Genomic DNA, 47,903 nt, shown 5'->3' with positions numbered 1-47,903 from the left:
TGGTGACGAACTGCTGCAACTGCTGGTGATCGACCCCGAGCCGCTCGGCCATCGGCTGCATCGACTTGCGCTTGCCCTCCAGCATCAGCCCGCGCAGATACAGCTGCCCCTTCGCCCGCTGGTCACGCCGCGCGAACCCACCGAACATCCGCGCAGCAAACTCCTCGATCACCGGACGAACCTCGTCCATTTCCTCCGGAAGCACCCGCAAAGGAGATCACAGCAACGCCCCGACCAGCCACAACGACACACCTAACAAAGCACTACTAGGCGTGCGCGTGTTGTCCTACTCGGACGGTGAGGTGACCGGAGAAACTCCCCCGTCCGGCCCGAGTTGTTCGCTCCCAACGGGTTCGTCCACGCTGCCGCACTCACCGGTCTCGCGGACACGCTGTGCGGATCCGGCTGCGCGGCCAGCCTTCCCACCGGGGCCAGCGGGTTCACCACCGTCGAGCTGAAGACGACCTTCCTCGCCGCGGCCCGGGAAGGCTTCCTGCACTGCCGCGCGAATTCCGTCCACAGTGGCCGCTCCACGCAGCTGTGGGACGCTACGGTCACCGATGACCAGGCCCGGACGGTCGCGGTGTTCCGCTGCACCCAGCTCGTCCTCTGGCCTCGGTGACCGATGCCGTCGCCGATCCGGTCCGGCATGATCCGTCCGAGCCGTTAGAAGTCCGGGACCTGAGTGAAGGCCCATCGAACTGGGCACTGGTCGTCGCACTCGTGCTGTCCTGCTCAGCGGCGTCGCTGCGCTCGCGCTTCGCACTCCCCCGCACCCCAAGTCGGGAAGAGATCCTCCGACGCTACCGCGGCTCCCTGCTCGCCGGTCCCCCGGACCGTGGGCGAGTGGGTGATCGACCACGACGACCTAACAGCGCCACGCCGTCGAGTGCGGGATCAACCGCCTCAAACGCAACCGGGCCGTGGCAACTCGATACGACAAGCTGCCGGTTCGCTACGAATCCACTGTCCAGGTCGCCGCGATCAACGAGTGGCTACGCTTTTGAAACACCGCCTAGCTGGCTAGTGCAACAGTAACCCCGCGAGGGCGAGTGCACCGGTCACGCACGTGGCTGTGGTCATCGCGAGCAGCACGCGCCGCGGCGCACCGGTGTTACCCGGCCGCCGGCCCACCAGCCACGCGACGACCGCCACGGCCAGTGCGCATCCGCTGGCCATCAACTCGAGCGGCGCCGCGTGGAGCAGCCCGGACCGGAGCAACAGGACCGCGGCGACACCAGCCGACAGGGCGGTACGCTGCCAGGCCAGCGCCGTGCGTTCAGGCTGCAACCCAGGATCCCGCTTAGTCATCACCGTGACTGCCGCATCTTGACACTCAGCGAGGATGCATCAGCACGACGAACACCACGACCGCCCCCACCAGGGCCGCGATCCCGCCGACGACGGCCGGGAACCGGTCCATCGGCAGCGGGTGCCCGAGCCGCATCGCCTGCTGAATCCGGGCCCACCGGCGGTAGGCGACGGCCGACAGCAACGTCCCCGCCACGGCCAGCAGCGCCGCGAGCCCGGTCCGCAGGCCCGCGACCGGGAACGAGGGCACGAGCTGGGTGAGCGCCACCGCCCCCGCCACCAGGGCCAGTCCCGTGCGCAACCAGGCCAGGAACGTCCGCTCGTTGGCCAGGGTGAACCGGTAGTCCGGTTCCTCCCCTTCCTCGTACCAGCGATGGCCGGCTGAAGGTCGCTTCCGCACTCAAACTCCCGAGGTTCCGACACCAACCATCCTATGAGGACGATCCGCGGCACACGTCCCATGACATTCGTAGCCTAGTGTCCAGGATGGCGGTGAGCAGGCCCGAGGTGGACGCTACGAGCGCGGGCGGAGTTTTTCCGGATCGTAGAACGGAAAGCGGACGACCTGTGCGGGAATCCGCTTGCGGTGCCCGTCCAGCTTGCCGACCTCGACTTCGGTGCCGTACCCCGCGTGCTGGACCGCGATCCGGCACAGCGCGATGTTCTTGCGCAGAATCGGTGACCGGGTCGCGCTGGTGATCACGCCAACCTGGGACCTGCCCACGTGGACGCAGTCACCGTGGCCGGCGGGCTCGTTCCCGGCCAGCTCCAGCCCGACCAGGGTGCGCTGCGGGTGCGCCTTCCGCGAGACGAGCGCTTCGCGCCCGACGAAGTCGTCTTCCTTGGTCTTGAGCGGAACCGTGAACCCGATTCCGGCTTCGTAGGGATCGGTCTGGTCGGAGAAGTCGTATCCGGCGAACACCAGCCCGGACTCGATGCGGAGCACGTCGAGCGCGTCCAGGCCCAGCGGCAGCATGCCGTGCGGCCTTCCGGCTTCCCACACGGCGTCCCACAACACCCCCGCGTCGCGCGGGTGCACCCATAGCTCATAGCCGAGTTCACCCGTATACCCGGTACGGGACACCACCAGCGGAATGCCGTCGTGACCGCCGATTCGCCCGATGCCGAACCGGAACCAGGTCAGGTCCGTGAATCCCGGCTGCGTCGGCGGCATCCAGATGATCTCGCGCAGGATGTCCCGGCTGGCCGGCCCCTGCACGGCGATGTTGTGCAGCTGGTCGGTCGAATCCTTGACCCAGACCCGGTCCAGCCCGAGCCGGGCCGCCTGCTCGCGCAACCACACGCCGTCGTAGGGGTCACCGCCGACGAACCGGAAGTTGGTGTCACCGAGCCGGAACACCGTGCAGTCGTCGATCATGCCGCCGGTTTCGTTGCACATGGCCGAGTACACGACCTGGCCGTGCGAGAGCTTGCGGATGTTGCGGGTCACGCACGCCTGCAGCAGCGCCTCCGCGTCCGGGCCGAGGACCTCGAACTTGCGCAGCGGCGACAGATCCATCACCGCCGCCCGCTCCCGGCACGCCCAGTACTCGTCCTGGATGCCATGGTTGTGGAACGAGGTCGGCAGCCAGTACCCCCGATACTCCGTGAACTGCCTGGTCAGCTCCGACGTCCTGGGGTGAAAGGCGGTCTGCTTGGTGAGCTTCATCTCCGACTCTGGTGTCACGCGGCGGGCGATGGCCATGGAGAACTTCCGTTTCGCGTCGTAGACCCGGACGTGTATGTCGGTGGGCACCCACGCGTTCGACGGGTCGATGTCGTCCGGGCACGCGGACGACGCGCATACCAGATCGGTCATCGCCCTCATCAGCACGTAGTCGCCGGGCCGCGACCACGACTCGTCGAAAACGAGCAGGTTCTCCTCGTCGAACGCCGTGTTGTAGAAGAGGTTCAGCGCCGGCCAGCCCTTGCGCGCGGCAACGCCGTAGCCCTTCAGCTGCTCGTTGAAGTTCTCCGTGCAGTTGACATGGCCGGGGTAGCCGAGGTCCTCGTAGTACTTGGGATTGCAGGCCAGCCCGAAGGTGTCGTGCCTGCCAACGGTGTCCCGGACGATCTCGACGAGCGGCTGCGCGTCCTGGTCGTAGAACTTCCCGAACAACCCTGGCCGGGGATATGCCCGGCCCATGAAATAGCGCGTGGTGGTCGAGTCCAGCCCCCGCTCGACTCCCTCGTCCAGCCGATGTGCGTGGAAGGCAAGGAAATCCGAGCACTGCCGCCCGGCCACGTCGATCACCTGGATGTACTGGCCCGCCTTGACCTGGTAGGCCAGGGCGGTCGCCGCGTCGATGCGCAGGTCGGCCACCGGCTCGGCCAGAGGCTCCGGCAACTCGGGCCGCTCATTCCCGCGCGGGCTCGCCCGGAGCACCTCCACCAGCAGGTCCGAAGGCGGGTTGGCCACCTCGTCCAGCACGCTCATCGGCCGCGCCGGCGCGGCCACCAGCACACCGGTGGCCTCCTGCGCGACGAACGTCTCCCGGGCGCCCTGCGGGGAGCTGTCACCGAACAGCCGGATCGCCTTGGCCTCGCCCGGATCCAGGCCATAGGAGGCCAGCGCGGTCAGGATCGCGGCCCGCCCCTCGCCGGTGCCGCCCGCGGCGAGCGAGCGGATCGCGTTCGCCGGCGCGTCCACGCGCACCCCGAGCGCCGCGCCGCCATGGCCGGCGCTGCCGAACACGCTGAGCTCCGCGCTCTGCCGCCCGGCCCGGTCGATCACGGTGAGCCGGTCACCCGCGGACAGCCGGACCGCGGTGACGCCGCCGGGCCGCACCCAGTAGGTCTCGAGTCCGGTTTCCCGCGGCACCAGCCCCGGTAGCAGGAGCCTCGGCCGTCCGGCGGCTACCGTCATCGTCCTCTCCTTCGAGCCGTCCCGGCGCTTACTTGGTGCTTCACCGCGGCGGAGCCGCTTGCGGTGAGGCACGCGACTTGCACCGCCACGCCAGCCCCGACACGGTTTCTAGAGCTTCTTGACGAACGTGCGGGCGTGGTAGAGGGCGAGCGCGGGCAGGCCGATCAGCAGGATCACCGCGATCACCAGCCCGGTGACGTGCCACGCGAAGAACTCGATCATCGGTTCACCACCGACAGTCCGGTCTGGCGCATCCGTTCCCGGCCGAAGTCGTTGAGCCCGAACCGGAACAGCACCTGTTTCCGGCCCCCGGACTTCGCCGGGTCGACCGTGGTCTCGACTTCATCGAGCAGCCCCGCCGAGAACAGGTCGGTCAGGGTCAGCCGTACGGTGCCGTACCAGTAATCCCCGGACAGCTCGTAAGCGCGCATGACCTCGTCGGCGACCTCGTAGTCCCACATGGTTTCGTTGCGCTCGATCAGCTGCAGGATGTGGCCCTTGATATGCATGTCAGGCATGCGGGGACTCCTTCGCGATGGCCGGTGCGACGGCCGAGGCCGCGGGCACCGCGCGGACGATTTCGAGGATTCCGCGCCGCTCGGTGAACAGGACGAAGCTGCCGACCACCGCCATGAGCGAGCCGATGACGAACTGGATACCCGGCCACTGGAAGGTGAACAGCCACAACCAGATCAGCGCGAGCGGCCCGTAGAGCGCCGCGATCGCCTGCCCGCGCCCGACCCCGATGAGCGGGAACGACTTGTACCAGGAGACGTAGCAGAAGGCGAAGGTCAGGCCCATCAGCACGAGCATCAGCCACACCGCGGGGCTGGCCAGTGCCGTACCCAGCGCCGACCAGAACGCGCCACCGGCCAGGATCGCGGTCACCGGCACGGCGATCACGAGCCAGATGGCGACCTCGAAGGTGAAGCGCAGCGTGAGCCCGACATCGGGGTCGCTCACATCCAGGGCACGGCCGGCGATCGCGCCTTCGGTGCCCCAGCCGACGAAGGTGATCGCGCCGGCGAGGTAACCGATCCAGCCGCCGGTACCGGTGCCGGTCAACTCGCCGATCAGGCCGGGCGCGAAGATCACCACGCCGCCGGCGACGATCACCACGATGCCGATCGCGGCGCGCGAGGTGATGCGCTCGTGGTACCAGACCTTGGCCATGACGGCGCCGATGATGGGATAAAGCAGTCCAGCCACGGCGGCGAACCCGGCCCCCACGTACACGATCGCGACGTAGGTGCCGAACACGGCCAGGCCGCCGGCCAGCCCGGCCGGCAGATACCAGCGGGAGATCCGGGTCTGCCGCAGGGTGCGCACGTAGTCCTTGCCCTTGCCGAGCACGGCGACCCAGACGAAGACCGCCGCGAGCACGGCGAGCGCGTTCAGGAACGCCACGATCGTCGACGCCAGCAGCTTTTCGCCGGTGGTGTTGACCAGGTCGGCGAACGGCCTTTCGTTGTAGATCGCGGAACCGGGTACGTACCAGGCGCCCCACAACACGGCGCACCAGATCGCCCAGATGAACCCCCATCGCACCTGCCGGTTCCGGTAGTCGGTGCGCAACTGTTCGGCTTCGTGAGGATCGAGCATGGCGACTCCTCACCGACGTCCCGGGTGGAAGGCCACCGCGGGCGTCAGAGGGTTGGTTGGGTGGTGTGGTTCAGATCATGACTCGGTGGGCGCGGGTTGTAAACCCTGATAGTAAACAACGTTGCTGTGAATTAAACGCCCGGTCGCATGTCGAGGAACGCGCTCATCGAATCGTCGAGCGCCTCCCACCAGCGCGTGTGGTGGACCGGCGCCGACGTTCCCGTGCACGGTGACGAGAACGAGCGGTCCCGGTAGGTGGTGATGCCTTCCTCCTTGTGGTGCTCCCAGGTCTTGAAGTGCGCACGGGTGAGGTCGAGGTCGTAGGCCGGGTAGTCGACGGCCTCGTACAGGTCGGCGAGGTAGTCCGCCTGGAAGTCGATCTCGTCGAAGGCGCCCGCACACGCGTCGAGCCTGCGTCGCCACCGGGCGATGTCAGCCACCATTTCTTCGCGCGAGGGCAGGGAAATCCGGCCGAGCACGTAATCGCGGGCGTACCAGGCCTGCCCGTCGAACATGGTGAACGTGTAGTACTGGTCCTGCATCCCGAGATACATCAGGTTCGGATTGCCCACCCAGAAGATCCCCTTGTAGAGGTTGTCCGGGTAGAGCACGTTGTCCGTGCGCAGCCGCAGATCATCCGCGATGAAGCCGAGCGAGTGCTGGTAACCGGTGCACAGCACGATCGCGTCCACCGCACGGCTGGTCCCGTCCGCGAAGTACGCGACCTTGCCGTCCATTTTGGAGAGAAGCGGAACCTCCTCGATGCCGTCCGGCCAGCCGAAGCCCATCGGTTTGGTGCGGTAGGAGATGGTCACGCTGGCGGCGCCGTATTTCTTCGCCTGCAGCGCGATGTCCTCGGCCGAATAGCTGCTGCCGATGACGAGCAGGTCGCGGCCGGAGAACTCCTGGGCGTCGCGGAAGTCGTGCGAGTGCATGATCCGGCCGGGAAACCGCGCGAATCCCTCGAAGGCGGGCAGGTTCGGGGTCGAGAAGTGTCCACTGGCCACGATGACGTGGTCGAAGGTCTCCGACCGGGTCCGGTGATCGTCCCGCGTCTGGACGGTGACCGTGAACCGACCCGCCTCCTCGTCGTGGGAAACCCCTCGTACCGCCGTGTTGAACTGGATGAACTGGCGGACGTTGTTCTTCTTGGCACGTCCGACGATGTAGTCGTAGAGCACCTCCCGTGGCGGGAAGGACGGGATGGCCTTGCCGAAGTGCTCATCGAAGGTGTAGTCGGCGAACTCCAGGCATTCCTTCGGCCCGTTCGACCAGAGGTAGCGGTACATGCTGCCATGCACCGGATCGCCGTACTCGTCAAGGCCGGTGCGCCAGGTGTAGTTCCACAGCCCACCCCAGTCGCGCTGCCGCTCGAAGCACACGATCTCACCGACGTCAGCCCCCTGGGCGCGCGCTTCCTCGAAGGCATGCAGTTGCGCAAGGCCGCACGGTCCGGCGCCGATGACGGCAACGCGTGGAGCCATCTCACCCTCCTGAACTGAGTGTCGCCGGTCATGAGACGACGTTTACTATGAGTGGACATGGTAGAACCTTGCCTCACCACTGTCCATCCCCACGCTCGCCGAACAAGGCGAGAAAGGGCCATCTACCGCGCCCGATTTCCTGCCATAACCCGGCTACCTCACCACTCGAGAAGTCCACTTCCTTACGAACTGCTCGTTGTCGCCAAAATAGGATTGACATCGGCACCCACAGGGGTGATGATGAATCCACACATCCGATCAGAGGAGAAACCATGACGACCATGCGAGAGCGACGCTCGCAGCGCCGGTATCTGGCCGCCGCGTTCGCTGCCGTGTGCTCGTCCAACGGCGACCGGAAATCCTTGTCACAGCAGGGACAAGCGCGGCTGAGCAGCGAAGGCTCCCCACCATGACGTAGTACGCGTCAGGTCGAGGGAGCCGCCCATCGGGAAACCGATCCGGGCGGCTTTCTCTATTCCGTGCCCCCAAAAACAATTCAGCATGTCGACCAGCTTGAAGAAGTGGAACGGTCGGGAAATACCGATTCCCGGGATTCGACTTCCGCCGCAGATGCGGCATGCCGCCCATTTTCGGATGGACCGGCACGGTTCATTGACATCCACATACTGAGTCAGACTTTTCCCCGCTCGCCTCCGTCGCCTTCAGGCGCGGCCGACGCGAGCATGGGTCCGGCCGCGCACCGACGCGGCCGGACCCCCTTTACGGTGGAGCTGGGGCTGTTGGAGCCTCACCTGACGGTAATTCAGGCGTCTTCATGGCACAGGGGGTTCGAACCCCTCCTCCACCACTGCGCACCGGCCGACCGGCCGGTCCAGGCCGATGCGACTGCTGGCTAGGTCACCGCACTTTCACTGCGGAGGACCGGGATCGATACCCGGATCGGCTACGCTTCGACGATTTTGCCCCTGTAGCTCAGCTGGACAGAGCGCCGCGCTACGAACGCGGAGGTGCCAGGTTCGAATCCTGGCAGGGGTGCGGGCCGTCACCGGTGGTTGCCGGTGACGGCTGGCGGATGGCGCGTTGGTCCAGCGGAACGGATTCCGGATTCTCAGTCCGGGGACGCGGGTTCGACTCCCGCACGCGCCGCACCGCACCACCCGGTCCCGGTTGGTGTAGTCGGCAGCACGGCGGACTTTGAATCCGCGAGCCCAGGTTCGAGCCCTGGACCGGGAGCCACGTCGTGGCGTCGCTGCTGAGCTGATGCCCGGTGGTCCAGTTGGCACGGACACCGCGCTCTGAACGCGGAGACCGAGGTTCGATCCCTCGCCGGGCAGCACGGGCACGGCACCGGGAAACCGTTGCCGTGCCAGGGAGGATTGGCCGAGCCCGGAAAGGCAGCCGTTTCGAAAACGGTGGTCGGCGTGACGAGCGCCGCGCAGGTTCGAATCCTGCATCCTCCGCCATTGCCCCTGTGGTCCAACGGACACGACTCCGGCGTCCGAAGCCGGAAACGCAGGTTCGACTCCTGCCGGGGGCACTGATCGAGACCAACAGGTGCTCCGAACAAAGGATGCGACCGCGGAGCACGGAGATGTGCCCCGCCTCGCAAGGCACTTCGAACGGTCTCCAGGACCGAACGACTTGACCTGGAGTCAGGTGCCGGCAGCTTGGGGCCTTGCTTGGGCAGTTGCGGGACGGTGGGTGGCCGGCGAGGTGTTGTTGGTGACTCTCGCAAGTGCTGCGGCGTGTGCCCGGAGGATGCGGTGATGCACGGGGCAGTCGTCGAGGTGGTCACGTGGGCTGTCGAGAACGTGCCTCAGCGCCTTCTGCGCCTGCTGGATCCGCCGGACGCGGTCGTCGAGTTCGCGCAGTTTCTCCGATGCCACGGCTCGCCAGTCGGGTGCGGTCCGGCCGTTCGGACCGACGAGCGCCGCGATCTCCGACAGCGTGAAGCCGGCCTGTTTGAGCAGGTCGATGAACGCGATCTGTTCGACGGTGTCCTCGTCGTAGACGCGTTTACCACCCGCGCGCCCAGTGGCGCGGAGCAGGCCTTTGCGTTCATAGAAGCGCAGGGCCGACGACGCCAGCCCGGTGCGCGCTCGCAGTTCGGATATCGACAGCTCACCCATTGACTTGAACCATAGTGCAACCTGAATGCTTACTGACGTGAAGATCAGCGCCAACAGCCCGCAGCAGCGGGCGGAGGACACGTCTCTGGCAACGTCGAGTGCGACGCGTATCGCGGTGGTGACCGGAGCCGGCCGGGGGATCGGGCTGGCGATCGTGCAGGCACTGGTCGAGGACGGGTTCATCGTCGTCGCCGGAAGCCGTACGGTCACCGACGCATTGCAAGCCACCACACCGGATGCGCTCGCCGTCGACCTGGCAACCCCCCACGGGCCCGGCCATCTCGTGCGGCACGCGGTCGAGCGGCACGGCGGGATCGACCTGCTCGTCAACAATGTCGCGGGCACCTCGACCCCCGCCGGCGGATTTCTAGAACTCGACGACGACGCGTGGCGTCACACGTTCGATCTGACGCTCATGTCTGCCGTGCGCGCCACGCGCGCGGCACTGCCGAGTCTCCTGGACCGCCGCGGCGCGGTGGTCAACATCAGTTCGGTCAACGCCCGGCTTCCGCAGCCGCGCCTGGTCGCCCAGTCAGCAGCCAAGGCGGCGCTGTCGAACCTCGGCAAGGCACTGGCCGAAGAGTTCGGTGGCCGCGGTCTTCGGGTGAACACGATCTCTCCCGGCCCGGTCTGGACCGACGTGTGGACCTCCCCTGGCGGCCCCGGCGACTTACTCGCCCAGCGCGCGGACATTGCACGAGAGAACTTGACCGATCAGCTTCCGGCGGTCCTCGGCCTGCCAACCGGCAGGTTCGCCGACCCACAGGAGATCGCGGCGCTCGTGGTGTTCCTGGCGTCAGGCCGGGTGGCCAACATGAGTGGCTCGGATCTCGTGATCGACGGCGGACTGCTCAAGACGGTCTGACGGGCGCCGCGGAGGCACGGCCCACTGCGGTCATTTCCACGAACATTGATCACGGGGCGTTCGAGACCGGGCCTCAGCGGCGCCGGATGCGGGTCAGCCACCCCCGCCGCCGTTTCGGCAGGTGGCCGCCCGCGATCAGCCATGTCACGAACTCGTCCGCGTACTCCCCCGATCGCTCGGTGTCTCGCTTCGGGCGGCCCGCGTTGAACTCCGTGAACAGCGGCCCGAACCTCTCGCCGAGCGCCTCCGCCAGTTCCGGGCGCTGGTAGGCCAGGACCCGGCCGTGCTTGCGGCGCAGGACGTTCGCCTCCACCCGCAGCCTGGTGGCGTCGAAACCCTCCGGGGCCGGGCCGTCGGCCAGCAGCGCCCGCAACAACTCCGCTTGCTGCCGGGCCAGCCGCTCGCGGCTCACACCCGTTCCTCCGCGAGTCGACACAGGACTACTCACGCCGTCACCGCCGCCCGCAGGGCCGCCAGTTCGGCCGCGAGTTCGTCGTCGGTCGGGTAGTCGTCGTCGCGTTCGAGGAGCACGCCCGGTGGGTCGGTCCGGCGGCGCAGCTCTTCCAGGAGAGCCAGCACCTCCGGCAGCACCGGGTGCGCATGCGTGTCGTGGTAGACGCCGTCGCGCTCGATGCCGCCCGCCATGTGCACGTATGCCAGCCGCTCCCACGGGATGCCGTCGAGGAACGCGACCGGGTCGGTGCCGATGTTGCGGGCGTTGGCGTACAGGTTCGCGACGTCGATGATCAGCCGGCAGCCGGTCCGCTCGGTCAGCTCGGTGAGAAACCGCTCCTCGGTGAGTTCGGGGGCCGGCCAGTCCAGCACCGCGGCAATGTTCTCCAGCGCGAGCGGTACCTCCACAATGGACTGTGCAAGCCGGACGTTGGACACCAGCACGTCGAGCGCTTCCCGGGTGCGCGGGAGCGGCATCAGGTGCCCCGAGTCGAGCCCGCCCGCGCGCACGAAGCACACGTGGTCGCTGACCAACGGCGCGTCCAGGGCCCGCGCGACCTCCGCGAGGTGCTCGACGCGGCCGGTGTCGAGCGGCTCGGCGCCGCCGAGGGACAGCGAGACGGCGTGCGGCAGCACCGGCAGGCCGCGCTTTCGCAGCGCCACCAGCGTCTCCGGCAGGTGGTCGGCGTGCAGGTTCTCGGCGACCACCTCCACCCAGTCGACGCCCGGCAGCCGCGCGATGGACAGGTCGAGTTCGTGCCGCCAGCCGATCCCGATGCCGAGCTCACCCACCGCACCCACCCCCGCCGCACGAAGAACCGCCGCCGCACGACGAGCCGCTGCTACACGACGAGCCGCTGCTACACGAAGACGACGAGCTGGAGCAGGAAGACCCGCTGCCGAACGACGATCCGCCAGAGGACCCACCGCCGAACGACGTCGCAGGCGGGACCAGCGCAGCGCTCAGCTCCTCGTCCGGGTACCTCGCCAAGCCGCCCAACGCCACCGCGGCCGCCGCGCCGCCGAGCAGCACCCCGCCGGCCAGCGCCCCGGCCGGGACCGGCCCGCTGCTCGCGGAGCGCGCCTGGCCGAGCACGCGGTGTCCCGCGGCCGACGGCTGCCGGAGCCCAGCCTTCGTCCGCAGCACCAATGCCATGATCGCCAGCAAGGTCGCGACGAGCACGAGGAACACCAGGATCCCGACCGGCCGGCCGAGCGAAATGCCGTTGACGAGCCGCACCACGCCCAGCGCCAGCACGGCCAGCTGCAGCACCAGCCCGAACGTTTTGGCCTGCCGCAGTGCCGACGCCGACGCCAGCAGCCCCCGCTGGTCGAGGCCGTCTTCCAGCGCCCGCATCGCCGCTGACCGGCGGACCGAGGCCCGGATGGCCGCCGTCGTCTTCAGCCGCGCCACCTCGGCCACCGCCCGCTCCAGCGGTTCCGCGGGCAGCGGACCGGCCTGGCTGAGCTGCTTGTAGCTGTTCACGCGCAGCTGCCCGCGCTCGACCAGCGCCGCGATCGCCGTGTCGACCGCCCGGTCCGGGCCACCGGCCAGGTATGCCAACTGGTAGACCGTCGGCGGCTGGCCGGGCTGCTGCGCGTCGGCCCGCAGCGCCCGCCTGCGCGCGACACTGCTCACGACGACGCGCACCAGCAGCACGACAATCAGCAGCGCGATGTAGAGGACCACGAAATCCGGTCCGGAGATGCCCCACGGGTCGCCCATCGCCTGTCTCCCCTCAGTTAGTTCCGCTTACCCTAACTGTGAGACGCAGCTGCTCGGGTTGGCGTTTCAGCGATCTACGGGCGCGACGGCTGTACCGCTCGCGCGGTCGGCTGCCGGTGTCCCGATTGCCAGGCCGGAAGATTCAGAGTCTGCCCCCGGTCGCCGGTAGGCCGGGCCACAGCTTGCCGATCTCGAGTATTTCGTGAATCCAGGTCGACGTGGTGATTCGGTGCCGTGCGATCTCCCGAACGGTGGCGGCGGCGACGGCGGCGGTAGCCAGAGATTGCCCACGACCGGTCGCCCACTGTGCCGATCCGTCGGAGGCTCGGGCGAGCACCACCCACCTGTCGCTGCCGGGCATTCGCCGTGGTGCCAGTGTTCGCAGGGCCGGCGCCCAGGTGAGGCCGGCCAGTCCGACGGTCGCGAGGCGGGAGTCCAGTCTCAGGTAGGTGCGGACCGGAACTGCGAATTCGCGCGTGAGCCGATGTTGATCCGCGAAGTCGGCGCGCAGCGCGGGAAACGGCTTGTACCCGGCTTTTTCGGGAATCGTGAAGCATGCGGGCTTGGTGAAATTGCGGATCGTGGCGCCGTCCGGGTCGGGAAAGCGCTTTCCCGTCAACTGGTAGGTCCAGGCCGTGGCGGCGGGGCCGTGGTGTTCGCCGGAGCCGAGCCCGATCATGATGTCGACCGGGCCGCCGGCGCGCGACAGCGCCTCAACGGCGAGCAGGGTGGTCAGGCCGGGTGCCAAACCGACGCCGAGTACTACCGGCCCGTCGACGTGCTCCAATGCCTGCACATATTCGGAGGTCGCGGAAATCTCGACAAACGCGATCCCGCGGTGAGCACACTCCCCCGCGAGCCGGACATCTTCGATGCCTGCGCAATTCACCACCATCGATACCCCGGACAGCGCGGCCCGGAAACTGTCCATCTTGGACAGATCGACCACCCGGTCCGCGCGCGCCGGGTCGCGTCCGGCCGCAAGCGCCGGGGTTCCGCCCGCGCGTAGCAGCCGTACCAGGTGCGCGCCGACCGCTCCGTATCCGCCCAGAACCAACACACTCATCGGGCGCCCTCCGGGCCGGGCGCTTCCCCGGTATCCCCGCGGGGCGGTCCCGTTGGGAGCAACTGCAGAGTGAGCGCGTCTGTGGCCCAGGATTCCCACTCGGCATTGGTCCAGCCGCGTTCATGGACGAGCAGCCAGTAGGTCTCGGGAGCCAGCACGGCGAGCGCGACCTCGGCGGCCCGGGCCACGGTGATACCTGCTCGCAGATGGGTCTTGGTGGCAAGGGCCTCGGCAAGGCGTAGTTGGACCAGGTGGCGCTGGGTGATGTTGGTCCGCCAGAGCTCGGCGAGCTCGGGGTCGGTCGCCGCGGCCGACCGGATGACCTCCAGCAGTGGGCTGACGCGGGCGTAGATCGTGCCTGCCTCGGCGACTTGAAGCCGAATCTGCTCGGCAGGCGGGGCGGCCACCGCGGCGGCGAACCACGGGCGGTCCATGGTCGCAATCGGCTCGGTGTCGCCGGCGATCTCGACGTCGAGGAGTTCGGAGAGGATGGCGCGCTTGGTGGCGAAGGTGAAGTACAGCGTCTGCACGGCCATGCCCGCCTGATCGGCGATGGCCTTCATGGTCGTCTGCGCGTAGCCGCGGGTGGTGAACAGCTCCCGCGCCGCTGCCAGCATTTTGGTTCGGTTGGCCGCCGTCTTGGCCGCCCGTACACCGGTGCTCTTGCCTGTCATGGTTCTGGCCCTAGTTGACTAGATCACTACTCTAGTAAAATCTGACTGTAGCGACACTCTAGCGAAATAGGTGCAGATGACGAACAGGGGCGCACTCGCGGCGAGAGACCGGTTGATCCTGCTGGTGATCACGGTTGTCGAACTGGTGGTCTTCCTGGACACGACCGTGCTGAACGTGGCGCTGCCCAGCATCGGCGCGGGCCTTGGACTCGATGAGGCCGGACTGGGCTGGGTGACCAACGCCTACCTGCTGGCCTTCGGCGGATTCATGCTGCTCGGCGGGCGCGCCGGCGATCTGCTCGGTCCGCGCCGGGTGTTCGCGAGCGGCCTGGTGGTGTTCACCGCGGCCTCCGCGCTGGCCGGATTCGCCGCGACACCGGCGGTCCTCATCGGCGCCCGGGCGTTGCAGGGTCTCGGGGCGGCCGTGGTCATCTCTGCCCAGCTGGCGCTGCTCGCCACGACGTTCACCGGACCTGCGGTGCGAAACCGCGCCTTCGGGGTATGGAGCGCAATGGCGGCGGCGGGCGCCGCCATCGGCACCGCGGTCGGCGGGCCACTCACCGATCTGTTCGGCTGGCCGTCGATCTTCCTGATCAACCTGCCCGTAGGCGTGCTGGCCCTGACCTTTGTCCGGGTACTCCCGCCGGACCCGGCACGGTCGGACCGGGCCGCCGGACGGCTCGACGTACCCGGTGCGATCACCGGGACCGCGGCCCTGTTGATCATCGGCTATGCCATCGGCGCGCTCGGCGACGAGTCGACCCGCGCCCTGGCGGCAGCCCTGCTCGGGACCGGGCTTGCGCTGCTCGCCTGCTTCGTACTGATCGAAGCACGCAGCTCACATCCACTGATGCCGCTACGACTGTTCACCTTCCGCCAGGTGAGCGGGTCGGCCGTGGTGAACGCGCTGGTCGGGGCGGCACACGTGCCCACCTTCGCATTGCTGGCGCTGTACCTGCAGAACACCCAGCACTACAGCCCGACCGAGTCCGGCCTCGCGGTACTGCCGGTGGCCGTGGTGAACATCGTCGTCTCCCGCACCCTGATCCCGTATGCACTGGATCGGCTGGGCGCGTGGCGAGTACTGGCCGCGGGCCTCGGGCTCCAGGCCCTGGCCATGGCGTGGTTCGCCCGCCTGCCCGAACACGCCACCTACCTGATCGATGTGCTGCCCGGCACGATCCTGCTCGGCATCGGCCTGCCCGCCGCCTTCGTCGGCGTCACAACCCCCGCGGTCACCTCGGTCGGCAAAGCCGACGCCGGGATCGCGGCAGGCATCGTCAACACCGCACAACGCGTGGGGTCAGGGCTTGGAGTCACCACCGTCCTGTTGCTCGCCGAACTGGTGGCCCAGCGATCGACGGCGCCGCATGCCTACCGGGCCGGTCTCAACCTCGCATTCGCGGTCGCGGCCGCACTGGCCGCGATCGGCGCTGTGCTCACCGTCGCCCTGCTGCGCACCAGTCCGGCTCCGGTCGCGGAGCCGGAGCCGGAAAACCCTGCCACGGCACACGACTGATCGCCGGTCTTGATGGCCATCGCATCCGCCGCACTTTGAAGCACGTCTGTCTACTCGTAGTAAACTATGGACAATCCTGGAGGCCCTTCACCCGTGGTCCGGGACGCAAAGGTGGGCATGGTTTCATCAAGGTAAATACATGGCTGCCCCGGAGACACGTGGAGACCCGATGCCGGTTGACGACAGCGTGGAACTCGCCGAAGACGGCGAGAGCATGGGTTTGGACGAGGCACTCGGCACCGTCCTCGCCGAGCGCGTCCGCGAGTTCCGCCTGAAACGCGGCTGGACGGTCGGCAAACTCGCGATCGAGAGCGGCCTGTCCAAAGGCATGCTCTCCAAGATCGAGAACAGGCAGACCCTGCCCAGCCTGACCACGCTGGCCCGGCTCTCCGAGTCGCTCTCGGTTCCGGTCACCGCGTTCTTCCGGGGGCTGTCCGAGGACCAGGACATCGTGTTCGTCAAGGCCGGCAGCGGGCTCGACATCCATCACCGGAACTCCGGCCCCGGCCACCGGTACCAACTCCTCGGCACCATGCGCGCCCCGCACGACAGCCTCGAACCCATTCTCGTCACGCTGACCGAACGGACCGAGACGTTCCCGCTCTACCAGCATGCCGGCACCGAGCTGATCTTCATGATCAGCGGAAAGATGGAGTACTGCTACGGAAGTGCCCGCTATCTCCTCGAACCGGGAGACACGATCCAGTTCGTCGGCGAGGTCATGCACGGCCCCGGTGAGCTGGTCACGCTGCCCATCCAGTTCTTGGCGGTCAAGTCGGTGACCCCGGGCGGATGAGCCGCGCGGGTCATCCCGACACGTGCGCGAGGACCTGGCCGAGCGCCACCATCGCCACACCACCCGCGAGCGTCAGATACGGCCGCATGCCCGCCTTCCGCACCGGCACGGAACCGCCGGTCTGCTCGTACATCGACGGCGGGAAAACCCCCTTGTCCCGGACGAAGTGGCGGTAGGCGAACACCGGAACGACCAGCGCGGCGGCCACGAGTCCGGTCCACAGTGCACCGGGCCCCCATACCGAAGATCCCCAGCCGAGCAACAAGGCGTTCACGAAGGCCAGCACCGTCCCCGCCACGATCAGCACGGTCGGCGCGCGCCACGGCCGTTCCAGGTGACCGTTGTCCACCCGGTGCAACCAGCCGGCATTGAGGTTCAGGAAGTTGAAAACCATGTAGCACACGGTCGACGCCGCGAGCACGAACACGTAGTCGCTGAGCAGGAGGAGAACGAGGTTGAAGCCGAGGTCTGTCCACATTGCCCTGGTCGGTGCGCCGTGTTTGTTCGCCCGCCCGAGATAGCGCGGCAGCCAGCCGTCCCGCGCACCCTGGTACAGCGTGCGCGAGGAGCCCGCCATCGTGGTCATGATGGTGAGCAGCAGCGCCAGGATGAGCATGACGATCAGGAGGTTGCCGACGAACGCGCCGCCGCCGATCATGTCGACCATCGCGCCGGCGACCCCGGTGCCGTCGACGATGCCGGGGCTCACCAGCCGCTCCACGCCCAGCGAACCCTGGAAGGCGAACGGCACGAGCAGGTAGATCACCACACAGACCCCGCCGGCGGAGAAGAGCGCCTTCGCGGTGTCACGGCCGGGATTCTTGAATTCCCGGGTGTAGCAGACCGCGGTCTCGAAGGCATACGCCGACCACGCCGCGAGGAACAACCCACCCGCGAAAAGCGTCCCTCCGCCGAGATTCCATGCTCCGTTGAGCGGCACGAACGGCGCGAAGTTGTGTCGCGCCACATCGCCGCCGAGCAGCGGCACCAACCCGACGAGCAGCAACGGGACCAGTACGGCGATACCCACCACCATCTGCACTCGCGCGGCCCGGAGGACACCGTGGTGCTGCAGCGCGAACACCAGAAGCAGCAACGCGGCTCCAATGAGGAACTGGGCGTTGAACCGGACCGCGAGGCCGTCCTTGAGGAACCCGAGATCCAGCAGGGTGACCGACCACGTGTTGATCGCCGCGTCCGCCGGGAACAGCGCCGTGAGCAGGTAGCCGGCGGCCAGCCCCGCGCCGATCGTGAGCACCGGCGACCACGCCAGCCAGTTGCACCACACCGACACCGGCGCCACGAACTTCGAGTACGGCACCCAGGCCATCGCGCCGTACACCGAGGTTCCCCCGGACTTCTGCGGGAACATGCCGGCGATCTCGGCGTAGGTGAAGCTCTGGATCAACCCGAAGAACACCGACAGCGCCCACACGAGCACCGACGGGGTGCCGATCGTCGCGGCGATCGATCCGATCGAGAACAGGACCAGCGCGGGAACACCGCTGGCGATCCAGAAGGCACCGGTCCAGCTGATCGTGCGGACGAGGCCGCCGTCCTGCGGAATCGCGACGGCCTGCGCAGGCACCGGGCGGCGGGTGGACTCTGCCATGGTCCGCTCCTTCGCGGCTGAAGGTCTCAGTGGCCGGACGGTCGCCAGCCGTCGAGCACGGGCGGTGTCCAGTCCTCCCCCACCGTCTCGGAGTCCGGGCGCCAGGAGCCCAGTTCGGGCTGAGCGAACTTCGCGTGCCTGCGCTTCAGCCAGATCCCGTACGAGTTGCCCTCCTGCAAGTGCTTGATCAGCACCTTGCGCGCGTACTCGTCCTCACGCCCCTCGGGAATGTCGAAATATATCTTCAAAAACGCGTTGGTGTACCGGTCGAAGACCGCGTTGACCCCGTCCTCGGTCATGAGGGTGACGTCCTCGAGCCAGTTGAGGTCCTCGCCCGGCGTGGCGGCGTTCAGATCGACGTCCTCGACGACGGAACGATCGAACTGGTAGGGAAACGTCCGCCCGCTCAGCTCCTCGGTGTCGATGCTCTTGCCACCGGACAGTCGCCGCCGCGAAGTGTCCATTTCAGACATTCGGCCCTCCGCCCAGAGTGTCGTTCACGACGTGCTTCTCCAGCAATCGTTTGATCTCCCCGAGCGCGTGCTCCTCGGTCACGCCCGGCACGTAGTTGGTTCCGGCGAGCGGGACCCTGGCCATCGCCGCGGCTTCCGTGGTCAGCGCGCAGAGGTCCTCGGGTTCGAGGCTGTGCACGTTGGTCTTGCCACACGCCCTCGCCAGCATCTGCACTTCGAGGGTCAGGGTGTGTAGGAAGTTATACACACGCTCGGCCGCGTCATCCACGCGCAGCCGCTTCCGGAGTTCGACGTCCTGGGTGGCGACGCCGACCGGGCAACGTCCGGTGTGGCAGTGATAGCACTTGCCCGCCTTGACGCCGATCGTTCCCTCGTAATCGGTAACGCCGGGGATCTCCTTGTTGCAGTTGAGCGCCATCAACGCCGAGTGTCCGATCGCGACGGCCTTCGCACCGAGCGCGAGACACTTGGCGATGTCGCCACCGTTGCGGATCCCGCCCGCGACGACCAGGTCGATCTCGTCGGCGAGTCCGACGTCCTCCAGCGCGCGGCGCGCCTCGGGAATCGCCGCCATCAGCGGGATGCCGGTTTCCTCCGCCGCGATGTGGGGCCCCGCGCCGGTGCCACCCTCCGCGCCGTCGAGGTAGATGATGTCGGGCCCGCACTTCGCGGCCATGCGCACGTCGTCGTAGACCCTCGCCGCCCCTAGTTTGAGCTGGATCGGCACCTGGTAGTCGGTGGCCTCCCGGACCTCCTGGATCTTCAGGGACAGGTCGTCCGGACCGAGCCAGTCGGGATGCCGCGCCGGGCTGCGCTGGTCGATCCCGGGTGGCAGCGAGCGCATCTCCGCCACCTGCTCGGTGACCTTCTGGCCCATGAGGTGACCGCCGAGGCCGACCTTGCAGCCCTGTCCGATGAAGAACTCGACACCGTCGGCCAGCATCAGGTGGTGCGGGTTGAACCCGTACCGGCTCTGGATCACCTGGTAGTACCACTTGGTGGACAGGTCGCGTTCAGGCGGGATCATGCCGCCCTCACCGGAACAGGTCGCCGTTCCGGCCATCGAGGCGCCCTTGGCCAGCGCCATCTTGGCCTCCAGCGACAGTGCCCCGAAGCTCATTCCGGTGATGTACACCGGAATGTCCAGTTCAAGGGGTTTCTTCGCGAACCGCGCGCCGAGCACGGTCTTCGTTTCACACTTCTCGCGATATCCCTCGATGACGAAGCGCGTGAGCGTGCCCGGCATGAACATCAGCTCGTCCCAGTGCGGAATCGGCTTGAACATCGAGAAACCGCGCATGCGGTAGCGACCGAGTTCTGCCTTGGTGTGGATGTCGCTGATGACCTCGGGCGTGAAGATGCTGCTGTGCCCCAGCGGGCGCGCGGTGTCCCCGTTCGACGTACTCATGCCACAACTCCTTGCCAGGCTTGGTGTTTCGAAGCGGCGGAGCCGCTTGCGGTGGGGCCGTCAGCTTGCACTCTGCAGTCAAGTTCTGAGGTGGTTTCTCGCGAGGACAGCGCCGACATGGTGAATTGGACATTCATGAGGAGGCGATCCCGGAGCGAGAAACCGCCTCAGGTTCCGCTACCCGCACCGCCACGCAAACCACCACAATACAATTCCTTTAAAGGACGAGTTTGCGCTCGTTGGGTTCCAGGCTGTCGTAGTTCCACAGCTTCCGGCCGCAGACGAACTTGCGGAACGAGTCCGGTTTGTCCAGCCGATAGATCCGGAACTTGCGGTCGATCAGCTCCTGGTCGGCGTCGGTGAACTCCGCCTCCACGCAGTCGACGCCCAGCGACGCCACCTTGCCCGCGACGTAAATCGCGCCGTCGTACATGGAATCGCCCACGCCGGGGCCCACATCGCCGCAGATGATCTGGCGGCCACGCTGCATCATGAACCCGGTCATCGAGCCGGCCTTCCCGCCGACGATGATCGTGCCGCCCTTCTGGTCTATACCGGTGCGAGCGCCGACGTGGCCGCGCACCACGAGGTCGCCGCCGCGCAGCGCGGCACCGGTCAGCGAGCCGGCGTTCTTGTCGATCACGACCACGCCGGACATCATGTTCTCCGCGACCGACCACCCGACCCGGCCGGTAATGTGGATCTCCGGCCCGTCGATGAGGCCGCATCCGAAGTAGCCGAGGCTGCCCTCGATGCGGATTCGGCAGCGCAGCAGCAGCCCGACCGCGATCGAATGCTGCGCCCGCGTGTTCCGCAATGTCACGTCGGTGACGCCCTCGTCGTGCAGCAGCCTACGTAGTTCCAGATTGATCTGCCGGGTACTCAGTTCCGCCGCGTCGAGTTCGGCCGTGCCACCGGCAACCGTTGCCGTCCTTGGCGCGACCGCGTCCGGGTCCGCCAGGCCGCGAATGTCGTAGCGGCCCGTGCCGGCCGCGGGCGTGTCCACTACCTGCGCCACACCAGCACCTCCCTCTCGTACGGGTCGTACGTGTCGATCTCTTCGGTGAGCACCTCGCGGATCGCGCCTTCCTCGGATGCGAGCGCCACCAGGTCGTCGGCCTCGTACAGCACGAGAGGCTTGGCGGCCATCTCGTCCTTGGCCACGCCGAGGGCGTCCTCGGTGACGACGAGGTAGGTGAACACGCCGTCCAACTCGTCGAGGCTCTGCTTCATCGCGGTTTCCAGCGGCACCCCGTCCGCCATGCGCTGTGCCAGGTAGACGGCGATGATCTCGGAGTCGCATTCGGACTGGAACCGGTGGCCGAGGCGCTCGAGGCGCCTGCGCCACTGGTGGTAGTTGGTCAGTTGTCCATTGTGTACGACGGCCACGTCGGAGAACGGGTAGGCCCAGTAAGGATGCGCCCCCGCTATGTCCACATCGGACTCGGTGGCCATCCGGACGTGACCGATCGCGTGCGTGCCCGTGAAGTCCGCCAGCCCGTACTGGGCCGCCACGGTGTTCGCGTCGCCGAGATCCTTCACGATCTCCAGGGAGTGCCCGAGGGAGAGCACCTCGATGCCGGGCACGTCCTCGACGTAGTCGGCCAGCGGCTTGAGTTCGCCCTCGTAGCGGAAGGTGGCGCGGTAGGCGTACTCGGACTCTCCGTCGAAACGGTCGACCGTCGCGCCGATCTTGGCCAGGCGCGACTCCACCTCCCGGCGGCTGCGGGCCAGCCGCTCCGGGTAGGAGAAGTCAGCCGCGTCCCGGGGATCGGCAAGTTTGAACCGCATCACCAGCAACTCACTGCGTTCGCCGTAGAGCGCGTAACCCGTCGAGTCCGGCCCGCGATGCTTCATCGCCTGCAGCATCGCCGTCATGTCGCGCCCCACATTGCCCCTGCGATTCTTGTAAATGATGCCGGCTATCCCGCACATCGGCCTTCTCCCTCACAGGTTCCGGTACTGGCTCAGGGAAGGACGTCCAGGTACTCCTTGACGTCCCAGTCGGTGACGGCCGCGCAGAAGCGCTCCCATTCGTCCCGCTTGTAGTGCTCGAAGACGGTGAACATCTCGCCCGGCAGCGCGGTGCGCATGACCTCGTCGTCCCGTAGTGCGGCGAGGGCATCGCCGAGGGTCATCGGAATCCTGCGCACCTCCTTCCCCGCGGAGATGGCCTCGTAGATGTTTCGCTCCTCCGGGGGACCGGGGTCGAGGTTGCGCCGGATGCCGTCGCCCATCGCGACCAACAGGCCCGCCATCGACAGGTAGGGGTTGACCGAGGAGTCGACCGACCGGTACTCGAACCGGCCGGGAGCGCTGACGCGCAGCGCCGTGGTGCGGTTCTGGAATCCCCAGTCGGCGAACAGCGGCGCCCAGAAACCGGTGTCCCACAAGCGCCGGTACGAGTTCACCGTCGGCGCGGTGAGGCAGGTGAGGGCGTCGAGATGCGCCAGCACTCCGCCGATCGCGGTGAGCCCCAGCTTGCTCGGCATCCGCGGGTTGTCCCCGTCCGGCAGGAACGCGTTGGTTTCGCCCTCCCACAACGAAATGTTGTGATGGCATCCGTTCGCCGAAACGCCCGTGAACGGCTTCGGCATGAAGCAGGGGAACGCGTTGAACTCCCGGCCGACCTGCTTGCAGATCTGGCGGTAGGTGGTGAGCCGGTCCGCGGTGTGTTCCGCCCGGTCGAACTGCCAGTTCAGCTCCAACTGGCCGGGGGCGTCCTCGTGGTCGCCCTGGATCATGTCCAGACCCATCGCCGTGCCGTAGGAGATCACCCGGTGGATCAGCGGCTGCAGCTCGGAGAACTGGTCGATGTGGTAGCAGTAGGGTTTCGTCTTCCCCTCGACCGAAGGCGTTCCGTCCGGGTTCAGCTTGAGCCACATCATCTCCGGCTCGGTGCCGACACGCAGGTGAAGCCCGGTCTCGCGCTCGAAGTCCTGGTGGATGCGCTTGAGGTTGCCCCGGCAGTCGGACGTCAGGTACGCGGCAGGGTCGACGTCCTCCTCCCTGCCCCGGAACAAGGTGCAGAACACGCGGGCCGTCCGGGGATCCCAGGGCAGGACGCGAAAGGTCTCGACATCGGGCACTCCCACCAGCTCGCGCGCCTCGGGGCCGTAGCCGATGTAGTCGCCGTGCCGGTCGATGAACAGGTTCGCGGTCGCACCGTAGACGAGCTGGAAGCCGTCGTGGGCGAACCGTTCCCAGTGGGCGGCGGGAACGCCCTTGCCCATGATCCGGCCGGTCACCGACACGAACTGGAGATAGATGTAGCTGACGCCGCGCTCGTCGATCTCCCGGCGCACCTCGGCGATGCGGTCATCGCGGCCGGGTTGGGCGAGGAAGGTGTCAAGGTCGGACTGCATGTGCCGCCTCCTACTCCGGCGTCTTTGCCGGTGGAGTTCTGCTAGACCAGTTGTCCACATGGGGTAGACAACGTATCTCTCTGCGATACAAGTACCGCCCACCATGCCATGCACCGGGCCAAAGCTCAATGCCGATCCTTCGGCTTGTTTCCTAATAGTGGACTTTGTTTATAGATCATCCTAGTGTGGAGGGCACCGAGACAGCCTCTGGAAGGGCAACGTCATGCGCTACTCAGCGTTCAGCCTGATCCGCCGCGGCCTCACCGGCTCGGACTGGCCGCGAGTGTGGCGGGCACATCCCCTGGCCGGCAGCTACGACGTGGTGATCATCGGCGGTGGCGTGCACGGGCTCGCGACCGCCTACTACCTCGCGCGCAACCACGGAATCCGCAACGTCGCGGTACTGGACAAGGGGTACCTCGGCGGCGGTGGCTCCGGGCGCAACACCGCGATCCTGCGTTCGAACTACCTGACCCCGGAGGGTGTCCGCTTCTACGACCGGTCGCTCCAGCTGTACCGGCACCTGGCCGCGGACCTGAACTTCAACGTGATGTTCTCCCGGCGTGGCCACCTGACCCTCGCCCACAACGACAGCTCGTTGCGCACGATGCGCTGGCGCGCCGAGGTGAACAAGCTCCAGGGCGTCGACTCGGACGTCATCGATCCGGACGAGATCAAGAAACTGGTGCCCTACCTCGACACCTCCCCGGGCACGCGGTATCCCATTCTCGGGGCCCTGTACCACCCGCCGGGTGGCATCATCCGGCATGACGCGGTCGTATGGGGATACGCCCGCGCGGCCGACGCGTTGGGTGTGCACCTGCACCAGAACACCGAGGTCGTCGGCATCGAAACCAAGGGGGACCGGGTCCTCGCCGTGCGGACGAACCGCGGTCGCATCGCGACCCCCGTGGTGGTCAACTGCACGGCCGGCTGGTCGACCCTGATCTCCGACATGGTCGGCGTCGGCATGCCGGTCACCACGTCACCGCTGCAGGCCGCCGTCACCGAGCCGGTGCGCCTGTTCCTCGACACCGTGATCGTCTCCGGGACCCTGCACGTCTACGTCAGTCAGACCGATCGCGGCGAGCTCGTGTTCGGCGCGAGCGTGGACCCGTTCACCTCCTACTCCATGCGCGGCTCGCTCGAGTTCGCCGAGGGCCTCGCCGGGCACGTGCTCGAACTCATGCCGGCCCTGTCGAAGATGCGGCTGTTGCGGCAGTGGGCCGGGCTGTGCGACATGACCCCGGATTACTCGCCGATCATGGGTCCCACCCCGGTCGAGGGGTTCTATGTGGACGTCGGCTGGGGCACCTACGGCTTCAAGGCGGGCCCCGTCTCCGGCGAGGCGATGGCCGACTGCGTCGCCCACGAGCGTCCCGGAGAGATCATCGCCTCGTTCGGACTGGACCGGTTCGCCTCGGGCCGGCTCGTCGGCGAGAAGGGCGCCGCGGCGGTCGGGCACTAATGAGACAGACCGCAACATAACGCGAGATTGGCACCTGATGATGGACAGCAACGGTGCACGGGGGCGGGGAGGCAGGCCGCCCCCGTAGCGGACCGGCAGTCGACGACGTATGTCACGGCCTGGCTACCCGCACACGTTCCTGAAAAAGAAGGATTTTCTTGATGATGCAGATTCCGTGCCCGTGGTGCGGTCCCCGCAATGCCACGGAGTTCCGCCACCAGGGAGAGGCCAGGACGCGCCCCGACGTCGCGTCGGCGAGCGCCGAGGAGTGGCGACAGTACCTCTACTTCCGCGTGAACCGGTGCGGCTGGGTCGACGAGAACTGGTACCACACCGCCGGATGCCGGCGGTACTTCCCGTTGCGCCGCAACACGTTGACCAACGAGATCGCGCCGGCGGGAGGCGAGCGATGAAGGGCGCCATGCGGTTGGACGCGCAGCGCGGCGAGGTCATCGACCGCACCCACGCCCTGAGCTTCTCCTGGAACGGACGGAGGTTTCCCGCGTTCGACGGAGACACGATCATCTCGGCGCTGGCCGCCGCCGGTGAGCGGGTGTTCTCCCGCAGCTTCAAATACCACCGCGTCCGCGGTCTGCTCACCGCCGGCTTCCACGATCCCGGCTGCATGGTGCAGGTCGGCGACGAGCCCAACGTGCGCGGCGCACACCGGCTCGTCGAGCAGGACATGCACGTGCGCTCGCAGGACACCTGGCCGTCGCTGCGCTTCGACGTCAAGGCGGTCAACCGGTTCGTGGGCCGGTCCCTGTCTCCCGGGTTCTACTACAAGACCTTCATGAAGCCGGAATTCCTTTGGCCCGCCTACGAAAAGGTACTCGGCCGGTTCGTGCACGCGGGCGAGATCTCCCCGGGTACTCCGCCCGGTTACCACGACAAGCGGTACGCCCACCCGGATGTGCTCGTCGCGGGCGGCGGTCCGGCGGGCATGGCAGCGGCGGTGGCCGCGGCCCGCGCGGGCGCGCGGGTGCTGCTGGTGGAGGAGGAGCACCAGCTCGGCGGGCACCTGCGGTGGACAGGCCCGGACGTGCTCGCCGAGCTGACCGAGAAGGTGCGCGCGACCGAGGGCATCGAGGTACTCACCAATTCCGTCGTACTCGGCCGCTACGACGAGAACTGGCTCGCCGTCGTGCAACGGCCGCGGAGTGGCTGTCTGGAACGGCTGATCAAGGCCAGGGCACGCACACTGATCGTCGCCGGCGGGCTGGTGGAGCGCCCGTACGTCTTCGCCGGAAACGACCTGCCCGGCGTCATGCTGTCCACCGCGGCGCGCAGGCTGATCAACCTCTACGCCGTCAAGCCCGGCAACCGCGCGGTCGTGCTCACCGCCAACGCCTCCGGCGACGCCGCGATCGGCGACCTGGAACGAGCCGGGGTCGAGATCGCCGAGGTCGTCGACGCCCGGCGGGGCGAGGACATCGTCCTCCGGGCCCGCGGCAGGCGCGGCGTGCGCTCGGTCGAACTCGCCGGCGGTCGCACGATCGAAGCCGATCTCCTGGTCACCGCCACCGGCTGGACCGCACCGATGTCATTGCTCACCATGGCGGGCGACATCCCGGTGTACTCGCCCACCGCGGCCCGCTTCCTCCCCGGCGGAAAGGCGAGCGACACCGTGTTCGCGGTCGGCGGCCTGGCCGGCGACGGGACCCTGGAAGAACTCACCGACCATGCCCGGGCCGTGGGCGCGGAGGCCGCCAGGCGGGCGCTGTGGCAGCGCTACACGCACCTCGGCGCCGTCCCGACCCGCAACGGGGCGAAGCTCGCCGAACCACCGACCGGCCGGGAGTCACTGCCGGAGTTGCCGGTGCACGACCACCCCGAACTGTTCCGCGGGCTGACCCACGGCTTCGTCGACTTCTCCGAGGACGTGTCGTCGAAGGATCTGCACCAGGCGGTGCGCGAAGGCTACGACTCCGCCGAGCTGGCCAAGCGGTACACCACCGCGACCATGGGCCCCCTGCAAGGGAAACTGGAAACGATCAACGCGATCGCGGCGGTCGCCGAGGCGAGTGGCCGCACGATCGCCGAGACCGGCACCACCACCTGGCGGCCGATGTACGTCCCGGTCACGCTCGGCGCGCTCGCCGGCCGGATCTTCGAGCCGGTGCGCCACTCCCCCATGCAACCGTGGCACGAGCGCAACAACGCCAAGCCCCTCGTCGCGGGCCAGTGGATCCGCCCCGATCACTACGGCGACCCGGCCGGGGAGGTCCGCGCGGTCCGGGAACGCGTCGGGATCATCGATGTCACCCCGATCGGCAAGCTGGACCTGCGCGGGCCGGACGTACCGAAGCTGTTGAACCTGCTCTATGTCAACAAGTGGGCCAAGCTCGGCGTCGGGAAGGTTCGTTACGGCGTGATGTGCGCCGAGGACGGCGTCGTGTTCGACGACGGTGTGACCGGGCGTCTTGGTGAGGACCATTACCTGATGAGCACCACGTCATCGGGTGCGGCGGCGGTATGGGAATGGGTCGAGAACTGGCTGCAAACCGAGCGTCCGGACTGGCGCGTGCACGTCACGCCGGTCACCACGGCCTACGCCAGCATCAACGTGGCCGGCCCGCGATCACGCGAACTCGTGGGCAGGCTCACCGAGGACATCGACCTCTCCCCCGAGGCGTTCGGCTACATGCAGGTGCGTACCGGCCGTATCGCGGGCGTCGACGACTGCGTGCTGTGGCGGATCGGGTTCACCGGCGAGCTTTCCTACGAGTTGCACGTGCCCGCCGCCTACGGGCTGCACGTGTGGGAAACGCTGCTGCAACACGGCGAAGACCTCGGGGTGCAGCCGTTCGGCGTCGAGGCGCAACGAATCCTGCGCCTGGAGAAGGGCCATCTGATCGTCGGGCAGGACACCGATGGGCTGACCAAGGCCTACAGCGCCGGGCTGGACTGGGCGATCAAGCTCGACAAGGACGACTTCGCCGGCAAGCCGGAACTGGTCTGGCAACACCAAAGCGGCGCGGACACCCGCCTCGTCGGCTTGCAGCCGGTTGATGGCACGATCGTCCCGCCCGAGGCGAGCCAGATCACCGAACGTGATGGCACCATCCGCGGGCGCATCACGTCAAGCCGGATGTCGCCGACGCTGGGCCGGGCCATCTGCCTCGGCCAACTCGACGCTCCCCTGGCCACGGCCGGTACCACGGTCACCGTCCGGCTGCCCGATGGCCGCGACATCGCCGCGCGGGTGACCGAGCATCTGGCGCACGTCGATCCAGAGGGGAAGCGCCAGGACGTCCCCGTCTGCACGCCGGCGCACCGTCCACATGCGACGCCCGTCGCGCGCAGCCCGATCGCGATCGGTGCCGGTGAGCGCACCACGATCGCCGACTGGGAGGTCGAGCCCCGGCACAGCAACGCGGCATTGACCCTTGCCGATCAGACGCCGCTCGCCAAGGTCTGCGTCAGGGCGGCCGAAAGCGGGCCGCTGGCCACCGCGCTCGGCACGAGGTTCGGCCGGGCGGTTGCCGGCAGCGCGGGCACCGTCGTCGTCGGGTCGGGGCCGGGCGAATGGCTCGTGCTCGGCGGGCCGGGCAGCCAGGACAAGCTGGTGTCGAGCCTGCGCGGGCTCGTCCAGGAGACCGGCGAGTTCGCCTCGGTCATCGACCTCACGCACGGCCGTGCGCTGATGCGGCTGGCCGGTGCGCGTTCGGCGGAGGCGCTGGCCAAGGTGTGCGCGATCGATCTCGCGGACGACTTCACCCCCGACGGGGCGGCGCTGCGCACCTCGGTGGCGAAACTCGTGACCGACGTGATCCGTCTCGACCGTGACGGGATACCGAGCTATCTGCTTCACTGCGAACGCTCGTCCGGGCAGTACCTGTTCGACGCCTTGCTCGACGCGGGCGCCGAGTTTGGTATAGACCTTGACGCAGGGTTGTCCAAAACGCGAGATGGGCGAGCTTGGTGACACAGCACAACACTGCACGTGGGCGGGGAGGCAGGCCGCCGGCGTGGCCAACCGGCAGCCGGCGAGGAGAAGTCACGGCCTGTCTACCCGAACACGTTCTGAATGACACCGTAGCGCTACCTCAACAGCGTGGTAGAGGAGATGACGTTTCATGGCGTTCCCCAGTGATCTCGAAATCGCCCGCGGCGCGGCGCTCAAGCCGATCGAGGACATCGCGTCGGAGATGGGCCTGCCCAACCACCTGCTGGAGCCCTACGGCCGCGACGTGATGAAGGTCAACCTGGACGCCATCGAGGAGCTCGCCGAGGCGCCGAAGGCCAAGTACGTGGTGGTCAGCGCGATCACGCCGACCCCGCTCGGGGAGGGCAAGACCACCACGACGGTCGGGCTCGGCCAGGGCTTCAAGCACATCGGGAAGCGCGCCACCGTGGCCATCCGGCAGCCGTCGATGGGGCCGACGTTCGGCATCAAGGGCGGCGCCGCGGGTGGCGGCTACAGCCAGGTGGTACCGATGGAACTGCTGAACCTGCACCTGACCGGCGACATGCATGCGGTCACCGCCGCGCACAACCTGCTGGCGGCCATTATCGACAACCATCTCTTTCAGGGCAACGAGCGCGGGCTGGATCCCCACAACATCACCTGGCGGCGCGTGCTGGACGTCAACGACCGGGCACTGCGCAACATCGTCGTCGGTCTGGGCGGGCGCGGTGACGGTGTCCCACGGCAGACCGGCTTCGACATCACGGCGGCGTCCGAGGTGATGGCCGCGCTGGCGCTCACCACCTCGCTGGAAGATCTGCGGGCCCGGCTGGGCCGGATCGTGGTCGGCTACGGCAAGGACGGCAGTCCGGTGACCGCGAGCGAGCTGAACGCCGCCGGATCGATGGCCGTGCTGCTGCGTGAGGCGATCAAGCCGAACCTGTTGCAGACGCTGGAAAACACCCCGGTGCTCGTGCACGCCGGGCCGTTCGGCAACATCGCGACCGGGAACTCGTCCGTCGTGGCCGACCGCATCGGCGTGCACGCGGGCGACTTCCTCATCACGGAGGCCGGGTTCGGCGCGGACATGGGCGCCGAGCGGTTCTTCAACATCAAGTGCCGGAACTCGGGGCTCAGCCCGGACGCGGCGGTCGTCGTGGCGACCGTGCGCGCGCTCAAGGCACATTCCGGCAAGTACCGCATTGTCGCGGGAAAGCCGCTCCCGCCGGAGCTGCTTCAGGAGAACCCCGACGACGTCGCCGCGGGCGCCGCGAACCTGCGCAAGCAGGTCGAGAACATCCGGCTGCACGGCGTCTCCCCCGTGGTCGCCGTCAACGCGTTCCCCGACGACTTCGCTTCGGAGCACGACGCGATCAAGCAGATCGCGGCGGAGCTGGGAGCCAGGGTCGCGGTGTGCACCAACTTCGCCGAGGGTGGCCGGGGCGCCGCGGAACTCGCCGAGGCCGTCGCGGAAGCGGCGGAGGAACCGACGAACTTCCGGTTCCTGTATCCAGATGAGGCGTCGCTGCGCGAGAAGATCGAGACGGTCGCGACCAAGGTGTACGGCGCCGGGAACGTGCAGTACTCGCCGCAGGCCGCACAACAGTTGGACACCTACGAGCGGGCCGGATTCGGCCGGCTTCCCGTGTGCATCGCCAAGACGCACCTGTCGATCTCCTCCGACCCGAAGCTCAAGGGTGCGCCGACCGGTTGGACCCTGCCGGTGCGGGAGGTCCGCGCGTCGGTCGGCGCCGGGTTCGTCTATCCGATCTGCGGCGACATGCGCACGATGCCCGGCCTGGGCACGAGTCCCGCCGCGTTCCGCATCGACCTCGACGAGCACGGCGAAGTGGTCGGGCTGTCGTGAGCGAGGGAGTGCCGGAGCTGACGGTCCGCGACTTTGCCGGCGCCGTCGCGGCACGGACCGCGGCGCCGGGAGGCGGCGCGGTCGCGGCGGTGACCGCCGGTACGTCGGCGGCACTCGTCGCGATGGCGGCGAGGTTCGCCGATAGCGATCTCGCCGAGCTGGCCGGTCGTGCGGACAGCCTTCGCCACGAGGCGCTCGCGCTCGCTGACGCCGATATCGAGGCGTACCAGGCTGTGCTCGATGCCTACCGGCGGAAAGACGAGCGGGACATCACCACCGCGCTCGGCAGGGCCACCGACGTGCCGTTGCGGATTGCCGGTATCGGCTCCGAAGTCGCCACGCTTGCGGCGCGGCTGGTCGCCGGGGGAAACCCGAATTTGATCGGCGACGCGCGCGTAGCCGCGACACTGGCGAAGGGCGCGGCCATCGCGGCGGCCGCGCTGGTGCGGATCAATGTGGCCGCGGGAGGTCTTGACCCCCAGCTGACCGAACGCGCCGACGCCTATGTCGAGCGCTGCGGAGAACCACCGTGACAAGGTGGTGCCCGGCTTCAGCCCGCCTGAAGCACGGACTCGATGAGCGCCGCCCGCTCGATCAGCAAGTCAGCCGCCCGGCGCATCGGCTTCGCGGTGAACCGGGCCGCCGGCCCCTGGAGCCCGATGATCGCCGCCAGCTGCCCCGAATCCAGGACCGGAGCGGCGATCCCGTTGAGTTCGCGCTCCCGTTCACCGGCCGCGCCGGCCCAGCCCCGGCGGCGCACCTGGTCGAGTTCGCGCGCCAGCTCGGCCGGGTCGGTGACGGTCCGGTCCGTGAACGCGGTGAGCTCGGCCTCGGGGAGGCTGCCGCCCCAGGCCAGAAACACCTTCCCGACCGCCGTGGCGTGCGCGACGCTGTTCCGGCCGATCGCCGCGACACTGCGCACGGACGCCTCGCTCTGCACGAAGTCGATGGTCAGCACTTCGTGCCGCCCCGGTAGCGACAGGGTCGCTGTCTCACCGGTGAGCTCGCTGAGCTCGACCAGGTACGGCCGTGCGACGTCCCGGATATCGAGGTTTTGCCGTACCGCGCGGGCGAGTTGCAGGATCCGGATGCCCAGCCGGTACCGCCCGGTCGACGGAACGTGGTGTGCCAGACCGCCGTCGACGAGGGTGGCCAGCAGCCGCGACACGCTGCTGACATTGATGCCGGTGCGGCGGGCGATCTCGTTCGTACCGAGCTCACCACCCGCTTCACCCAGCACGTCCAAAACCGCGATGGCTCGCTGCACCGCTTCGACCTGCCGGACCGCCGGATTTCCGGTACGAGCCATTGTTTCGCCAACTCCCCGCCGACTACACTCATAACCATAGTGGTAATGGCATTTCCGCCACGGCAATTCTATATCTGATCGTCGAGTCCAGGCAACGCACTACGGCACAGAGGTGACCAGCATGGGCCAGCAGCACGCTCGATTCGTGATCATCGGCGCCGGAATCCACGGACTGTCCACCGCGTGGCACCTCGCCCGGCGCCTGAAGGCCACCGGCAAGGGCTCCGGCAACGACATCGTGGTCGTCGACAAGACCGGCATCGCCGCGGGCGCGTCGGGAGTCGCATGTGGAGTGATCCGCAACAATTATTTCCAGCCGGCCATGCGGGAACTCATGGCACACTCCGTCGCCATCTGGGAAACCGATCCCAGCGCGTTCTCCTACCACCCGGTGGGCTACCTTCAGGTCGCGCCCGAGGCGATGCGCGCCGACGTCGGGCAGATCTACACCGAGCAGCAGGCGATCGGCTACCGCTCCACCATCGTCGACGGCGCCGACGCCTGCCGCGCCTACCTCACCGGCATGTTCTCCGACTGGCAGGCACCCGGGACATCGGTGGTATTGCACGAAAAACAGGGCGGCTACGCCAACAACGTCGCGTCGATGCGGGGACTCGCGGCCAAGGCACTGGCCGAGGGGGTGGACATCCGGACCGGGGTCACCGTCACCGGGCTCACCCTCGATTCGTCCGCGGTGACCGCCGTGCGGACCGACGCGGGCGACATCCGCTGCGAGCACCTGGTCGTCGCGGCCGGCCCGTGGGTCCGGGACATCTGGGCCATGCTGGAGCTACCCGGCCACCTCACGCTCACCGCACCGGACGGCACCACCCGGGAAAACACTCCGATGTGGACGTATTGGGCACTGCAGGAAGGCACGCTCGACGTGGACCCGAACACGTTCACCGACAACCACGGCAACCTGCCGCCCGTCGTGCACATCGACTCCGCCGAGCCGCTCCGTGACGATACGGACGGAAGCCTCGTCACCGACGAGATGTGGGGCATCTACTACAAACCCGACTTCGCCTTCGGCGGCGTGCAGGGCGGGGCGGCACCGCTCCGGCTGGACCGGCCCGCCGGCGAGGTCGCCGTCGACCCTTACGGCCCGGCGAGCCCGGAGTTCACCGTCGGCGAGGACTTCGCTCGCATGTGGACTTCCGCGCTCGCCCACTGTCACAAGCGATTCGAGGGCAAGCGCGACCTCTACCGCAAGGAGCCTTCGGGCGGGATCGGCGCCTTCACACCGGACAGCTTTCCCGTCTTTGACACATTCCGGCAAAACGCCTACGTCATCGCGGACTCCAACCACGGATACAAGATGATCGGCGTCGGCGCGCTCGTCGCGGAGGAGCTGACCGGAAACCCGCAGGCACTGCTGGAACCCTTCCGGTTCAGCCGCTACGCCAGCGGGCAACTGCACCCCACGAGCCACTCCCCCTTCCCCTGGAGCTGACCGTGACGATCACCGAAACCCACACAGTCCGCAACACGGCTGTCACGGTATGCCATCGCCGTACCCGCGTGGTCCGATGAACTAGCACTCTTCCTCGTCGACCGGGTGCTGCCCGCGGCGGGCATCGCCGACGTCCGGGCCGCGCATGCGCTCGTCGGCCTGCCGCCCGGGCGCCCGGCAGTCCACATAGCACTGTTGCCTGCGGGTGTGGCCGTGATTACACTCCCATTCGTATGCCCGCTTCGAAACCACCACACCACGCGGGCAACCTTCCCGCTGAACTCACCAGCTTCGTAGGCCGCCGCCGCGTGGTTGCCGACATCAAACGCCTGTTGTCGGTTTCCCGGCTGGTCACGCTCACCGGAGTGGGCGGGGCGGGAAAGACACGGCTCGCGCTCCGGGTCGCCGCGGAGCTGAAACGCGCCTTCGCCGACGGTGTCTGGTTCGTGCAACTGGCCGCGCTGGAGGACCAGGCCCTGCTCACCCAGACCATCGCGAGCACGCTCGGGCTGCACGACCGCACCACCCGGTGGCCGATCCCCGCCCTGACCGAATACCTCAGCGACAAGCAGTTGCTGCTGATCCTCGACAACTGTGAGCATCTGCGCGACGCCTGCGCGGTGCTCGCCGATGCCGCGTTGCGGGCAGCGCCCAACCTGCGCATACTCGCGACCAGCCGGCAGGCCCTCGGGCTCACCGGTGAGCACCTCTACCAGGTGCCCACGATGTCCATGCCCGAGCCCGACCAGTTGCCGCCGTTGGACGCGATAAGCCAGTACGAGGCGGTCAGCCTGTTCATCGACCGGGCGGTGGCCGTGCAACCGAGGTTCACGGTCACCGAAGCCAACCTCGAGACCCTGATCCGCATCTGCCAGCGGCTCGACGGCCTGCCCCTGGCGATCGAACTCGCCGCCGTGTGGCTTCGCACGCTGTCCCTCGACGAGATCCTCGAAGGGCTCAACAACCGGTATCGCCTGCTGGAGACGACCAACCAGGGCGTCCTGCCCCGGCACCAGACCCTGCCCGCACTGATCGGCTGGAGTTACGACCTGTGCTCGGAGGCCGAACGCACGCTCTGGGCGTGGTTGTCGGTGTTCTCCGGTGGCTTCGACCGGCCCGCGGCCGAGGCCGTCTGCCGCGGCGACCTCGATGCCGACGAAGTGGTCGACCTGCTCGCCGCGCTGGTCGACAAGTCCATCGTGATCGCGGAAGAGCACGAGAGGCAGGTGCGTTACCGGCTCCTGGAGATGATCCGGCAGTACGGCCAGGACCGGCTGCGCGGGCAGTCGTCGGAACATGCGGTCCGGCAGCGTCACCGCGAGTACTACGCGCACATGGTCGAACAGGCGTGGCAGCAGTGGCCCGGCCCCGACCAGCATCGCTGGCTTGCCCGGCTGCGCACCGAGCACGGCAACATCCGGGCCGCCCTCGAATCGTGCCTGGCCGAGTCCGGCCAACTCGACAGGTGCCTGCGGATGGCCGGCGAGTTGTGGTTCTTCTGGGTCGCCACCGGCCTCACCAGCGAGGGGCGGCGTTGGCTCGAACGCGGGCTGGCCCTCGACGGTCCGCCCAGCCACGCCCGTGCGTTCGCGCTCTGGGTGGCCGCGTACTTGTGCGTCTTCCAGCAGGACTTCGCGACCGCCATGCCGATGATCGCCGAATGCCGCCGCGACGCCGAAGAGCTCGACGACGCGCACGCCGCGGCGTGGGCCGTCCAGCTCAGCGGCATGACCGCGTTCAGTGAGGGCGACCTGCCTCAGGCGCGCGCCCATCTCGAGGACTGCCTGAGCATGCATCGCGCCCTCGACAACACGCTCGGCGTCCTCGACGGTTCCTTCTACTTGATCGCGGTCACGGCCCTGCAGTCGAATCTCTGCCGCGCCGCCGCCCTGTGCGACGAGGCGATCGCGATCTGCGACTCCCGCGGCGAGCAATGGCTGAAGTCCTACCTGTTGTGGGACAAGGGACTCGTGGCCTGGCAGCTGGGTGACGGTGAGCAGGCCGCGGAGTCGGGACGCGACGCGTTGCGGCTGGCCCGGCAGTTCAACGAGCAGTGGGTCATCGGCTTCTGCCTGGAGATGCTGGCCTGGACGGCAGGCGCGGCCGGGCAGCATGTGCGCAGCGCTCGCCTGCTGGGGGGCGCGCAGGCCATCTGGCGCCGCGTCGGTGCGCCGTTGTTCGGGATGCGCTCGCTGATCCAGCACCGCGAGCGGTGTCTGGCCGAAGTCCGGAAGGCATTGGGGCGGGCGGGATTCGCCGCGCCGTTCGACAGCGGCGCGAGCATGCCCGTCGACCAGGTCATCGCGTACGCGCTCGATGAACACCAGCCGTCGCCTGAGCAGCAGCCCGCGGAGGGCGAGGCCGGCGGGCCGTTGACGCGACGCGAGATGGAGGTCGCGGAGCTGGTGGCGCTGGGGCTGAGCAACAAGGCCATCGCGGACAAACTCGTCGTCGCGCGGCGGACCGCCGAGGCCCACGTGGAACACATTCTCAGCAAGCTCGGCTTCTCGTCCCGGACCCAGATCGCCGCCTGGGTCGCCGAGCACCGAGGCACGCCGGGGCCCTAGTCAGGGTTTCTGCAGAGGGCGCGCGATCGTGGTTACCTCGCGCGGAAACACACTCTCGCCGTTCAGGACGGTTTAGGTATGGGTGTCGTGGATTGCCCCCATGATCTGTACCGTGATGCACGCCACACTTGACCGATACCCTCGTCCCGGCACTGCCAATCCGACTCAGCGGAGGACAACGTGCTCGCCGACTCCCCAACGCTGACCTTGCCCGATCCAGTTGCCGACCAGCCATGCGAGACGACCGAGGAGTTCAACCGGGGCGCCCGTCACCTTGCCAACGGGGTAGCCGTCATCACGGCGTGTGACGAGCGCGGAGCACGTGCCGGAGTGACGAGCACGGGCCTGTGCACCCTCGGCGCCGAGCCGCCGACCCTCCTGGTCTGCGTGCCCCGGCACACCGGACTGGGCGGCCTGCTGCCCCGTGTCCGGCGCTTCGCCGTGAACGCCCTGTCCCGGCGGCAGCGGGACATCGCGGAGGCCTTCGCCGGCCTCCGGCAAGGAGATCGGTTCGGCTACGGGCGCTGGTCCGTCGCCGGTGCCGGCTCTCCGATGGTGGCGGGCGCGCTAGCCTCGTTCGAGTGCGCGGTCGACCTGCTTTACGCCTACCCGAAGCACCTGATCGTGGTGGGCACCGTGCGAACCGTGATCCGCACTCCGGACCCCGAAGGACCGCTGGTGTACTCCTCCGGCCAGTTCGGCCGCCTCGAACTCGCCGGAGCCGCCGCGCGCCCGGCGCCGTGACCGCGGCGCACCAGCAGGCGCCTCACCCACCCAGCACCGCGGTTGCCGATACGCACCCCCAAGCGCCCGTGATTCGCTAGCGTAGCGGCCAGAACCGCAGCGGGCGGAGGTGCCGATGGCGGCGGCAAATGATCCGGACCAGCCGGTGACGAACGTGGTTTCCGGGCCGGTGACGGGTATCGTGATCCAGGCCCGTGAGATTCACGGCGACATTCACATGCACCGGCTTGCCCGGGCGGGTTCTCCCGGCGACGACCGGCATTCCCTGCGGGACGCCGTGCACGCGATCACCGTGCCGGTCTCGACGGGATCGGATGCCATGACCGGTTTCTTCGTCACACCGAGACTCATCCTGACCGTCGGCGGCGACCAACGAGACCGCCTGTCTCTGCGGAGCTCCGATCGGGAGAACGGTATCCACGCGTTCCTGGCCGGACCGCCCGAGCCGAACGATCCCCTGTGGGTGTGGGGATATGTGCAAGGTGTTCCCCGCTGGTCCACCCTCTACCTCGACGGTTCCTCCGCGGAAACCCCGGTACGACTCCGGGGAAACGGGCTGGGACCGGGTCTCGACGGCGCCCCGGTGATCAACTGGCGTACGGGTGCCGTGTGTGGCGTTCTCGGTGCTACGGACCCGAGTTCAGGACGCGCCGTTCTCCTCCCGATCTCCCTCGCGTTGAGCACCTTCCCCGAACTCGCGCGTGTGCACGATGGCGCGACCCGTAATCGCGTGTGGCTCGACCACCTGGATGATTCCCAGCTACACGCGGGTGGTTGGCGCTATCCCGGCCGACGGCTGCGCATGTACCTCGACGCGGCGATGCGGGCCGATCGCGAACATCCCTATGTATTCCGCCTTCCCACCGCTCCCCCGCTGTCAAAGGTCTATCTTCGGCAGCAGGCGAGCCCCACGCGGAACGAAGACGACGAAGCCACGCTCGACCGCATAGACGTGGACAGCCTGCTCGATCGGTGTCGGGATGCTTGCCTGGTGGGCGATCCCGGCGCGGGCAAGTCGAGCCTGGTTCGCCATCTGACCGCGGCGAGCGCCGCCCGCTGGCTGGCGGAAGGCCGTGGCGAGTTCGTCCCGCTCCCCATCGCCGCCGAAGCTCTTGCCCGCAACCGAAGCCTGCCCAACGCACTCGCCGAAGCGGTCGTGAGCCAGCTGAACCTGAAGCTGAGCCATGAGCAGTTGGTCGAGATGTTCGGCCGAGCACCGATGGACGGAATTCCCTGGCTCGTTCTCGTGGACGGCCTGGACGAGATCATGAACCAGCAGCGCCGGCGCAACGCGCTGTGGAAGGTCATCGACCTCCAGGGGAGCCCGGAATACCGGTTCCTGGTCACCTCGCGCCCGGTCGCGGATCTCGCGGTGGCCTGGCGGAACAATCGCCCCACCTTCGTCATCGAACCCTTCGACCGCGGCCGGTTGCGGGACTTCGCCCTCCGGTGGTTCACCGAACTCGGCCACGACGATCCGGCCGCGAGCGCACGGGCGTTCCTGGCCCGGGTGGACCGGACCAAGCTGCGAGACATCGCGGGCCTGCCGCTGATCTCGACCATGCTGTGCGTCCTCTACGACACCAGCCCCTCCGCCGAACTGCCGAACAACCAGGCCGAGCTGTACGACCAGTTCGTCTCCTGGCTGATGGGAAAGCTTTCCACGTCGGACACCCGCGCGCGTTTACGTGCCCGCGTCGCGCCCTATGGTCCCGTGGCTGAAAGCGCTGTCGACGAGTTGCTCGACGGCCTCGAAAACCTCATTCAGGACCTCGCCCACGACCGTCAGGGACTCGGTGAAACGCGGTGGCCGGAAAACGCGTCGGTGGCCGCGTGGCTGGCGACCCGGCCCGAAGGCCGGCCACCCGCGGCGATGCCCGCCGGTGAGTGGATCGAGATCATCGGCGAAGCGCTTCGGGCAAGCGGTCTGCTGGTGCAACGCGGCGCCGATCTGACGTTTCTGCACCAGACGGTCGAGGAGTACTTCGCGGCCGGCCGGCTGGCGCGCGACTGCCCGGATCCCCGCACGCGCGCCGGACGCCAGCTGGTGAAGCCGCAGCACGCGTGGCCGTGGCCGGACCTGGAGGTGAAGACCTTCCTGGCCGCGCGCTGGCTCCAGCGCGGCGCCGACCTGCACCGGCCGCTCAAGAAGCTGCTCAGCCGCCGTCATCGCAGCAACAACGTCGGTTTCCTCGTCGAACTGACGCGCCAAGGACTCGCCCTCGACCCGAAAAGCCGCGCCCGGGCCATCGCCACGCTGAGCGAGCTGTTGGCCGATCCCACCACACTCAACCAGGACTGGCAGGTCCATGCGCAACGACTCGGCGAGCTGGACCCCGCCACGGCCGCCCGCACCCTCGACGAGCTCGCTCGTTCCGGCACCAAACCCGAGAACATCCGGTTCGAGGCGGCCAACCAACTCGCGCTGCTCGATCGTGATCGAGGCCTGGGCACCATGGAAGACCTCACCGTCGAGCCAAGCCTGAACACGACCACACGCATGGCCATCGCCCGCCTCGTCGTCCGGCTCGACGAAAACCGCGGGACGGCGGCACTCGCCCGCCTTGCCGGGCTCCGCGAGTTCGGCGAGCACCGGGTCGAAGCGGCCGCGGCCGTGGCGGCACGCGACCCGGGACGAGGACTCCCGCTCCTCAATGCGATCACCGGCGACTCCCGGGTCCCCGGTCCGGCACGATTGGTCGCCGCGCAAACCCTGCTCCGGCACGATTCGAACACGGGCATGCAGGCGCTCGCCGCACTCGCCCAAGCTCCCGAAGCCGACCCACCCACGCGGATCGACGCCGCTTCGCACCTCATCGCCGTCGACCCCACGACCGCGGACCTGCTTCTCTCGCAGCTAGCGAATGATCATGACCTTCCCGACGACCTCCGCGTGCAGGCCGCGCGGCTGCGCATCGAGCATCTGGGACACCCACCGGCCCTCCTCGCCGAGTTCTCCGAAAACGCCGACAACGACATCTCCTTGCGCCTGAAAGCAGGCCACGAACTCGGGAACCTGGACCCCCGGCAAGGAGCGACGGCCCTCATCGCCCTCGCCTCCTCCGTGTCCGACGGCGCCACCACACTCGAGGCGCTCGAGCAAGCCGCGACGTTCGACCCCGTGCGGGCCGTGGCGCGGTTGACCGAACTCGCCTCGCCCGCAGAACCCACGCCCATCGATCACCTCGCCGCCGCGGCCGCGGTCGAGGACATCGCCGGGCCCCCGCATGCGCTTCCGCTCTACCTTGCGCTGGCCGAAGACGACCGGACCGGCGGCAACCTTCGCCTCAAGGCCGCCGAGGCGGCACTGGACATCGACCGCCGGAGCGGGCTCGCCGTCATCGCCCGCCTTGCCCGCAACAAATCGATAGCCGGCCCGACCCGCGTGGCCGCTGCCGATCAGGTCGCCAAACACGACATACGGCAAGCCGTCACCCTGCATGCGGAACTCTGCGCGGACACCTCTCTCAGTGTCGATCTCCGACTGCGCGCGGGCGAGGCCGCGGGCCCTGCCGGGGTGGCGCCACTCATCCAGATGAGCCGCCAGTCCAAAGTGGATGGGCAGGCGCGCCTCTCGGCGGCCATGGCGGCCCTGAAGCGCGATCAGGCCCGCGGTGTGGCCGCGCTCGCGGCCATCGCGTCCAGCCCCCAGGTCGCGAGCGCTACTCGCCTACGCGCCGTCGAACTCGTTCCGGACAAGAAACAAACCCTCCGGCTCTATCTCGAACTCGCCGAGAACCGCTCCGCTGATGACCACACGCGGCTGTCCGCCGCCACGGCGGCGGCCGAAATCAATCGGCGTCTGGGCGCCGCGGCGCTCAGAAAACTCGCCGACAGCGCACAGCTCGGCCGATCGGCCCGCCAGACCGCCCTTGAACGAGCCGACCGCTACCAGCGCTGACGCAGCACCGGACCCGAGGCGACCTCACCAGGTCCGCCACTTATGTCCAGTTTGGACATTCGGTGCCGGAGTAACGCCGGTGCGTTGGCAGGCCGGGGGCCGTGGCTGTGACGGTGCGTGGCGACGGTAATGTCGGTATTCCGCCGGTGTTGAGGGCTCCTGCTTCCTACCGTCGGTCGGTGTGAATGCTGATCCTGCCGTCAATACCCCGGTCGCCGCTCAACTGCGTGGTCCCGTCGCATGGTTCATGTCGCTTGCGGCCGCGCTGGGCACGTCCACGATCTACCCGTTGCAGCCCGCAATCGCGGACGTGGCGGACTCGTTGGGCTCCCCGATCGCCGCGGTCGGAATCGCGCTTGCGTGCGGGCCGGCCGGCTACCTGGTCGGCCTCGGCCTTCTTGTCCCCCTGGTCGACCGCTTCTCCCCGGCGCGCGTGGTCGCGGCTCTGTTCGGGGGCCTGGCAGCCGCGCTGGCGTTGAGTGCTGCTGTGGGCGGCGTGTTCGTGCTGGGGCCGGTGACCGGCCTGATCGGAGCCTGCTCGGTAGTGGGGGCGAGTCTCAGTTCGCTGGCGAGCCGGCTGGCTCCTCCGCGTCGACGCGCGACGATCCTCGGGATCGTGACCGCTGGGATCTCGGCCGGGATCCTCGCCGGCAGGATCCTTGGCGGTTGGCTTGCTGACGAGATCGGCTGGCGTGGCATGGTTTTGGTGTTCGCCGCCGCCTGTGCGCTCGTCGCACTCTGCTCGCTGGTGGTGCTCCCGGCCACGCGGGGTGGAGCCGAGCGCGGCTACCTTGCCACCTTGCGCTCAATTCCCGGACTGTTCGTGCGCCATCCCGCGCTCCTGCTCGCGGCAACCCGTGGTGCCTTGTGGTTCTTCGCGTTCTGCGCCGTGTGGGCCGGAATCGCAGTAGCACTCTCCGAACCCCCATATTCGTACTCGGCAGAGCGGATCGGCCTGTACGCCCTGGCTGGTCTCTCGGGCATCGTGGCGACACAGGTCGCCGGCACCTGGACCGACCGAGTGGGCGCCCGGCGCGTCCTTCTGACGGGCCTGGTACTGGCGGGGGTCGCTGCGGCTGCCGTCGGCTTCACGCTTGCGAACACCGTCGTGACTCTTGTCTGCCTGGCGCTCTTCGATGCCGGCCTCTTCGCCGCTCAGGTCGCTAATCAGAGCACCGTCCTGTCCATCGACCCCGCCGCCCCGGCACGTTTCAACAGCGCATACATGGTGGTGTACTTCGTGGGCGGAAGTCTCGGCACCGCCTTCGGCGCAGCAGCGGTCCCATGGCTCGGCTGGCCGGCCACAGCCACGATCGCCGCAGCGGCCATCGGGGTAGCATTCTTTATGCGGCCCGGGTGAAGGCCCCAGGTGGCAGCAAGGCTGACGACGAGTCGTGGGTTGTCCACATTGGTGCTTGGCGCCGCGCCGTGGATTGGTTGATCCCCGCAGCGTTTAGCGCAAAGTCACCTGCGACCCCACCTCCGGCGCAGTCCTCGACGTCGGCCGCACCCGCTACCGGCCACCCGCCGCCCTCGACGAATTCATCCGCGTCCGCGATCGAGCATGCCGGATGCCCGGCTGCCATCGACCCGCCCAAGGATCCGATGTGGACCACGACCGAGACTACGGGCGTGGCAAGAACGGTCCTACCGACAAAGAAAATCTCATCTGCCTGTGCCGTGTACACCACCGTCTGAAGGACATCTCCGGATGGGTTTCCGCCTGGACGAAGCGACCGGAGAACTGACGGTGACGACCCCGACCGAGCGCACCCACACCACCTGGTTTTGGCGTTCTTGCCGGAACCCGGAACTCGTCACAAACCCAGAACTCACCTCCCCCGCCCCAGAACTCACGCACCTGAACCCAGAACTCGCCCTCCTGAACCCAGAACTCGCCCTCCCGAGCCGGGGACACGCCGCACCTGGCGTGTCCCCGGTCCAAGCACCCGAGTTCCCGGTCCAGGCACCCGAGTTCCGGCTTGGGAACAACAGATACCGAAGGCAGGATTACCCCGGCAACGTTGCGAGACAAGCCGCCGGGACCGTCACACCCCCGACGGCGCGACGAACTCGTGCCCTGAACCGGGGACACGGGCTCCTGAGCTAGGAACACGGCGGCCTGAAGCCGGAACACAGCGGCCTGGAGCGGGAACACAGCGCCGTCGCCACCGGCTGAGCACGCGGTGGCGGCGGGCCGCGTAGTCACCGGCTTTTCGCCCTACCCGGACCTGAGCGAGGTCACCGAACTGGTCCGCACCGGGCAACTGCGGTACCTGTACCTGACCGCCGTCCCCGGACTGCCCCGGCGTGCTCGGCGAACGCGCCGACTGGGCGCGTTCCCACTGCACGCCGGTCCAGCGCGCCGACTACCACGGTCAACCGACCGGAATGACCCTGTTCGACTGCGCGCCAGGGGTTGGCCGGTAGGCCGGTCGCTGGCCGGCGAATGCCCCGATCACCTCGTCGACCATCACTTGATCGACCCTTGCGGTGGCGGGAAGGACAAGAGACCGCGAGAAGTATCGACTGAGATCCATCCCCAGACTCAGCGCGAGGACCTCGACACCAGTCTGCTCGGCCGACTCGACGGCGCGGGCGAGGTCCGCCTCCAGGAAGCCTTCCGGGTTCGAACTGGCCGTCGCACTGTCCGCCGGGCCTCCATCGGAGACCACCACCAGGATGTTCCGGCCGGCCGGGCGGGCGAGCAGGCGGTCGGCGGCCCAGCGAACCGCTTCGCCGGCCAGGCCTTCGCGGAACAGGTCCGCCTTGAACAGACCTGCGATACCACGTCGAGCACTCCGCCATGGAGTGCCGGCATCCTTGAAGACCAAGTGCAGGCGATCGTTGAGTCGTCCGGGTGCGGCCGGTCGACCGGCGCGCGACCAGTCGCGGCGCGACCGGCCGCCGTGCCACGCCCCGGTCGTGAAGCCGAGCACTTCGGTCTCGATATCGAGTTCGTCCAGTACCCGGGCCAGCGCATCGACCAGGACGGCGGTCAATGGCACGTGCTGCTTCATCGATCCGGAGCAGTCGAGCAGGAAGGTGACGTTGACGTCCGTCGTGTGGACGGTAGCCGTGTCCCGGAAGATCCGGGTCTCGTTCGGCGAAACGACAAGGGACGCCAGTCGACGACCGTCGATGTATCCGGTGTCGAGGTCGTGATTCCAACCGTGCGTAGCGACGGTCGCGAGGGACGCTGTCAGTCCACGCAGCATTCTGGAGCGGTTGAGGCGGGCCCGCCGGATTAGAACGTCGAGTTGCGCCCGGAACTCTTTCTGCTGCGCCAGGCGTACGAGTTCCAGTACTGGACGCTCGCGATCGTGAACCGTGGTGTAGACCCGATATTCAGCTAGACCGATGTGAGGTTGACCGCCGGCAATCGCGGTTGTGCCGGCACCTTCTGGGCCTGACCCTCGTAGAAGATCGGCGAGCGCTCGCTGGCCCGCGGAGGCCCTACGTCGCGCAGGTCCGGCAGGGGCGCCGAGCAGATTCCCGATGTCGGCGGAGAATTGAGCGGCCAGCGGGGCGAAGTCCGACTGAGTGGCGCGTGTCCGGCTGATCCGGGCGATCCTCGGACCGAACTCCGGCGCCAACGCGGCCCGCACCGGTTCGATCGCTGCTTCCACCAAAGCAGGCAGAGGAAAGCCGGTGATATGCGTCCAACTCAACGCGGCAACGGTTTGCAGGAGCAGCCCCGAGCTCGTATGCGTCAGACCACTACCATCGTTGGCCACAAGCCAGTGTTCCACTCGGTGCCGGACGTTGGCGGCCACGCCCAGGAGTTCCGGCGGAACCAGGGATTCCACCCGAAACTGTTCGAGTTGGTCGAACACGAGTTCAGCGGCGTCGCCTCGTGGCCGATACCGCAGGTGCGTTTCCGGATCCGAAAACCTGGTTCGCAGCGCGAACCCGTCTGCGGCACCGCGCAGACATGGTAAGTCGTCCTCCGCGCTCAAACGCAAATGAGGCGCCAGCATTCCGATCGGGTTTTTGCCTCGGTGTGGTCGGCCACCACGGAAACCCAGCTGCGAGTCCCGGGCGAGAGCGCGAGCCGTAGTCGCTTGCAGAGCACCGAGGTGCAGGGCGACCCGGGCGGCGGCCCGGTCGGCGAGTGGCTCCCCCGCCGCGGTCATGCGCTCGCGCGTGCTTCGGGGGCACGGCCGAAGCACCGTTGGAAATACTCGTCCACGATTTCCTGCTCGAACTCCGGGCATTTGTTGGTGAAGGTGACCCTGAGCGCCAGCCCCAGATCTGCGAGGAGGCCGGTGTTCTCCGCCCAGGTGACGACGGTCCGGGTGGACATCAGCGTGGAAAGATCGCCGCACTCGTGGCCGCTGCGGGTCAGGCGCGCCAGCTCCACCATGGCCTCGGCGGTCGGCCCGTCCAGCGCCGGCACCTGCCCACGAACGATCCCGACCTCGACCTCGGCCGGTAGATAATCCAGCCGCGCCACCAGGTTCCAGCGATCCAGCTGTGCGTGGTTCACTCGTTGGACACCGTGGTAAAGGCCGTCGCGGTTGCCCAGGCCGACTGTATTCGCCGTGGCGAAAAGCCGGAACCCGGCGTGAGCTTGCAGCACCTCGTTGCGTTCGAGGAGAGTGAAGCGCCCTTCGCCCTCGAGCAGACGCTGGATCACGAACATGACGTCGGGACGACCTGCGTCATATTCGTCGAGTACGAGAGCGATCGGACGCTGCACCGCCCACGGCAGGATTCCCTCCCGGAACTCGGTCACCTGCTTGCCGCTGCGCAGGGTCACGGCATCACGCCCCACGAGCTCCAGCCGCCCGACGTGGCCGTCAAGATTCACGCGGACACAGCCCCAGTTGAGTCGTGCGGCTATCTGCTCGATGTGCGTGGACTTGCCCGAGCCATGCCGCCCGTGCACGAGAACTCGTCGGTTGTGTGCGAAACCGAGAAGCAGAGCGAGCGTTACCTCGGGATCGAAGCAGTACGCCTGGTCGGCCTTGGGCGTGTGGTCATCAGGTTCGGAGAAGGCCGGGACTTTCAGGTCCAGATCCACTCCGAACACTTCACGCGCACTGACTGTGGCGTCAGGTGTCCGTGTGATCATGGTCGGCTTCTCCTTCTGTGTTGTTCAGAACGTGTTCGGGTAGCCAGGCCGTGACTTTGGTCGTCGGCTGCCGGTTGACCACGCTGGCGGCCTGCCTCCCCGCCCACGTGCAGCGTTGTGTCGTGTCACCAAGCGTGCTCATCTTGCGTTTTGAATAACCCTCCATCCTCTGCGGCGTCGGCGCCGACCTCGTGGCGCCCGATCGCCTCAGCGGCCCGCCGCAGCGCGGGCAGGGTCGTGGTGACGTCGTCGAGAGACAAGCGCATCACGGGTGCTTGGACGGCAACTCCCAGCACCGGCTGGCCGCCGTCCTCGCGCGGCACGGCCACCGCGACACAGACGAGTCCCGGCAAGAACTCTTCATCGTCCATGGCGTAGCCCAGTTCCGAAATTCGCGCCAGCTCGGCCTCCAGCGCTTCCGGGTCGGTGATCGTCTGCTTCGTGTAGCGCTTGAGCGGTGCGTGTCCGATGAGCTTGCGCCGCTGCTGGACGGGCATCTGCGCAAGGAAGAGCTTGCCGCTGGCCGAGCAGTGGATCGGGACGCGCGAGCCTGGGCGCAGATAGAACCGCAACGGCTCGGGTGTCTCGACGCGGTCGAGGTACACGACCTCCCCCCGCGAGAGCGCGGTGATGTTGCAGCTTTCGCCCAGCTCTTCCACGAGATGCCGCAGGATCACGTGGCGGCCGGCGTTACGTGAGTCGTTGAGCAGGAGGTTCTCCGCGAGCCGGTGCAGCCTCACCCCGGTGACGTAGCTGCGTCCGTCGGCTGCGCGCACGAGCAGGCCCGCGGACTCGAGCTGCTGCAACATGCGGTGCAGCGTGGGCTTCGGGAGCCCGGTCTCGTTCACCAGCGTCGGCAGGGACACCTGGCGGTCGCTGGCCGCAATCAGCTCGAGCAGTGCGAACAGCCGCAATGCCGGGGTGTCGCCGGACAGCGGGCTGTCCGGCTCCTGGATCGGTTCCACCACTTCCCCTCTCCGTCTCGGAAAACAGTACACCTTGTCTCGTTCTCGGCAACAACCCGTTGACTTGCCCGCAACCTCGCACCTACAGTTCGGCTCAGACTCAAATTTCGGAACGTAACGTTTCATATTCCGTAACCCGAGGGAGCGACAGTGAGCGAGCGAGCGACGGGGCCGCAGAAGATGACCCCTTCGGAAGCCTTCGTCGAGACGTTGGCGGCCAACGGCGTCACCGAAATCTTCGGCATCATGGGCTCGGCCTTCATGGACGCCATGGACATCTTCGCGCCCGCCGGCATCAAGCTGATCCCGGTCGTGCACGAGCAGGGTGCCGCGCACATGGCCGACGGCTACGCGCGGGTCAGCGGCCGGCACGGTGTTGTGATCGGCCAGAACGGCCCGGGCATCAGCAACTGTGTCACCGCGATCGCCGCCGCGTTCTGGGCACACAGCCCGGTCGTCATCGTGACCCCGGAAGCCGGCACCATGGGCATGGGCCTGGGTGGCTTCCAGGAGGCCAACCAGCTGCCCATGTTCCAGGAGTTCACGAAGTACCAGGCGCATGTCAACAACCCGGCCCGGATGGCGGAGCTGACCGGACGGGCCTTCGATCGCGCGATGTCGGAGATGGGCCCGACCCAGCTCAACATTCCCCGTGACTACTTCTACGGCGAGATCGAGACGACCATCCCCGCGCCGCAGCGGCTCGACCGGGGTCCCGGCGGCACCCGCAGTCTCGACGAGGCGGCCGATCTGCTCGCCGGCGCCGAGTTTCCGGTGATCGTGTCGGGTGGCGGGGTGGTCTTCGCCAACGGCGTCGAAGAATGCCGGGAGCTCGCCGAGCGGCTCGGTGCCCCGGTCGTCAACAGCTACCAGCACAACGACTCGTTCCCGGCGAGCCACCCGCAGTGGTGCGGCCCGCTGGGCTACCAGGGCTCCAAGGCCGCCATGCGGCTCATCGCCAAGGCGGACGTCGTGCTCGCGCTCGGCACCCGGCTCGGCCCGTTCGGCACCCTGCCGCAGTACGGCCTGGACTACTGGCCCAAGGACGCGAAGATCATCCAGGTCGACGCCGACCACAAGATGCTGGGCCTGGTCAAGAAGATCGACGTCGGTATCTGCGGCGACGCCCGGGAGGCCGCGGCCGCGCTCACCGAACGGCTGCGCAAGCGCACGCTCACGTGCGACTCCTCCCGCGACCGCCGTGGCGCGGAGATCCGTGACGAGAAGGCCGCGTGGGAGGCCGAACTCGACGCCTGGTCGCACGAAACGGACCCCTACAGCCTCGACATGATCGCCGAGCAGCAGGCCGAGGAAGGCAACTGGCTGCAC

38 protein-coding genes, 7 tRNA genes and 2 pseudogenes (1 of these 47 only partly in view) are annotated in these 47,903 nt (G+C 67.9%); 23 read left to right on the top strand and 24 right to left on the bottom strand.

The features are described 5' to 3' along the window. Nucleotides 1–190, bottom strand: a 190-nt coding sequence (locus A3CU_RS50025) for a transposase (protein ID WP_211246505.1), incomplete at its 3' end; no start/stop codon positions are given. Nucleotides 191–331: 141 nt separating this feature from the next. On the opposite strand from A3CU_RS50025, the pseudogene A3CU_RS46510 reads away from it, so the two are divergent. Beyond that, a pseudogene (locus tag A3CU_RS46510) lies at nt 332–622 on the top strand (PaaI family thioesterase); the annotation flags it as partial. Nucleotides 623–1,023: 401 nt separating this feature from the next. On the opposite strand, the gene A3CU_RS0124925 reads toward A3CU_RS46510, so the two are convergent. The 6 genes from A3CU_RS0124925 to A3CU_RS0124895 form a co-directional block, all read right to left on the bottom strand. Beyond that, the gene (locus A3CU_RS0124925; protein WP_043842420.1) at nt 1,024–1,311 is read right to left on the bottom strand and encodes a DUF202 domain-containing protein; all 288 of its coding nucleotides are present in this window, start codon (nt 1,309–1,311) and stop codon (nt 1,024–1,026) included. A 25-nt stretch (nt 1,312–1,336) separates the two neighbouring features. Next, complete coding sequence (locus A3CU_RS0124920; protein ID WP_027944593.1) at nt 1,337–1,711, bottom strand: YidH family protein; 375 nt, start codon at nt 1,709–1,711, stop codon at nt 1,337–1,339. Nucleotides 1,712–1,825: 114 nt separating this feature from the next. After that, entirely contained in the window at nt 1,826–4,177 is a 2,352-nt protein-coding gene (locus tag A3CU_RS0124915) for a trimethylamine N-oxide demethylase (RefSeq protein ID WP_043842418.1), read from the bottom strand. Nucleotides 4,178–4,395: 218 nt separating this feature from the next. Beyond that, nucleotides 4,396–4,695: a hypothetical protein gene (locus tag A3CU_RS0124905; protein WP_027944591.1), complete on the bottom strand. Its 300-nt coding sequence runs from the start codon at nt 4,693–4,695 to the stop codon at nt 4,396–4,398. Next, complete coding sequence (locus A3CU_RS0124900; RefSeq protein WP_027944590.1) at nt 4,688–5,779, bottom strand: DMT family transporter; 1,092 nt, start codon at nt 5,777–5,779, stop codon at nt 4,688–4,690. Before A3CU_RS0124900 ends, A3CU_RS0124905 begins: the two co-directional genes overlap by 8 nt. 131 nt (nt 5,780–5,910) lie before the next feature. Continuing rightward, a complete protein-coding gene (locus A3CU_RS0124895) occupies nt 5,911–7,263 on the bottom strand; it encodes a flavin-containing monooxygenase (protein ID WP_027944589.1) in 1,353 nt (450 codons plus the stop codon). A gap of 272 nt (nt 7,264–7,535) precedes the next feature. On the opposite strand from A3CU_RS0124895, the gene A3CU_RS52690 reads away from it, so the two are divergent. The 8 genes from A3CU_RS52690 (at nt 7,536) to A3CU_RS0124865 (ending at nt 8,761) form a co-directional block, all read left to right on the top strand. Next, on the top strand, nt 7,536–7,676 hold the full coding sequence (locus A3CU_RS52690) for a hypothetical protein (RefSeq protein WP_156960533.1): 141 nt from the start codon (nt 7,536–7,538) through the stop codon (nt 7,674–7,676). Between the two features lie 311 nt (nt 7,677–7,987). Continuing rightward, nucleotides 7,988–8,071: transfer RNA gene (locus A3CU_RS52685), tRNA-Tyr, on the top strand. Nucleotides 8,072–8,185: 114 nt separating this feature from the next. Next, a tRNA-Arg gene (locus A3CU_RS0124890) sits at nt 8,186–8,259 on the top strand. 39 nt (nt 8,260–8,298) lie between these two features. Then, nucleotides 8,299–8,370: transfer RNA gene (locus A3CU_RS0124885), tRNA-Glu, on the top strand. A 15-nt stretch (nt 8,371–8,385) separates the two neighbouring features. Next, a tRNA-Gln gene (locus A3CU_RS0124880) sits at nt 8,386–8,460 on the top strand. Between the two features lie 25 nt (nt 8,461–8,485). Further along, nucleotides 8,486–8,558, top strand: a tRNA-Gln gene (locus A3CU_RS0124875). Nucleotides 8,559–8,594: 36 nt separating this feature from the next. After that, a tRNA-Ser gene (locus A3CU_RS0124870) sits at nt 8,595–8,687 on the top strand. A gap of 2 nt (nt 8,688–8,689) precedes the next feature. Further along, a tRNA-Arg gene (locus A3CU_RS0124865) sits at nt 8,690–8,761 on the top strand. Nucleotides 8,762–8,876: 115 nt separating this feature from the next. Here the strand turns inward: A3CU_RS0124865 and A3CU_RS46505 are convergent. After that, a complete protein-coding gene (locus A3CU_RS46505) occupies nt 8,877–9,353 on the bottom strand; it encodes a MerR family transcriptional regulator (RefSeq protein WP_052372122.1) in 477 nt (158 codons plus the stop codon). 37 nt (nt 9,354–9,390) lie between these two features. Here A3CU_RS46505 and A3CU_RS0124855 point away from each other — a divergent pair, with 37 nt between their 5' ends. Next, on the top strand, nt 9,391–10,218 hold the full coding sequence (locus A3CU_RS0124855; protein ID WP_342668927.1) for an SDR family oxidoreductase: 828 nt from the start codon (nt 9,391–9,393) through the stop codon (nt 10,216–10,218). A gap of 73 nt (nt 10,219–10,291) precedes the next feature. Here A3CU_RS0124855 and A3CU_RS0124850 read toward each other — a convergent pair whose 3' ends face one another. From A3CU_RS0124850 to A3CU_RS46495, 5 genes are all read right to left on the bottom strand, one after another. Continuing rightward, nucleotides 10,292–10,630: an SCO6045 C-terminal-like domain-containing protein gene (locus A3CU_RS0124850; RefSeq protein ID WP_027944587.1), complete on the bottom strand. Its 339-nt coding sequence runs from the start codon at nt 10,628–10,630 to the stop codon at nt 10,292–10,294. A gap of 32 nt (nt 10,631–10,662) precedes the next feature. After that, on the bottom strand, nt 10,663–11,463 hold the full coding sequence (locus A3CU_RS0124845) for an MbnB/TglH/ChrH family RiPP precursor modification enzyme (RefSeq protein ID WP_027944586.1): 801 nt from the start codon (nt 11,461–11,463) through the stop codon (nt 10,663–10,665). Then, the gene (locus tag A3CU_RS0124840; RefSeq protein WP_027944585.1) at nt 11,456–12,397 is read right to left on the bottom strand and encodes a TIGR04222 domain-containing membrane protein; all 942 of its coding nucleotides are present in this window, start codon (nt 12,395–12,397) and stop codon (nt 11,456–11,458) included. Before A3CU_RS0124840 ends, A3CU_RS0124845 begins: the two co-directional genes overlap by 8 nt. Before the next feature lie 142 nt (nt 12,398–12,539). Beyond that, complete coding sequence (locus A3CU_RS46500; protein WP_052372120.1) at nt 12,540–13,463, bottom strand: NAD-dependent epimerase/dehydratase family protein; 924 nt, start codon at nt 13,461–13,463, stop codon at nt 12,540–12,542. Next, nucleotides 13,460–14,137 carry a TetR/AcrR family transcriptional regulator gene (locus A3CU_RS46495; protein ID WP_052372118.1) on the bottom strand — a complete coding sequence of 226 codons (678 nt, stop codon included), beginning with the start codon at nt 14,135–14,137 and terminating at the stop codon, nt 13,460–13,462. The genes A3CU_RS46500 and A3CU_RS46495 overlap by 4 nt, the downstream gene beginning before the upstream one ends. A 76-nt stretch (nt 14,138–14,213) precedes the next feature. Between A3CU_RS46495 and A3CU_RS46490 the strand changes: the two genes are divergently transcribed. Then, complete coding sequence (locus A3CU_RS46490; protein WP_052372115.1) at nt 14,214–15,656, top strand: MFS transporter; 1,443 nt, start codon at nt 14,214–14,216, stop codon at nt 15,654–15,656. 169 nt (nt 15,657–15,825) lie between these two features. Then, entirely contained in the window at nt 15,826–16,452 is a 627-nt protein-coding gene (locus A3CU_RS0124820) for a helix-turn-helix domain-containing protein (RefSeq protein WP_156960531.1), read from the top strand. Between the two features lie 10 nt (nt 16,453–16,462). Here A3CU_RS0124820 and A3CU_RS0124815 read toward each other — a convergent pair whose 3' ends face one another. From A3CU_RS0124815 to A3CU_RS0124790, 6 genes are all read right to left on the bottom strand, one after another. Then, complete coding sequence (locus tag A3CU_RS0124815) at nt 16,463–18,064, bottom strand: trimethylamine N-oxide permease (protein WP_027944583.1); 1,602 nt, start codon at nt 18,062–18,064, stop codon at nt 16,463–16,465. A gap of 26 nt (nt 18,065–18,090) precedes the next feature. Further along, nucleotides 18,091–18,537: a hypothetical protein gene (locus tag A3CU_RS46485; protein WP_156960530.1), complete on the bottom strand. Its 447-nt coding sequence runs from the start codon at nt 18,535–18,537 to the stop codon at nt 18,091–18,093. Further along, complete coding sequence (locus A3CU_RS46480) at nt 18,530–19,945, bottom strand: FMN-binding glutamate synthase family protein (RefSeq protein ID WP_084143698.1); 1,416 nt, start codon at nt 19,943–19,945, stop codon at nt 18,530–18,532. The genes A3CU_RS46485 and A3CU_RS46480 overlap by 8 nt, the downstream gene beginning before the upstream one ends. A 217-nt stretch (nt 19,946–20,162) precedes the next feature. Beyond that, nucleotides 20,163–20,963 (bottom strand): GltB/FmdC/FwdC-like GXGXG domain-containing protein, encoded by an 801-nt coding sequence (locus tag A3CU_RS46475; protein ID WP_052372113.1) that lies wholly within the window; start codon nt 20,961–20,963, stop codon nt 20,163–20,165. After that, nucleotides 20,951–21,823, bottom strand: a complete 873-nt coding sequence (locus A3CU_RS0124795; RefSeq protein ID WP_211246504.1) for a class II glutamine amidotransferase domain-containing protein — start codon at nt 21,821–21,823, stop codon at nt 20,951–20,953. The genes A3CU_RS46475 and A3CU_RS0124795 overlap by 13 nt, the downstream gene beginning before the upstream one ends. An 89-nt stretch (nt 21,824–21,912) precedes the next feature. Next, nucleotides 21,913–23,310: a glutamine synthetase family protein gene (locus tag A3CU_RS0124790; protein ID WP_027944581.1), complete on the bottom strand. Its 1,398-nt coding sequence runs from the start codon at nt 23,308–23,310 to the stop codon at nt 21,913–21,915. Between the two features lie 223 nt (nt 23,311–23,533). On the opposite strand from A3CU_RS0124790, the gene A3CU_RS0124785 reads away from it, so the two are divergent. The 5 genes from A3CU_RS0124785 to A3CU_RS46470 all read left to right on the top strand — a co-directional run bounded on the left by A3CU_RS0124785 (nt 23,534) and on the right by A3CU_RS46470 (nt 31,088). Beyond that, a complete protein-coding gene (locus A3CU_RS0124785; protein WP_043842412.1) occupies nt 23,534–24,778 on the top strand; it encodes an FAD-dependent oxidoreductase in 1,245 nt (414 codons plus the stop codon). 161 nt (nt 24,779–24,939) lie between these two features. Continuing rightward, entirely contained in the window at nt 24,940–25,191 is a 252-nt protein-coding gene (locus A3CU_RS0124780; RefSeq protein WP_027944579.1) for a sarcosine oxidase subunit delta, read from the top strand. After that, the gene (locus A3CU_RS0124775; protein ID WP_027944578.1) at nt 25,188–28,706 is read left to right on the top strand and encodes a 2Fe-2S iron-sulfur cluster-binding protein; all 3,519 of its coding nucleotides are present in this window, start codon (nt 25,188–25,190) and stop codon (nt 28,704–28,706) included. The genes A3CU_RS0124780 and A3CU_RS0124775 overlap by 4 nt, the downstream gene beginning before the upstream one ends. 151 nt (nt 28,707–28,857) lie before the next feature. Next, nucleotides 28,858–30,555 (top strand): formate--tetrahydrofolate ligase, encoded by a 1,698-nt coding sequence (locus A3CU_RS0124770; RefSeq protein WP_027944577.1) that lies wholly within the window; start codon nt 28,858–28,860, stop codon nt 30,553–30,555. Further along, nucleotides 30,552–31,088, top strand: coding sequence for a cyclodeaminase/cyclohydrolase family protein (locus A3CU_RS46470; RefSeq protein ID WP_052372111.1), 537 nt, complete (start codon nt 30,552–30,554; stop codon nt 31,086–31,088). Before A3CU_RS0124770 ends, A3CU_RS46470 begins: the two co-directional genes overlap by 4 nt. A 17-nt stretch (nt 31,089–31,105) precedes the next feature. Here A3CU_RS46470 and A3CU_RS46465 read toward each other — a convergent pair whose 3' ends face one another. Continuing rightward, the gene (locus tag A3CU_RS46465) at nt 31,106–31,864 is read right to left on the bottom strand and encodes an IclR family transcriptional regulator (protein WP_052372110.1); all 759 of its coding nucleotides are present in this window, start codon (nt 31,862–31,864) and stop codon (nt 31,106–31,108) included. Nucleotides 31,865–31,985: 121 nt separating this feature from the next. On the opposite strand from A3CU_RS46465, the gene A3CU_RS0124755 reads away from it, so the two are divergent. From A3CU_RS0124755 to A3CU_RS0124735, 5 genes are all read left to right on the top strand, one after another. Further along, the gene (locus A3CU_RS0124755) at nt 31,986–33,320 is read left to right on the top strand and encodes an NAD(P)/FAD-dependent oxidoreductase (protein WP_027944576.1); all 1,335 of its coding nucleotides are present in this window, start codon (nt 31,986–31,988) and stop codon (nt 33,318–33,320) included. Between the two features lie 233 nt (nt 33,321–33,553). After that, nucleotides 33,554–35,887: an ATP-binding protein gene (locus A3CU_RS0124750; RefSeq protein WP_027944575.1), complete on the top strand. Its 2,334-nt coding sequence runs from the start codon at nt 33,554–33,556 to the stop codon at nt 35,885–35,887. A gap of 180 nt (nt 35,888–36,067) precedes the next feature. After that, nucleotides 36,068–36,631 (top strand): flavin reductase family protein, encoded by a 564-nt coding sequence (locus A3CU_RS50020; RefSeq protein ID WP_052372106.1) that lies wholly within the window; start codon nt 36,068–36,070, stop codon nt 36,629–36,631. A 115-nt stretch (nt 36,632–36,746) separates the two neighbouring features. Further along, nucleotides 36,747–40,532 carry an NACHT domain-containing protein gene (locus A3CU_RS0124740; protein ID WP_027944574.1) on the top strand — a complete coding sequence of 1,262 codons (3,786 nt, stop codon included), beginning with the start codon at nt 36,747–36,749 and terminating at the stop codon, nt 40,530–40,532. Between the two features lie 181 nt (nt 40,533–40,713). Next, on the top strand, nt 40,714–41,892 hold the full coding sequence (locus A3CU_RS0124735; protein WP_052372102.1) for an MFS transporter: 1,179 nt from the start codon (nt 40,714–40,716) through the stop codon (nt 41,890–41,892). Between the two features lie 1,018 nt (nt 41,893–42,910). Here A3CU_RS0124735 and A3CU_RS54665 read toward each other — a convergent pair. From A3CU_RS54665 to A3CU_RS0124715, 4 genes and pseudogenes are all read right to left on the bottom strand, one after another. Next, nucleotides 42,911–43,750 (bottom strand): cobaltochelatase CobT-related protein, encoded by an 840-nt coding sequence (locus A3CU_RS54665; RefSeq protein ID WP_052372100.1) that lies wholly within the window; start codon nt 43,748–43,750, stop codon nt 42,911–42,913. A 303-nt stretch (nt 43,751–44,053) separates the two neighbouring features. Continuing rightward, nucleotides 44,054–44,668: pseudogene (locus tag A3CU_RS54660) on the bottom strand (cobaltochelatase CobT-related protein); the annotation flags it as partial. Then, on the bottom strand, nt 44,665–45,609 hold the full coding sequence (locus A3CU_RS0124720) for an AAA family ATPase (protein WP_027944572.1): 945 nt from the start codon (nt 45,607–45,609) through the stop codon (nt 44,665–44,667). The gene A3CU_RS0124720 and the pseudogene A3CU_RS54660, both read right to left, overlap by 4 nt. 125 nt (nt 45,610–45,734) lie before the next feature. Then, on the bottom strand, nt 45,735–46,577 hold the full coding sequence (locus A3CU_RS0124715; protein WP_245617313.1) for an IclR family transcriptional regulator: 843 nt from the start codon (nt 46,575–46,577) through the stop codon (nt 45,735–45,737). Between the two features lie 177 nt (nt 46,578–46,754). Between A3CU_RS0124715 and xsc the strand changes: the two genes are divergently transcribed. After that, nucleotides 46,755–47,903, top strand: partial view of a sulfoacetaldehyde acetyltransferase gene (gene xsc, locus A3CU_RS0124710; protein WP_052372129.1) — the 5' portion only. 606 nt of this gene lie beyond the right edge of the window; 1,149 of the gene's 1,755 nt are visible here — the first part of the coding sequence; its start codon is at nt 46,755–46,757; its stop codon lies beyond the right edge, outside the window.

Origin of the sequence: Amycolatopsis taiwanensis DSM 45107, assembly GCF_000519205.1 — a bacterium.
Classification (GTDB): domain Bacteria; phylum Actinomycetota; class Actinomycetes; order Mycobacteriales; family Pseudonocardiaceae; genus Amycolatopsis_E; species Amycolatopsis_E taiwanensis.
Note: the sequence above shows the minus strand (reverse complement) of the source record. Positions and strands in the feature narration are given on the sequence as shown.

Coding starts and splice junctions, on each gene's coding strand:
- A3CU_RS0124900 (WP_027944590.1), bottom strand. CDS start 5,779: ATGCTCGATCCTCACGAAGCCGAACAGTTGCGCACCGACTACCGGAAC.
- A3CU_RS46490 (WP_052372115.1), top strand. CDS start 14,214: ATGACGAACAGGGGCGCACTCGCGGCGAGAGACCGGTTGATCCTGCTG.
- A3CU_RS46480 (WP_084143698.1), bottom strand. CDS start 19,945: ATGAGTACGTCGAACGGGGACACCGCGCGCCCGCTGGGGCACAGCAGC.
- A3CU_RS0124720 (WP_027944572.1), bottom strand. CDS start 45,609: ATGATCACACGGACACCTGACGCCACAGTCAGTGCGCGTGAAGTGTTC.
- A3CU_RS46500 (WP_052372120.1), bottom strand. CDS start 13,463: ATGAGTGTGTTGGTTCTGGGCGGATACGGAGCGGTCGGCGCGCACCTG.
- A3CU_RS0124915 (WP_043842418.1), bottom strand. CDS start 4,177: ATGACGGTAGCCGCCGGACGGCCGAGGCTCCTGCTACCGGGGCTGGTG.
- A3CU_RS0124895 (WP_027944589.1), bottom strand. CDS start 7,263: ATGGCTCCACGCGTTGCCGTCATCGGCGCCGGACCGTGCGGCCTTGCG.
- A3CU_RS0124795 (WP_211246504.1), bottom strand. CDS start 21,823: ATGACGGCGATGCTGCAGGCGATGAAGCATCGCGGGCCGGACTCGACG.
- A3CU_RS0124840 (WP_027944585.1), bottom strand. CDS start 12,397: ATGGGCGACCCGTGGGGCATCTCCGGACCGGATTTCGTGGTCCTCTAC.
- A3CU_RS0124790 (WP_027944581.1), bottom strand. CDS start 23,310: ATGCAGTCCGACCTTGACACCTTCCTCGCCCAACCCGGCCGCGATGAC.
- A3CU_RS46495 (WP_052372118.1), bottom strand. CDS start 14,137: ATGACAGGCAAGAGCACCGGTGTACGGGCGGCCAAGACGGCGGCCAAC.
- A3CU_RS0124775 (WP_027944578.1), top strand. CDS start 25,188: ATGAAGGGCGCCATGCGGTTGGACGCGCAGCGCGGCGAGGTCATCGAC.
- A3CU_RS0124820 (WP_156960531.1), top strand. CDS start 15,826: ATGCCGGTTGACGACAGCGTGGAACTCGCCGAAGACGGCGAGAGCATG.
- A3CU_RS46485 (WP_156960530.1), bottom strand. CDS start 18,537: ATGTCTGAAATGGACACTTCGCGGCGGCGACTGTCCGGTGGCAAGAGC.
- A3CU_RS46505 (WP_052372122.1), bottom strand. CDS start 9,353: ATGGGTGAGCTGTCGATATCCGAACTGCGAGCGCGCACCGGGCTGGCG.
- A3CU_RS54665 (WP_052372100.1), bottom strand. CDS start 43,750: ATGCTGCGTGGACTGACAGCGTCCCTCGCGACCGTCGCTACGCACGGT.
- A3CU_RS0124815 (WP_027944583.1), bottom strand. CDS start 18,064: ATGGCAGAGTCCACCCGCCGCCCGGTGCCTGCGCAGGCCGTCGCGATT.
- A3CU_RS0124905 (WP_027944591.1), bottom strand. CDS start 4,695: ATGCCTGACATGCATATCAAGGGCCACATCCTGCAGCTGATCGAGCGC.
- A3CU_RS0124780 (WP_027944579.1), top strand. CDS start 24,940: ATGATGCAGATTCCGTGCCCGTGGTGCGGTCCCCGCAATGCCACGGAG.
- A3CU_RS46465 (WP_052372110.1), bottom strand. CDS start 31,864: ATGGCTCGTACCGGAAATCCGGCGGTCCGGCAGGTCGAAGCGGTGCAG.
- A3CU_RS52690 (WP_156960533.1), top strand. CDS start 7,536: ATGACGACCATGCGAGAGCGACGCTCGCAGCGCCGGTATCTGGCCGCC.
- A3CU_RS0124785 (WP_043842412.1), top strand. CDS start 23,534: ATGCGCTACTCAGCGTTCAGCCTGATCCGCCGCGGCCTCACCGGCTCG.
- A3CU_RS0124755 (WP_027944576.1), top strand. CDS start 31,986: ATGGGCCAGCAGCACGCTCGATTCGTGATCATCGGCGCCGGAATCCAC.
- A3CU_RS0124740 (WP_027944574.1), top strand. CDS start 36,747: ATGGCGGCGGCAAATGATCCGGACCAGCCGGTGACGAACGTGGTTTCC.
- A3CU_RS0124770 (WP_027944577.1), top strand. CDS start 28,858: ATGGCGTTCCCCAGTGATCTCGAAATCGCCCGCGGCGCGGCGCTCAAG.
- A3CU_RS0124925 (WP_043842420.1), bottom strand. CDS start 1,311: ATGACTAAGCGGGATCCTGGGTTGCAGCCTGAACGCACGGCGCTGGCC.
- A3CU_RS0124750 (WP_027944575.1), top strand. CDS start 33,554: ATGCCCGCTTCGAAACCACCACACCACGCGGGCAACCTTCCCGCTGAA.